This window comes from Streptomyces sp. NBC_00440 (assembly GCF_036014215.1).
Lineage (GTDB): Bacteria > Actinomycetota > Actinomycetes > Streptomycetales > Streptomycetaceae > Streptomyces.
Genome location: NZ_CP107921.1, coordinates 1,497,501 through 1,552,323, shown reverse-complemented (window position 1 = coordinate 1,552,323; position 54,823 = coordinate 1,497,501). Strand labels below are relative to the sequence as shown.

Sequence of the window (54,823 nt, the reverse complement as noted above, 5' to 3'; positions counted from 1 at the left end):
GCGAGGCCGACGAGAAGCGCCGCAAGCGCGAGCGCCAGAACGCCGAGAAGAAGGCCGCGTCCCTCAACTCGCAGGCCGACAAGATGCGCGCCAAGGCGACCAAGACCGTCGCCGCGCAGAACATGGCCAAGCGCGCGGACCGGCTGCTCGCCGGTCTCGAAGCCGTACGGGTGTCCGACAAGGTCGCCAAGCTGCGCTTCCCCGACCCCGCGCCCTGCGGCAGAACCCCGCTGATGGCGGAGGGCCTGTCCAAGTCGTACGGCTCGCTGGAGATCTTCACCGATGTCGACCTCGCGGTCGACAAGGGCTCCCGCGTCGTCATCCTCGGCCTCAACGGTGCGGGCAAGACCACGCTGCTGAAGCTGCTGGCCGGCGCCGAGAAGCCCGACACCGGCGAGGTCATCGAGGGTCACGGCCTGAAGATGGGGTACTACGCCCAGGAGCACGAGACGCTGGACCCCGAGCGCTCGGTGCTGGAGAACATGCGCTCCGCCGCACCCGATCTCGATCTGGTCCAGGTCCGCAAGACGCTCGGCTCGTTCCTCTTCTCGGGCGACGACGTCGACAAGCCGGCCGGGGTCCTCTCCGGCGGTGAGAAGACCCGGCTGGCGCTGGCCACCCTCGTCGTCTCGTCGGCCAACGTGCTCCTGCTCGACGAGCCCACCAACAACCTCGACCCGGCCAGCCGCGAGGAGATCCTCGGAGCCCTCCGCACCTACAAGGGCGCGGTCATCCTCGTCACCCACGACGAGGGCGCGGTGCACGCGCTGGAGCCGGAGCGGATCATCCTGCTGCCCGACGGCGTCGAGGACCTGTGGGGTCCGGACTACGCGGATCTGGTGGCACTGGCCTGATCCGGCGCCCGGTCCGTCGCCTGATCCACTTCGGATGGATCATTCGGCTCACAGGTGATCCTTCATCTGAGTGAGCCGCTCTCGTACCCCGGCGCGCCCCACGCCTGCTGCCCGCCCGGCGGGCGTCATACGGGTCCGTACCGTGCTCCTTCCATCAGACCGCCGCTGACCAGCGCCTTCGCGCTCAGCGGCGGTCTTCTGTGCGTCCTGCCGGGGCCGGAATGCCGGGATCCGGTCCGCGGAGTGAGCCGGGACACAGAAATCCCTGTCGCACAGACCTTGCCGAATGGGTGGCCAGGACGGCCGGGAGGGGTGATCATGAGAGTCCAGAGCGCACTTCCTTGAGGAGGCACGGGTGGCCGAGACTCTGAAGAAGGGCAGCCGGGTTACCGGCGCCGCGCGTGACAAGCTCGCGGCAGACCTGAAGAAGAAATACGACTCCGGTGCGAGCATCCGGGCACTGGCCGAAGAGACCGGCCGCTCCTACGGATTCGTCCACCGGATGCTCAGCGAGTCCGGTGTGACGCTGCGAGGACGCGGCGGAGCAACGCGAGGCAAGAAGGCCGCATCGGCCTGACAGGGCTGTGGCCCTGGGTTCTGGGGTTCACCGGTTCACCACGGTGCCACCCGGTCGGCCGGAGGGCCGGCAGGGTGGTTACTGTGCAGTCACTTACCTGTCTGCACAGAACCGGAGACCCCCATGACCTCGTTCGACTACGTGCTCGACAAGGACGGCGTACGGCTGACCGTCGAGGACGCGGTTGCCACGGTGACGCTGGCCAACCCCGCGAAGCGCAACGCCCAGTCTCCCGCTCTGTGGCGGGCGTTGACAGAAGCGGGACGGTCACTGCCGGGCAGTGTCCGCGTCGTGGTGCTGCGCGGTGAGGGCAAGTCCTTCTCCGCGGGCCTGGACCGGCAGGCGTTCACGCCTGAGGGTTTCGACGGTGAGCCGTCCTTCCTCGATCTGGCACGCGGTGATGACGCCACGCTCGACGCGGCCATCGCCGAGTACCAGGAGGCGTTCACCTGGTGGCGCCGCACCGACCTGATCACCATCGCCGCCGTACAGGGCCACGCGATCGGTGCCGGGTTCCAGCTCGCCCTCGCCTGCGACCTGCGGGTCGTCGCCGACGACGTGCAGTTCGCCATGCGCGAGACCAGCCTCGGGCTCGTCCCCGACCTCACCGGCACGTATCCGCTGGTGGGGCTCGTCGGCTATGCCCGGGCGCTGGAGATCTGCGCCACCGGCCGCTTCGTGCACGCCGACGAAGCCGTCCGTACGGGGCTGGCCAATCTGGCCGTCCCCGCCGACGAACTCGACGGAACGGTCACCGACCTGGCGGCCGCCCTGCTCGCCGCCCCCCGCGATGCGGTCATCGAGACCAAGGCACTGCTGCTCGGGGCACCGGACCGTACGTACGAGGAGCAGCGCACAGCCGAGCGCGCCGGACAGGCCCGCAGGCTGCGTGACCTGGCGGGACTGTCCGACTGACGGTCCGGCTCCCTGTCCGGCCGGCGGCCCGGCCGACTGTCCGCGCGCCTGTCCGGCCGACTGTCCGTGCGGCGCCCCCGTCTTCCCCCAGGCCACCCGGCTCTTCCCTCAGGCCACCCGGCGCGCGCGGTGCTTCACCGGGCGCAGCTGGACCTCGGCGGGAAGCTCGGCCAGCCCGGCCGACTCGCGGGCGTGCGCCAGGGCCCCGGTGGTGAGGTCCGAGAGCGCGGACACCGGCTCCGCGTGCGGCGCGAGCGCCATACCGATCCGGGCCGCGGGGGAGGTGCGCCGGCCGGTCAGCCGGACCACCGCACGGTCGACGCCGTGCAGCGACTCGGCCTCGGCCGCCAGCGCGTTCTCCAGTGCCCGGCCCCTGAGCCGCGCGCCGTCCCCGTCGCCGCTGTCGACCAGCACCTCGGAGAGACGCGAGCGGCGCAGCTGGGCGAGCAGCCACCACAGCGCGAGCAGCACGATGACGGCGAACACCGCGATGACCACCGGCCACCACCAGCTGTCGCCGCGCCACTTGGTGCGGCGCGCCGTGCTGAGCAGGACGTCGTGCGGCCCGCTCCAGGGCCACCACGAGGGTACGGAGAGGTGCAGCCCCGCCGCCAGCACCGCCCCGCCAAGGGCGAGCAGTACGAGTCCGGCGAGGGTGAGCAGCACCCGGTTGACCGTCTTCAGCATCGAGGCGTCACCCCTTCTTGGCCGGACGGCTGACGTGTACGGAGAGCCGCGGCCGCGACGCGAGCCCCAGGCCGTTGATCCCCGTCGCCATCGCGCTGTCCAGGTCGGCCCGTACGTCGTCGAGTTCGCGGAAGTGCGAGCGGGCGCGCACTCTGACCTTGGAGCGCTTCATCCGGATGCGCACGGACTGCACACCGGGCACCTCCATGGCCCGGTCCCGCAGCACCAGCGCCGCCGCTTCCCGTTCGAGCGCTGCCTTGATCTGCGGGCTGTCGCGCCGCATCGTCAGCAGCGAGCGCAGGCCCGGGGTGAGCGACAGGATGATCAGCCAGAGGCCGATGGCCATCACGACACCGGCGCAGACCTTGATCCAGATGCTGTCCAGGGGGCGCGTCGCCAGATCGTCGGCGACCACACGGCGCCAGTGCATCGCGGGCCGCCCGGCCCGGACCGCCGACACGTCGTACAGCAGCACGCCGGCCGCCGCGAGCACCACGAGCGCGAGCAGCGCCGCCGGTGTCCTGCGCCCCGACCAGAATCGCCTCGCCCGGCCACCCGACCCGGGCACCGGTGCGTACGCCGTGGCGGAGCCGGGACCGCTGGGCTCGGCCGGGGTCTTCTCCATGACGGGAAGCCGCCGCGTGCTGTCGTCCGCCTCGTTCATCGGGCCCTCCCCCGGTCGGAGCCGCGGGTCTGCTCGGAGTGCAGCTGCTCGACCTGCACCGCCACCTCGGGCACCTCCATGCCCGCCAGCGACTCGACCCGCTGGGCCACCCGGCGGCGGACCGCACCGCACTGGGCGCCGATGTCGGACGGATAGCCGAGATCCAGACTGACCCGCACCCGCGCACGGGAGTCCTGCACGGTGACCGTGGCGTGCGGGGCCGTTCCGCCGGCGGGCACCGTGCCGATCGCCTCACGCGCCGCCTGCGCCGCGATCTTCGACACGACCCGGTCGGCGATGCGGGTCGAACCGCGTTCCGCGGGCGCCACCTGAGCGGTCATCGCCGCCCGTCGCCGTGGTCGCGGCCGCGGAAGAAGTCACCGGCTTCGAGGTCGCCGTCGGCGAACTTGCCCGCCACGAAGCCGATCGCACCGAGTGCGGCCACCAGAAGAAAGGCTCCGAAGCCGCCGAAGTAGCCGGCGAAGCCAAGTGCCATACCGACCAACAGGCCGACCACAGCCATACTCATCGTGCGCTCCTAAGCCGAAGGTACGGGGTTACTGAAGTCGGGACTCCGGCTCTTCGTCGTCTTCCTCGTCGGGCAGCTTCACATCGCTGACCGCGATATTGACCTCGACGACCTCAAGTCCCGTCATGCGCTCCACGGCCGAGATGACGTTCTCCCGCACATCGCGTGCGACCTCCGAGATCGACACGCCGTACTCGACGACGATCTCCAGATCGAGAGCCGTCTGGACCTCACCGACCTCGGCCTTCACCCCGCGCGACACGGACTTGGTGCCGCCGCCGGGCACCCGGTCGCGCACCGCACCGAACGTACGGGAGATCCCGCTGCCCATCGCGTGCACGCCGGGCACGTCGCGCGCCGCGAGACCGGCGATCTTCTCGACCACGCCGTCCGCGATGGTGGTACGGCCGCGGGATCCGGGGGCGCCGCCGCCGCGCTTGGTCACATCGGGCCTGGCGGGCCCCTTGCCAGAGGTGTCGGACTGGTTCTGCTGCGGGGTCTCACTCATCGCCGTACGTCCTCTCCGAGCGGTAGCCGATTCTGTGCCCACCGTAGGTGCGCTTTCCCGGTTCCGCGCCGGGAATGCGGCAGGGTGGAGGTATGACGGGTGACGGATCGCGGGTGCAGGACGGGTGGGCGCAGGCCGTCCGCAGCAGGCTCGGCCTCGGCAGGCTGCTGCCGCTCGGCGGCGCGCGGGACGGGGCCTGGATCGCCGAGGATGCGGCCGCCGCCGTGCTGCGGCGCGCTGCCGGCGGGGTGCCTGGGGTCGCCCTCGGGAAGCTGAGGATTGCCCCGGCCGAGACCGGTGGGACGGCCCGCTCGGCGGTTCCGGCCCCGCCGAGCGCCCTGCCGCCCGGGCCGCTGCGGGTCGAGGCGGAGGCCGAAGCGGCGGCCGGGGGAGAGTCACTGCCGGCGGCCGTCGAGCGGCTGCGGGACGCGCTGTTCGGGGCCTGCGCCGATGCGCTGGGGCTCGAAGTGGCCGAGGTGGACGTACGGGTGACGGGGCTGCTGGACGCCCCGTCGGACCCGTCGGCGCCGGGCGGGCCGAACCCGCCGCCGGTCGTTGGGCCGGACAGGGGAGCCGCTGCTGTACGGGGCCCCGAGGCGGAGGCGGCCGCCGCCGTTCCCGGCGTCGCCCGTCTGACCGGTGTCCTCGGGGACGCCGTGCACCGCACCGACCACCACGTCCGGGTGGAGCTCGCGGTGGCCGCCGGGCGGCGGGCCCTCGATGTGGCGGGGGCGGTGCGGTCGGCGGTGGCCGCGGCGGCCGGTGCGGACCGGTCGGTCGCCGTGCTGGTCACGGCGGTGGAACTGCCCTGACCCGGCCCCTGTTCAGGACCGGGCCGCCCGGCTGCGTAACCGGCCGGGGCCGCCCGGCTGCGCAGCCGGACCGTGCACGGCGGGTGCCGTGCGGGTCAGAATCCGCGCCGGGAACCGCCGTCGACCGGCAGCATGACCCCGGTGAGGTACGAGGCCCCCGGCGACAGCACGAACGCGGCGGCCCTGCCGAACTCCTCCGGCCGCCCGTAGCGCCGCAGCGGAATCCCCGCCTCGCTCCTCGTGCGCGCCGCCTCCGGGTCACCGCCGAGCGTGTCGAGGTGCCGCACCCGGTCCGTGTCGATGCGGCCTGGCAGCAGCCCGACCACCCGGATCCCGCGCGGACCCACCTCGTCGGCGAGCGACTTGGCGAAACCGGCCAGACCGGGGCGGAGCCCGTTGGAGATCGTCAGGCCGCCGATGGGCTCGTGCACCGAGCCGGAGAGCACCAGGCCGATCACGCCGCCGTCGGACAGCTCGGCCGCGGCGGTGCGGGCGAGCCGCACCGCGCCCAGGAAGACGGCCTCGAAGGCCGTCCGCCACTGTTCGTCGGTGTTGTCGGCCGCGGAGCCTGCGGCCGGGCCGCCGACGCTGATCAGGATGCCGTCGAAGCGGCCGAAGTGCTCCCGCGCGGTGGCGATCAGCCGCTCGGCGACCGCGGGGTCGCTGTTGTCGGCCGCCACCCCGATCACACCGGGACCGAGCTCGGCCGCCGCCGCTCGCGCCGTATCCGCGTCGCGCCCGGTGATGATCACCTTCGCCCCGTCGGCCGCCAGCTCACGTGCGGAGGCGAACCCCAGCCCCCTGGTGGCCCCGGTGACGACGTAGACGCGGTCCTTCAGTCCAAGATCCATGGCTCTATCCTGCATCCTCCTCGGGCGCCCCCAGCGCGCGGGCCAGCCCGAGAGCGGTGTTCACCAGGCCGATGTGGCTGAACGCCTGCGGGAAGTTGCCGAGTTGGCGCCCGGCCACCGGGTCGTACTCCTCGGCCAGCAGTCCGACGTCGTTGCGGAGCGACAGCAGCTTTTCGAGGAGCGCCTCGGCCTCCTTGACCCGCCCGGTCAGCCGCAGCGCGTCGGCCAGCCAGAACGAGCAGACCAGGAACGTCCCCTCGCCGCCCGGCAGGCCGTCCACCGCCGGCCCCGCCATGCTGTAGCGGCGCACCAGGCCGTCGTGGCACAGCTCCCGGCGTACGGCGTCGACCGTACCGATCACCCGCGGATCGTCCGGCGGCAGGAAGCCGACCTGGGGGATGAGCAGCGTCGCCGCGTCCAGATCGGAGCAGCCGTACGACTGGGTGAAGGTGTTGCGCTCCTTGTCGAAGCCCTTCTCGCACACCTCCTGGTGCACCTCGTCGCGCATCCGCCGCCACCGCTCCACGTCCCCGTGCAGCTTCGGCTCGGCCTCCAGGGTGCGTACGGCGCGGTCGGCGGCCACCCACGCCATCACCTTCGAGTGCACGAAGTGGCGGCGCGGCCCGCGTACTTCCCACAGGCCCTCGTCCGGCTCGCGCCAGCGCGACTCCAGGAAGCCGAGCAGGGCCAGCTGGAGCCTCCAGGCGTGCGGCTCATCGGCAAGACCCGACGTACGGGCCAGATAGAGCGAGTCGATGACCTCGCCGTACACGTCGAGCTGAAGCTGGGTCACGGCTCCGTTCCCGGTGCGCACCGGAGCGGACCCCTCGTGGCCGCGCAGCCACTCCAGCTCCGTCTCGGGCAGCCGCCGCTCGCCCGCGAGCCCGTACATGATCTGCAGATCACCGGGGGCGCCCGCGACCGCGCGCAGCAGCCAGTCGCGCCATGCGGCGGCCTCTTCCAGATAGCCGCAGGCCAGCAGCGCGCCGAGGGTGAGCGTGGAGTCGCGCAGCCAGCAGAACCGGTAGTCCCAGTTGCGTACGCCCCCGATCTCCTCCGGGAGGGAGGTGGTGGGGGCCGCGACGATGCCGCCGGTCGGGGCGAAGGTGAGCGCCTTCAGGCTGATCAGCGAGCGGATCACGGCCTCGCGGTAGGGGCCCTGGTACCGGCAGCGCGCCGACCACTCGTGCCAGTCCTCCAGGGCGTCGGCCAGTGCCTCGTGCGGGTCCACCAGCGGAGGGCGCGGTTCCTCCGAGGGGTGCCAGGTGAGCACGAACGCCACCTTCTCGCCCGCGGCGACCGTGAACGACGAGCAGGTGGAGAACTGGTGGCCCCAGGTCCGCACCTCCGGCTCGCTGCGCAGCCACACCGAGTCCGGGCCCGCCACCGCGACCCGGTGCCCGTCCGAGCGGCGCATCCACGGGATGACCGAGCCGTAGTCGAAGCGCAGGCGCAGCGTTCCCGCCATCTCCACCTCGCCGGTGACACCTTCGACGATCCGCATGATGTCCGGGGCGGTGTCACGCTGCGGCATGAAGTCGGTGATTTTGACCGTGCCGGTCGCCGTCTCCCAGACCGATTCCAGGACGAGCGACTCGCCCCGGTAGCTCCGCCTGGTGCAGTTGCCGGCTCCGGCCGGGGCGATGCGCCAGTGGCCGTTCTCGTCGTCGCCGAGCAGCGAGGCGAAGCACGCCGCCGAGTCGAAGCGGGGCAGGCACAGCCAGTCGATGGAGCCGTCCCTGCCGACCAGGGCCGCGGTCTGCAGATCGCCGATGAGGGCGTAGTCCTCGATACGTTGGGTCACGGTGTGCCGTCTTCCCGGGACCGCGCCGGGTTAAGCAGCCGTGGGCACCGGTTCGGGTGTGCTCTCGGAGGCGGCCGCGGCCCGTTCGCGCTTCTCACGGCGTACGAGGACCACGAATCCGATGGGCACTCCGGCGGTGAAGAGCCACCACTGGACGGCGTACGCCATGTGCGGGCCGATGTCCGAGTGCTCGGGTGCCGGGATCAGCTGGGGCGAGTCGCCCTTGGGCGTGGGCGCGGTCTGCTCGATGTAGCCGCCGAGCACCGTCCTGCCCAGCGCCTTCGCCTCTTCGGCGCTGTTGATGAGCATCACCTGGTGGGGCGGCAGCCCCTTCTCGTTCTTGATCCCGCTGGCCCCGGTCGTCTCGTCGGCCATCAGCCGGCCGGCCACCGTGAGCCTGCCCTTGGGAGCGGGCGGGATCTTGGGGAGCGTGAGCTGGCTGCCGTTGTCCGCGACCCAGCCGCGGTTGATGAGTACGGTCTTGCCGTCGTCCAGGACGAAGGGCGTCAGGACGTGGTACCCGACGGTGCCGTCGGCCGAGGTCCTGCGCCGTACGACGACCTCGTCCGCGTTGTCGAAGTGGCCGGTCGCCGTCACCTGGCGCCAGTACTGGTCGTACGGCACGGTGTGCCCGGGGGAGGTGAGGTCTCCGACCGGTACGGGTCTCGACTTGAGGTTCTTGCCGATGAGTGTGTTCTGCGCAACCTTGTGTTCATGGCGGTGCAGTTGCCAGAAGCCCAGCTTGATCATCGTCGGCATCAGGACGATGGAGACAAGGGCGAGAATCACCCACTGCCGTGTCAACAGGAAGCGGTACACGCCTCTGAAGGTACCCGCCCGGCGAAGCCCTCCGGACGGGGGGTCCGGCCGGAGGGACAGAACCGGGCAGAGTCAGACCTTGTCGACGATGCCCTCCTTCCCCTCCGCGCGGGCGCAGTGCCCGCCGCAATACCACACACCGTCGGCCTCCACGCCCTGCCCGATGACCTGGACACGGCAGTGCCCACAGATGGGCGCCATGCGGTGAATGGCGCAGGAGAAGCAGTCGAAGACGTGGACCGCGCCCTGCGCGTGAACCTCGAAGGACATGCCGTAGTCATTTCCGCATACCTCGCAACGTGCCATGCGCCACAGGGTGGGACGCGCGGGCGCCGGCGGGCGAGCGGGCGGTGGGCGAGTCGCCCGCCAATCACCCGTCTGCCGGGGCCGGGGCGACGTCGCGCAGCAGCTGGGTGAAGGCGGCCTCGTCGATGACTGGAGTGCCGAAGGACTTGGCCTTGACCGTCTTGGACGTGGCGGAGTCCGGGTCGTTGGTGACGAGCAGGCTGGTCAGCCGGGAGAGGCTCGTCGCCACATGCAGCCCGGCTTCGGCTGCCCGGTCCTCCAGCAGCTCGCGGTCGACCGATGTGTCACCGGAGAACGCCACCCGCATCCCCTGCGCCAGCGGCTTCCCCGGCTCGTACCGCCCCGGATTCGGGTAGGGGCAGGCGGGCCGCTTCCTGGCCGGGCGCCAGCTGCTCTGCCGGTACGAGGCCTGGTAGCCGACGCGCGGCGCGGCCGGTGCGTCCGACCACTCGGTGAGCGGCCGGCACTCCAGGAGCGGCAGCCGCACCCCGTCCCTGGCCGCCGCGTGCAGACTCGGGCGGAACGCCTCGGCCAGCACCCGGGCGTCGTCGAGCGCGTGGTGGGCGTGCTCCTGTACGACGCCGAAGTGCGCGGCGAGCGACTCCAGCTTGTGGTTGGGCAGCGGCAGGGCGAGCTCCTTGGAGAGCGCGATGGTGCACAGCCGCTGGCGGACCGGAGGGGTGCGCTGCGCGCGGGCGTACTCCCTGGCGATCATCTGCCAGTCGAAGATCGCGTTGTGCGCCACCAGCACGCGCCCGTCGAGCCGTTCGGCGAACTCCGCCGCGATCTCCGGGAAGAGCGGGGCGCCCGCCAGGACATCACTGGTCAGACCGTGGATCCAGACGGGCCCGGGGTCCCGCTCCGGATTCACCAGCGTGTACCAGTGGTCCTCGACATCGCCCCGGGCGTCCAGCCGGTAGACGGCAGCGGAGATTATCCGGTCGTCGCGTGCGAGGCCGGTGGTCTCCACGTCGACGACCGCGTACCCCTGCGGGTACGCGGCCGGCCACGCTGTCGCTGCTGTCTGGCGGTCGTCGAGCATGGTCACAGAGAATACGGGCCCCTACCGACAACACCGCAATCCCGGGGGCGGGCCCGATCGGCGGCCGGCGGCGGCCGGTACCCGAGCCCGGGGCGGCAGCGCACGGCTTCCGTTACGGCGTAACCGATATGACGGGGCATCGGCTCCGACCGGCGCCGCTCCGGCCCCGTGCCCCGGTGACACCGCCCCGGCCGCCCGGCTGGTCCGGGACACCACGGGCGAGGCCGGTGCGGTGCGGGCCGCCCGGATGAGACTCTGGTCCGATGACGGACTCCTCCCACGGCGAACCCCACCACAGCGGCCTCGGAGCGCGCCTCAACTGGCTCCGGGCCGCGGTGCTCGGCGCCAACGACGGTGTCGTGTCGACCGCGGGCATCGTCGTCGGCGTCGCCGGTGCCACCGACTCGCGTACCGCACTGCTCACCGCCGGTCTCTCCGGACTGCTCGCCGGATCGATGTCGATGGCGGCGGGGGAGTACGTCTCCGTGTCCACCCAGCGCGACTCCGAGAAGGCCGCGCTGGCCATGGAGAGGCGCGAACTGCGCGAGACCCCGGACGCCGAACTCGACGAACTGGCGGGGCTCCTGGAGAACAAGGGGCTCTCGGCGGAACTGGCCCGCGAGGCCGCCGTGCAGCTCACGGAGCGGGACGCCCTGCGCGCCCACGCCGAGGTCGAGCTGGGCATCGACCCCGACGACCTCACCAGTCCCTGGCACGCCGCCGGCGCCAGCTTCGCCGCCTTCACCGCCGGTGCGCTGCTGCCGCTGCTGGCCATCGTGCTGCCGCCGGCCCCGGTCCGGTTGTACATCACGGTGCTCTCGGTCCTGGCGGCGCTGGCCATGGCGGGCTGGTGGAGCGCCCGGTCGGGCGCCGCTCCGGTGCGCCCCGCCGTGGCGCGGAACATGGTCGGGGGCGCGCTGGCCATGGCGGTGACCTACGGCGCCGGTGCGCTGCTGGGTGCGGCGGGAGTCTGAGCCGCCGAGCCTGCCCCGGAGTCCGCCCCGAGCCCGCCGGGAGGACGCGGAGGCCGCTCAGGTCCGCTCCGGGACGGCTCAAGGACCGCTCCGGCGGCGCCGATTGGCGGAACTCACCAAAACACGCTGACAGAATGTCTCGCATACTTGTCAGTAACAACATCTAGCCGGGGCCGTTCCGGCGGCCGTACCGTGCTGCCATGCCGAACCTGCCCGATGTCGTGCTGTGGTCCATACCGGCGTTCGTCCTGCTCACCGTCGTGGAGATGGCGAGCTACCGGTTCCATCCCGACGAGGACTCCGCGGGGTACGAGACCAGGGATGCCGTCACCAGCATCGGTATGGGTCTCGGCAGCCTGGTCTTCGACTTCCTGTGGAAGATCCCGATCGTCGCGATCTACACCGCCGTCTACGAACTGACCCCGCTGCGCGTCCCCGTCCTGTGGTGGACCGTCCCCCTGATGCTGCTCGGCCAGGACTTCTTCTACTACTGGTCGCACCGCGGCCACCATGTCGTCCGCATCCTGTGGGCCTGCCACGTCGTGCACCACTCCAGCCGCAAGTTCAACCTCACGACCGCGCTGCGCCAGCCCTGGACGTCGCTGACCGTCTGGCCGTTCTACGTCCCGCTGATCGCCATCGGCGTGCATCCGGCCGCGCTCGCCTTCTGCTCGTCGGCCAACCTCGTCTACCAGTTCTGGGTGCACACCGAGCGGGTCGGCAAGCTGCCGCGTCCCTTCGAGTACCTGCTCAACACGCCCTCCCACCACCGGGTGCACCACGCCTCCCAGGGCGGCTACCTGGACCGCAACTTCGGCGGGATCCTCATCGTCTGGGACCGGCTGTTCGGGTCCTTCACCCCGGAGACCGTGCGGCCCGTCTTCGGGCTGACCAAGAACATCGAGACCTACAACCCGCTGCGGGTCGCGACCCACGAGTACGCGGCGATCGCCCGGGACCTGCGGGCCGCGGAGAGCTGGCGCGAACGGGCGGGGCGGGTCTTCGGCGGACCGGGCTGGCAGCCGGCGCCGGTGACGGGGGCCGCCGCCCCGCAGCCGGTGGAACCCGCCGCCGCTGCCCCCGCCGCCGCTCCCGCCGTCCGGGAGACCCCCTCCGAGCGGATCGCGTGACGCGGGAGCGGGCCGCGCGGCTGCTGCTGTTCGCCTACGCGCTCGCCGCCCTGACCGACCTCTCCGCGCTCCTCGTGCACGGGCACACCGCCCAGACCCTCCACGCCGTCGCCAAACCGCTGCTGATGCCGCTGCTCGCGGCCCAGGTGTACGCGCGGGGCGCGCCCCGGCTGCTGATCGCGGCGCTGCTGTTCGGCTGGGGCGGCGACACCCTGCTCCTGATCGACGCGGACCCGGCCTTCCTCACCGGGATGGCGCTGTTCGCCGCCGGGCACGTCTGCTACCTGGTGCTCTTCGGCCGCGGCCGGACGAACCCGTACCTCGGGGCGGGCTACGCGGTCGCGCTGGCCGCCACGGCCGCCGTGCTGCTGCCCGCCCTCCCGGCCGGGCTGCGGATCCCGGTGGCGGGCTACTCGCTGCTGCTCACCGCCATGGCGTACCGGGCGAGCGGACTCGGCCTGCGGGCCGGGCTGGGCGGGGCGCTCTTCCTGGTCTCCGACACGCTGATCGCCACGGGCATCGCGGACCTGCCGCAGCCGCCCGTACCCGGTTTCTGGGTCATGGCGACCTATCTGGCGGCCCAGTCCCTGCTGGCCTCCGGGGTGCTCCGGTCCTGGGGTGCGCCGGCTCCCGGGTACGGTGGCAGTCGTACATCTGTCTGATCAGCAAGGATTTGTCCCATGCGCGCCACCGTCATCCACGCCCCTCACGACATCCGCGTGGAAGAGGTGCCGGACCCCGCGATCCAGCACCCCACCGACGTCGTCGTCCGCGTCCTGCGGTCCTGCATCTGCGGCAGCGACCTCTGGGCCTACCGGGGGGTGGCCGCGCGCGTCCCGGGGCAGCGCATCGGCCACGAGTTCCTCGGCACCGTCGAGTCGGCCGGCGCCGACGTACGGGGCTTCGCCACCGGTGACCTCGTCGTCGCGCCCTTCGTCTGGTCCGACGGCGCCTGCGAGTACTGCGCCGAAGGGCTGACCACCTCCTGCCCGCAGGGCGGGTTCTGGGGCTCGGTCGGCGCCGACGGCGGCCAGGGCGAAGCGGTCAGGGTGCCCTTCGCCGACGCCACACTCGTCAAGCTCCCGGCCGCCGCCGCGTCCGACGACCGGTTGCTCACCGGGCTGCTCGCGCTCTCCGACGTCATGGGCACCGGCCACCACGCCGCCCTCGGCGCGGGGGTGCGGCCGGGCAGCACCGTCGCCGTCGTCGGTGACGGAGCGGTCGGGCTCTGCGGCGTACTGGCCGCCAGGCGGCTCGGCGCCGAGCGCATCATCGCGCTCGGCCGGCACCGGGCCCGCACGGACATCGCCCGGACCTTCGGCGCCACGGACATCGTCGCGGTCCGCGGCGACGAGGCCGTCGCCGCGGTGCGCGAGCTGACCGGCGGCCAGGGCGCGCACGCGGTGATCGAGGCCGTCGGCACCGAGCAGTCGATGGCCACCGCCGTCGCCGTCACCCGCGACGGCGGAGCCATCGGGTACGTCGGTGTCCCGCACGGCAGCGGCACGGGTCTGAGCCTCAGCGACATGTTCAACCGCAACATCGCCCTGCGTGGCGGTGTCGCGCCGGTCCGCACCTACATCCCCGAGCTGCTCCCCGACGTACTGGACGGCACGATCGACCCGTCACCGGTCTTCGACCGGACCGTCGGCCTGGACGAGGTGCCGGAGGGCTACCGGGCGATGGACGAGCGCACCGCGCTCAAGGTGCTGGTGAAGTAGGCGCGGTGCGACGGGCCCTACCGGGTGACCGCGTGCAGCGCGTCGGCCAGACCCGCCCCGTAGAAGCTGTTGTGGTCCCTGCCGCCGCGGCAGACCGCGTCGGGCCTGCCGTCACCGTTGGCGTCGATCGGGTACGGGTCCGGGCAGGCGAGCCGGTCGGCGCCCGCGTACAGCAGCGCCTCGACCTGTGCGGGTGAGGCGTGCGGATGGCGGGACTTGATCAGGGCCGCGACCCCGGCGGCATGGGGGGACGCCATGGACGTGCCTGACATGTAGGCGTAGCCGCCGCCCGGCACAGGGCCGAGGACCGCGCTGCTGGTCGCGGGCGGCTCGGGGGGCTGGAACGCCACCGAGTCGCCGCCCGGCGCCGCGATGTCGATGACCCCGAGTCCGTAGTTGGAGTAGGAGGACTTGAGGGTCTTGGCGCCGGTCGCGGCCACGGTGACGACACCCGGCAACTGGCCCGGAATCTGCGGGCACTTGGACGGGTCGACCGTACGGGAGACCGCTGTGCCGTCGTCGGGGCTCAGTATGTCGGTGACCGAGTGCGAGGCGAGGTCGAACCCGTCGTTGGCCGCGCCCGCGACATTGACCGTGCCCTTGCGCTCCGCGTACCGGGAGGCCCGGGTGACCGCCTCGACCAGGGCCTTCTGGTCCGGGTCGTCCGTGCAGTTGAAGTACCACGGGTCGGTGAAATAGCTGTTGTTGGTCACATCGGCACCGTGGTCGGCGGCCCATATGAAGGCGCAGACGACGGCCTCCGTGTAGAAGAACGAGGACGCCGTGCCGACCTTGATGCCGGACACCCGCACCCCCGGCGCGACACCGGTGATGCCGATGCCGTTCCGCGCGCCCGCGATCTCGCCCGCCACATGCGTGCCGTGCGGATTCCCCCCGCTGCCCGGCCGCCAGGCGCCGTCCGTGGTGTCGGGCCTGCCCGTCGCACAGTCCGCCGAGCCCGCGCGGTCGAAGTTGGGGGCGATGTCCGGATGTGTGTCGTCGACGCCCGAGTCGATCACCGCGACGGTGACGGCACGGCTGCCGAGCGTCTTCTCATGGGCCTTGTCCGCCTTGATGGCCCTCATGTCCCACTGGAGCGGCTCCATCGGATCCGCACCGGGCGCGGCCTCGGCCGCCAGCGCCTTCCGCTGCCGCGCTGTGAGTTCCAGCGGTGTGGCCGTGTCCGTGGCGGCCTCGGCGGGCAGCGGCGCGGTGCGGGTGGCACCGGCCGATTCGACCCCTCCGGCCCTGCGGATGGTCTTCGAGAAGTCCGGGTCCGGCGAGTGCGCGACGATCACGCCCACCTTGTCGTACGCCATGACCACCGACCCTCCCGCCCGGGAGATGGCCCGCTCCACCGCGGCCGGCGTGCCGTGACCGGTCCCGGTGTTCACGACGTACGACAGACCGGGACCCGCCCCGGGAGCCGATGAGTGCGCGGGGCCGCCGCCCTGCTCCGCTGTCGCGGTGGCCGGCAGGAGGCCGAGCGAGGCGACGAGTGCCAGTCCTGCGGGCAGCGCGAGTGCGCGCCACCGCCCGTATCTCAGACGATCCATGGGTTCTCCACATCATCCGTGTCAACCGCCCTGCTGCGGAACGCAGTTGGGCGCTACCCGACCAGTGAAGCCGACGCCGGACCTTCCTGCCCGTCGATCGATCCAGCAGGAAGGGCCGGGCATTGAACCACTTGGCCCCGCGCGCCGTGCCCTTGTCGGAGGCCCGTACCGCAGGCCTCCGGCAGCCCACCCACCGCAAGCACGTCGCGAGGAGAATCCGTGGCCACCGATGCACCGCAGTTCCCGGACGGAACGGACACCGGACCCCGCCCCGGCCGGCCCACGACAGAGATGTTCACCGAGGTGCAGCGGAGCGCCGAGTTCGGCGAACTGCGCCGCGCCCACCGCTCCTTCGCCTTTCCGCTGACCGTCGGCTTCGTCGCCTGGTACCTGCTGTACGTCCTGCTGTCGAGCTACGCGGGCGGCTTCATGGGCACCAGGCTCTTCGGCAACATCAATGTGGCGCTGGTCCTCGGCCTCGCCCAGTTCCTCACCACGTTCCTCATCGCGTGGTTCTACTCGCGGCATGCCGCGGCCCGGCTCGACCCGAAGGGCGCCGCGATCAAGTCCCGTATGGAGGAGCGCGCATGAGCCCCGCAGTCCAGCTCGCCGCGTCGGCGACCACCCAGCACCGGCCCCTGATCATCACGCTCTTCGCGGTCTTCGTCGTCGCCACGCTCGTCATCACCGTCTGGGCCGGACGCCGTACCAGGAGCGCCGCCGACTTCTACGCGGGCGGCCGGCAGTTCACCGCACTGCAGAACGGGCTCGCGGTCTCCGGCGACTACATGTCGGCCGCGTCGTTCCTCGGCATCGCGGGCGCCATCGCCCTCTTCGGCTACGACGGCTTCCTCTACTCGATCGGCTTCCTGGTCGCCTGGCTGGTCGCCCTGCTGCTCGTCGCCGAGCCGCTGCGCAACTCCGGCCGCTACACGATGGGCGACGTCCTCGCCTACCGGATGCGCCAGCGCCCCGTCCGCACCGCCGCGGGGGCGTCCACCATCGTCGTCTCGATCTTCTACCTGCTGGCGCAGATGGCGGGCGCCGGTGTCCTGGTCTCGCTGCTGCTCGGCATCACCAGCGACGCCGGGAAGATCGCCATCGTCGCCCTGGTCGGAGTCCTGATGATCGTGTACGTCACGATCGGCGGGATGAAGGGCACCACCTGGGTCCAGATGGTCAAGGCCGTCCTGCTGATCGCCGGAACCGTCCTCATCACCTTTCTGATCCTGCTCAAATTCCACTTCAACGTCTCCGACCTGCTCGGCTCGGCCGCGTCGAACAGCGGCAAGGGGAAGGCGTTCCTGGAACCCGGCCTCAAGTACGGCGCTACGGGAACCTCCAAGCTGGACTTCATCTCGCTCGGCATCGCGCTGGTGCTCGGCACCGCGGGTCTGCCGCACATCCTGATCCGCTTCTACACCGTGCCGACGGCCAAGGCCGCCCGCAAGTCGGTGAACTGGGCGATCGGCATCATCGGCGCCTTCTACCTGATGACGATCGTGCTCGGGTTCGGCGCCGCGGCCCTGCTCAAGCCCGCCGACATCATCGCGTCCAACCCGGCGGGGAACACGGCGGCCCCGCTCGCGGCCCTGCAGATCGGCGGCGGCGCCGACTCCACCGGGGGTTCGGTCCTGCTCGCGGTGATCTCGGCGGTCGCGTTCGCCACCATCCTCGCGGTGGTCGCCGGGCTGACCCTGGCCTCCTCGTCGTCGTTCGCGCACGACATCTACGCCAACGTCATCCGCAGGGGGCAGGCCACCGAGAAGGAGGAGATGCGCGCGGCCCGCTGGGCGACCGTCGCGATCGGTGCCGTCGCCATCGTGCTGGGTGCCTTCGCCCGCGATCTGAACGTCGCGGGTCTGGTCGCCCTGGCCTTCGCGGTCGCCGCGTCCGCCAATCTGCCGACCCTGCTCTACAGCCTCTTCTGGAAGAGGTTCACGACCTCGGGCGCCCTGTGGTCCATCTACGGCGGGCTCATCTCCTCCGTGGTGCTGGTGCTCTTCTCGCCGGTCGTCTCCGGGAAGCCCACCTCGATGTTCAAGGGCGTCGACTTCGCCTGGTTCCCGCTGGAGAACCCCGGCCTCATCTCCATCCCGCTGGGGTTCCTGCTCGGCTGGCTGGGCTCGCTGCTCTCGCCCGAGAAGCCGGACGAGGGCAAGTACGCCGAGCTGGAGGTCAGGTCCCTCACCGGATTCGGCGCCCACTGACGGCAGTCCGCGCAGGCAGGAGACGTGCCGGCGCGGGGGCCCGGTCGTAGATCCATACGACCGGGCCCCCGCCTACCCTGTGGTAATCGGCCCTGTCGCTGTCACAGGTGTCGCGTAGGCTCGGTTGCGTACGCATTTCCGCTATCGGGGAGGGGGCCCACCGTGCTTATCGACACCTTTGGCCGAGTGGCCACTGACCTGCGAGTGTCACTCACGGACCGCTGTAATCTGCGCTGCACCTACTGCATGCCGGAAGAGGGCCTGCAGTGGCTCGCCAAGCCCGATCTGCTCACGGACGACGAAATCGTCCGGCTGATCGGCATCGCCGTGACCAGCCTGGGCATCACCGAGGTCCGCTTCACCGGCGGTGAGCCGCTGCTGCGCCCCGGTCTCGTCGGCATCGTCGAGCGCGTCGCGGCCCTGGAGTCGCGCCCCCGGATGTCCCTCACGACCAACGGCATCGGCCTCAAGCGCACCGCCCAGGCCCTGGCGGCCGCGGGCCTCGACCGGGTCAACGTCTCGCTCGACACCCTGCGCCCGGACGTCTTCAAGACCCTCACCCGCAGGGACCGGCACCGCGATGTGCTGGACGGTATGGCGGCCGCCGGCGCCGCCGGACTCACCCCGGTCAAGGTCAACACCGTGCTGATGCCGGGGCTCAACGACGACGAGGCACCCGACCTGCTCGCCTGGGCCGTGGAGCACGGGTACGAGCTGCGCTTCATCGAGCAGATGCCGCTCGACGCCCAGCACGGCTGGAAGCGCGACGGCATGATCACGGCAGGTGACATCCTCAAGTCGCTGCGCACCCGCTTCACGCTGACCGAGGAAGGCAGCGAAGAGCGCGGTTCGGCGCCCGCCGAGCGCTGGGTGGTCGACGGCGGTCCGCACCGGGTCGGCGTCATCGCCTCGGTCACCCGCCCGTTCTGTGCCGCCTGCGACCGCACCCGGCTCACCGCGGACGGACAGGTGCGCACCTGCCTGTTCGCCCAGGAGGAATCCGACCTGCGGGGCGCGCTCCGCTCCGGGGAGCCGGACGAGGAGATCGCCCGGCGCTGGAAGCTGGCGATGTGGGGAAAGAAGGCCGGATCCGGTCTGGACGACCCATCGTTCCTCCAGCCCGACCGGCCCATGTCGGCGATCGGCGGCTGACGGCCGTACCCGTCCGGCCTGCGCTCGGCCGGTTCCTGCGCCCCGCCGGGCGGCGATCCGTCGGTCAGTTGTGTCTTACGGGGTCTGCGTCTCGCCGGTCTGTGTCTCCCCGGTCCGGCCCCTCTGCTCCCACTCGGCCAGGAGCACCACGCCCTTGAGGAAGCCGCGCACCCCCAGGAACTGCGACAGATGCTCCCGGTGTTCCGCACAGGCCAGCCATGTCTTCCGGCGCTCCGGGGTGTGCAGTTTCGGGTTGTTCCACGCCAGCACCCACACGGCGTCGGCCCGGCATCCCTTGGCCGAGCAGACCGGGGCGGGCGTGACAGCGGCGGGCGGGACCGGGGCGGAACCGGTCGAATCAGGGGAGTTCACACCTCAACCCTAGGCCAAAGCATCGCCGTTACGGACAGGCGAGGAGCCGGAGGGAGGGGCCGGAAAAAGGCGACGCCGAGCAGCCACGGGGGGAGCTGCCCGGCGTCGGTCCGTCGCTCCGACGGGGGATGCGGAGCGCCCCCAAAGTATGTCATGGGCCAATGGGACTGCGGCACCGGAACTTCATGATTGATCTGAGCTTTTCTTGAGCTTTGACACCGGCAGGGGATCGGCCCCGCCTCAGCCCTGCTCCGCCGCCCGCTGGTCACGCTCCGTGGTGGGTGCCTCGTCCGCCGGATCCGTCCCCGGAACCATGGAGGACGGTTCCAGCGGCGGGCGGAAGGGCGCGGGAACGAACGTCGTGGGGAGCCCCGGAGTGTTCTCGCGGCCCGCGTTCGCGATCACCACGGCGATGTACGGAAGGAAGGCGCCGAGCACCAGCGTCCCGATCGCCACCGGCCGTGCCACGTTCCAGAGAGCCGCGGTCAGGATGACCGCGACGGTGCGCACCGTCATCGAGATGATGTACCGGCGCTGCCGGCCGCGTACATCCTCCTCAAGACCCGTCCGGGCCCCCGTGATCCGGAAGACCTCACCACTGCGCTGCTTCCGCATCACGCTCCACCACCCGATTCCTGCGCCGGACTCTCCCCGGACCGGACGGCACCACGTTACGCCGGGGCCCGGCCGCCGATAAGAGCGGGGCGCGCTCGTACCGCCCGTACCGGGGCTGCCGGGGCACGTATGGAGGTGTCCGACATGCGCCGTATGGAGGATGGGCCGAAACTGGGGCCCGTGCGTATCCAGCAGCCGCATCAGGAGGCGACATGAATTGGTTGTGGGCCATCATCGTGGGGCTGGTGCTCGGCCTGATCGCCAAGGCGATCATCCCGGGCAAGCAGCAGATCCCGCTGTGGCTGACCGTGATCTTCGGCATCCTGGGCAGTGTGCTGGGCAACTGGGTGGCCACCGGGCTGGGGGTCAACGACACCCGGGGTATCGACTGGATCAGACATCTGCTCCAGCTGGCCGGCGCCGTGATCATCGTCGGCGTGGGGGACAAGCTCTGGACCTCGGTCCGGGGCAGCAGACACACCACCTGACGCCACGCACGCGTGAGGGGCGGCCGGTTCCGTACCGGCCGCCCCTCACGTATGTGCTGAGACCGACAGGACCTAGACGCCCGTGACCTCGACCGCCGCCAGGCTCTTCTTGCCCCGGCGCAGCACCAGCCACCGCCCGTGCAGCAGATCCCCGGCCGCCGGCACCGCGTCCTCGCCGGTGACCTTCACGTTGTTCACGTAGGCCCCGCCCTCCTTGACGGCGCGGCGGGCCGCCGACCGGCTCGGCACAAGACCCGTGTCGGCGAGCAGTTCCACGACCGGCAGCAGGCCGTCGACCTCGGTGTGCGGCAGCTCGGAGAGCGCGGCGCTCAGCGTCGCCTCGTCGAGCTCCGTGAGCTCACCCTGGCCGAACAGCGCCCTGGACGCCGCGACGACCGCCGCGCACTGGTCCGCACCGTGCACCAGCGTGGTCAGCTCCTCGGCCAGCGAGCGCTGGGCGGACCGCGCCTGCGGCCGCTCCTCGGTCAGCTGCTCCAGCTCCTCCAGCTCGGCGCGGCTCTTGAAGCTGAGGATGCGGTTGTACGTGGAGACATCGCGGTCGTCCACATTCAGCCAGAACTGGTAGAAGGCGTACGGAGTGGTCATCTCCGCGTCCAGCCAGACGGCCCCGCTCTCGGACTTGCCGAACTTGGTGCCGTCCGCCTTGACCATCAGCGGGGTGCCCAGCGCGTGCACGGACGCGTCCGGCTCCAGGCGGTGGATCAGGTCGATCCCTGCCGTGAGGTTGCCCCACTGGTCGCTGCCGCCCTGCTGGAGCGTGCAGCCGTACCGCCGGTACAGCTCCAGGAAGTCCATCCCCTGGAGCAGCTGGTAGCTGAACTCCGTGTAGCTGATGCCCTGTTCGGACTCCAGGCGGCGGGCGACCGACTCCTTGGTGAGCATCTTGTTCACCCGGAAGTGCTTGCCGATGTCCCGCAGGAACTCGATCGCGGACAGGCCCGCGGTCCAGTCCAGGTTGTTGACCATCACCGCCGCGTTCTCCCCCTCGAAGGAGAGGAACGGCTCGATCTGGGAGCGCAGCCGGCCCACCCAGTTGGCGATGGTCTCCGGGTCGTTCAGCGTCCGCTCGGCGGTCGGCCTCGGGTCACCGATCTGGCCGGTGGCCCCGCCGACCAGCGCCAGCGGCCGGTGACCGGCCTGCTGGAGCCTGCGGACGGTGAGGACCTGCACGAGGTGGCCCACATGCAGGCTCGCCGCCGTCGGGTCGAAGCCGCAATAGAACGTGACGGGACCGTCCGCGAGCGTCTTGCGCAATGCGTCCTCGTCAGTGGAGAGGGCGAAGAGCCCCCGCCACTTCAGCTCGTCGACGATGTCCGTCACGGGTCTCGCGTCTCCTTCGGTGTGGCTGGAAGTACGTCCCAGAGGTTATACGCCCTGGCTGACGGAACTCATATTGAAATCCGGGATGCGCAGGGCAGGCATCGCGGCGCGGGTGAACCAGTCGCCCCACTCGCGCGGCAGCGTCCGCTCCGTACGCCCGGCCTCGGTGGCCCGGGAGAGCAGATCGACCGGCGACTCGTTGAAGCGGAAGTTGTTCACCTCGCCGGTGACTTCGCCGTTCTCCACGAGGTAGACACCGTCCCTGGTCAGCCCGGTCAGCAGCAGGGTGGCCGGGTCGACCTCCCTGATGTACCAGAGGCAGGTCAGCAGCAGGGCGGGCCCGTCGTGCCCCGACGCCGCCACCATCTCGTCGAGCGAACGCTCCCCGCCGCCCTCCAGGATCAGATTGCTGATGGCGGGCGCCACCGGGAGGCCGGTCAGCTCCGCGCTGTGCCGGGTGGTGAGCAGGTGCTCCAGCCGGCCTTCGCGCACCCAGTCCGTACGGGAGAGCGGCAGGCCGTTGTCGAAGACCGACGAGTCGTCGCCCGAGGAGTGCGCGAGGACGAAGGGCGCCGACTCCAGACCGGGCTCGGCCGGATCGCTGCGCAGGGTCAGCGGAAGCGGGGAGAGCCGGTCGCCGAGCCGGGTCCCGCCGCCGGGCCGGGAGAAGACCGTACGGCCCTCCGCCGCGTCCCGGGCGGCCGACGACCAGTACTGGTAGATCAGCAGATCGGCCACCGCGGTCGGCGGCAGCAGCGTCTCGTACCGCCCGGCGGGCAGCGCCACCCTGCGCTCGGCCCAGCGCAGCCGCTGCGCCAGTGCGGCGTCCAGCGCGGCCGGGTCGACGTCGGTGAAGTCCCGGGTGGCCCGGCCCGCCCAGGCGGAGCGGGAACGGTCGGGGGACTTGGCGTTCAGCTCCAGCGTGCCGTTCGGCTGGTCGTGGCGCAGCCGCAGACCGGTGGACGTACCGAGGTAGCTGGAGGTCATCTCGTGGTGGGCGAAGCCGTACAGCTCGCGCCCGCCGGACCGCGCGCGGGCGAAGGACTCACCGAGCGCCGGCGCGAAGGCGTCGAAGACCGCCGACGTCGTCTCGGCGGGCGCTTCCGTGAAACCGGCGGACTCGGGTACCCCGGTGACCAGCGGCCGGGCGTCCTCGGCGGGGGAACCGTCGCGGGCGGCCGCTTCGGCAGCCCGGACCAGCGGTTCGAGATCGGCCGCGGTCACCGCCGACCGGGAGACGACACCGGACGCGGTGCCCTCCTTGCCGTCGACGGTCGCGATGACGGTCAGGGTCCGGCCGCGGGTCACACCGTTGGTCGTCAGCGCATTGCCCGCCCAGCGCAGATTGGCGCTCGAATGCTCGTCGGCGATGACGGCACAGCCGTCCGCGGTGGACAGCGCGAGGGCACGCTCGACGATCTCGTGCGGCCTGCTGGTGCGGTTCGACGGGGTCATCGCCCGGCCTCCTGGGTGGTGTTCAAGATGTTCACGCCGCGGAAGAGGGCGGACGGGCAGCCGTGCGAGACCGATGCGACCTGGCCCGGCTGGGCCTTGCCGCAGTTGAAGGCGCCGCCCAGCACATAGGTCTGCGGGCCGCCGGCCTTCTCCATCGAGCCCCAGAAGTCCGTCGTCGTCGCCTGGTAGGCGACATCCCGCAACTGCCCGGCAAGTTGCCCGTTCCTGATGCGATATGCCCGCTGCTGGGTGAACTGGAAGTTGTAGCGCTGCATATCGATCGACCACGACCGGTCGCCCACCACATAGATCCCGCGCTCGACACCCCCGATCAGGTCCTCCGTCGAGAGCCCGCCAGGATCCGGCTTGAGCGACACATTGGCCATCCGCTGCACCGGCACATGCCCCGGCGAATCCGCGTACGCGCACCCGTTGGACCGGCCGAGCCCCGTCAGCTTCGCGATCCTGCGGTCCAGCTGGTACCCGACCAGGGTGCCGTCCTTGATCAGATCCCAGGACTGCGCCTCCACACCCTCGTCGTCGAACCCGACCGTGGCCAGGCCGTGTTCGGCGGTCCTGTCGCCCGTCACATTCATCACGGGGGAGCCGTACGCCAACGTGCCGAGCTGGTCGAACGTGGCGAAGGAGGTCCCGGCGTACGCCGCCTCGTACCCCAGCGCCCGGTCCAGCTCGGTGGCGTGCCCGATCGACTCGTGGATGGTCAGCCAGAGGTTGGACGGGTCCACGACCAGGTCGTACGCCCCCGCCTCGACGCTCGGCGCCCGCATCTTCTCGGCGAGCAGCTCCGGGATCCGTTCCAGCTCGGCATCCCAGTCCCAGCCCGTGCCGGTCAGATACTCCCAGCCGCGCCCGGCCGGCGGCGCGAGGGTGCGCATCGAGTCGAACTCACCCGTGTCCGCGTCCACCGCCACCGCGGTGAGCTGCGGATGGAGCCTGACCCGCTGCTGGGTGGTGACGGTGCCCGCGGTGTCCGCGTAGAACTTGTTCTCCAGGACGGTCATCAGCGAGGCGTCCGCATGGGCGACACCGTCCGCCCGCAGCAGCCGCGCCGACCAGTCGGCCAGCAGCCCGGTCTTCTCGTCGGCGGGTACGGAGAAGGGGTCGGTCTCGTACGAGGAGATCCAGGTCCGGTCCGGGTGCACCGGCTCGTCCGCCAGCTCCACCCTCTCGTCGGACCCGGCCGCCCTGATCACCTTGGCGGAGAGTTTCGCCATCGCGACCGCCTGCCCGGCCACCCGCGCCGCAGCGTCCATCGAGAGGTCCACACCGGAGGCGAACCCCCAGCTCCCCCCGTGCACGACCCGCACGGCGTACCCGAGATCAGTGGTGTCCGTCGACCCGGCAGGCCGGGCGTCCCGCAGCCGCCAGGTCGCGCTGCGGACACGTTCGAAGCGGAAGTCGGCGTGGTCGGCGCCGAGCGCGCGGGCGCGGGCCAGCGCCGCGTCGGCCAGGGCGCGCAGCGGCAGAGCCGTGAAGGCTGCGTCGATCGAATGTGGCACGAGGTCTCCTGTCGTCACGACCGGTCGCTCGCATCATGTCGCGCGGACGCGTCCCGCTGCCAGATGCTTTCTGTAGGGACCCGACAGGGACCGCCACGCGGCGCTGTCGGAGGCCGATTCCTCCGAAGTGGGGCAGGACCGATAGTTTGCGTGAGTACCACACAGCTATCGAAAGGGTGATCCGTTGAGCCGCTCGGTTCTCGTCACCGGAGGAAACCGGGGCATCGGCCTTGCCATCGCCCGCGCTTTCGCAGACGCAGGCGACAAGGTCGCGATCACGTACCGCTCCGGCGAGCCGGCCGCGCTTGCCGAACAGGGGTTCCTGGCCGTCAAGTGCGACATCACCGACACCGAGCAGGTGGAGCAGGCCTACAAGGAGATCGAGGAGAAGCACGGTCCCGTGGAGGTGCTGGTCGCCAACGCCGGTGTCACCAAGGACCAGTTGCTGATGCGGATGTCCGAGGACGACTTCACCGCCGTACTCGACACCAACCTCACCGGCACCTTCCGGGTCGTGAAGCGGGCGAACCGCGCGATGCTGCGCGCCAAGAAGGGCCGCGTCGTCCTCATCTCGTCCGTGGTCGGTCTGCTCGGCTCCGCCGGACAGGCGAACTACGCCGCTTCCAAGGCCGGCCTGGTGGGCTTCGCGCGCTCCCTCGCCCGTGAGCTCGGCTCCCGCAACATCACTTTCAACGTAGTCGCACCCGGTTTCGTCGACACCGACATGACCAAGGTGCTCACCGACGAGCAGCGCGCGGGCATCGTCTCGCAGGTGCCGCTCGGCCGGTACGCGCAGCCGGAGGAGATCGCCGCGACGGTGCGGTTCCTCGCCTCCGACGACGCGTCGTACATCACTGGAGCCGTCATCCCCGTTGACGGCGGATTGGGCATGGGTCACTGATCACATGAGCGGAATTCTCGACGGCAAGCGCATCCTCATCACGGGTGTGCTGATGGAGTCCTCCATCGCCTTCCACACCGCCAAGGTGGCCCAGGAGCAGGGTGCCGAGGTCATCCTGACCGCCTTCCCGCGGCCCACCCTCACCGAGCGCATCGCCAAGAAGCTGCCGAAGCCCGCCAAGGTCATCGAGCTCGACGTCACCAACACCGAGCACCTCGACCGGCTCGCGGACCTGGTCCGCGACGAGCTCGGCTCGCTCGACGGCGTTGTGCACTCCATCGGCTTCGCGCCGCAGGACGCGCTCGGCGGCAACTTCCTCAACACCCCGTTCGAGTCGGTCTCCACGGCCATGCACGTCTCGGCGTTCTCGCTGAAGTCGCTGGCCATGGCCTGTCTGCCGCTGATGAGCGAGGGCGGCTCGGTGGTCGGACTCACCTTCGACGCCCAGTACGCCTGGCCGCAGTACGACTGGATGGGCCCCGCCAAGGCGGCGCTTGAGGCGACCTCCCGCTACCTGGCCCGCGACCTGGGCAAGCAGGACATCCGCTGCAACCTGATCTCCGCCGGCCCCATCGGCTCGATGGCCGCGAAGTCCATCCCCGGCTTCGGGGAACTGGCCGACGTCTGGAACAGCCGCTCCCCGCTCGCCTGGGACATGGCCGACCCCGAGCCGGCCGGCCGCGGCATCGTCGCGCTGCTCTCGGACTTCTTCCCGAAGACGACCGGCGAGATCATCCACGTCGACGGCGGCGTGCACATGATGGGCGCCTGACCCGCCCGTATCGCTCAGGACACCGCTCAGGAGGCCGCGCGACCGTCGAGCAGACGGCGCGCGGCCTCCGTGCGTCCGGGGGCGACCTCGATCCGTACCCCTTCGAAGCCGGGGCCGCGGGTCGCGTCCAGGGCCATCCGGGACGTCGTGCCGTCCGCCGTGGACGACGGGTCGAGGGGGCTGCCGGGCAGACCGCCGACCTGGAAGACGTCCCGGTGCGGCTGGAGATGGGTGGCCATCGCCCACAGCACCTGCGAGTCCCGGGTGATGTCGACGTCCTCGTCGACCGCGACCACCGTCTTGAGGTACGGGTCCCAGCCGAGCAGCCCCAGCATGATCTGCCGGGCCTGGCCGGGGCGGCCGGCGCGCATCGCCACGTACGCGTGGAAGTGGGTGCCCGAGGTCGGATAGTGCAGCGCGGTCACCTCCGGGAAGCGCTCCATGAGCTTCTGCGCCATCTCCGACTCGCGCGGCACCCGCGCCAGGTTGAGGTGTTCGGCGGTGCTGCCGCCCACCACGTCCAGGAGCAGCGCGTCCCGGCGCCGCAGGACCGTCTCGACGGTCAGTACGTTGTGGGTCGAGCGGTCCGACGAGTAGCCGGAGAACTCACCGAAGGGACCCTCATCGGCGCGGCGGGCGGGATCGATGAACCCCTCAAGGACCGTCTCGGCGCTCGCCGGAACCCGTATCCCGTACTTCGGTGTCCGCACCACCTCCAGGGGCGCCCCGAACAGGCCGCCCGCCACACACCGTTCGTCGGTGTCCGCGCCCACCCGGGCGGACGCCGCCAGCATGAACAGCGGGTGCGCCCCGACGACCATGGCCACCGGGAGCCGTTCGCCGTGCTCCTCGGCCAGCCGCAGCAACTGCCAGAGATGGCCGCGCGAATGCAGGCTGGTGGCCAGTTCGCCCGGGCTGTGCACCATCGCGCGGTGGTAGCTGAGATTGCCCGAGCGGCCTTCGGCGTACGCGGGTGCCTCCGCCGCGATGATGCCGTTCGTGATGTACGGGCCACGGTCCGAAGCGAAGTGCCGGATCATCGGGAGCGCGCCGAGGTCCGGCTCCGCCACCACGTCGAGCACCGGACCCTCCCGCACCACCCGCGGCTCGCACCGGCGGGCCGACGCCGCCTGGTACGCGCGGTGCAGCCCCGCCGTACCGGTGCCGAGCAGGCGGGCGATACGGCGGCGCGATGCGAACACATTGGTGACCAGGGGAGCGCCGAGCCCCGCGACGTTCCGGCAGACCACCAGCTCGTCCCGGCCGCGGGCGGCCAGCTCCAGGACGAGCGCGGCCACGTCCTCGCCCTCGATCCGCTCATCGACGCTGAGTACGTCGTCGGGGTGGTCGGCGGTGTACCGGGCGAGGAAGTCGCGCAGGTCCTGGGAGGCGGCGGCCGGGACCGGCCCCGCCGCCGGCTCAGTGGTCACAGCAGACCCCCGCGTGCTGCTCGACCGAGAACAGCTCGCCCCACTCGGGAGCACCGACCGTGAGGCCCAGCAGATCGAGCCCGGTCCTGATCGCCACCCGGGCGCCGTCGTACACCGGTTTGCCCAGCTCCCGTTCCAGCAGCGCGGCCACCGGCGCGACCGGCAGCTCCGTACCCGTCACCACCAGGCACTGGGCGTCCGGCGAGTCGGCGCCGGCCAGCAGTCTCCGTACCCGCGACACCGGGAGTCCTGCGGCCTCCCGCGCCGTGGAAAGCCCGAGCGCGGTCACCGAGACCACCCTGAATCCGGCCGCCAGATAGGTGTCGGCGAGCCGCCCCGCGACCTGTTCGGAGCCCGGCGAGACCAGCGCGAGCGAGGTCAGCCCCCGGCGGGCGAGCAGATCGAGCTGGCCCAGCGTGACGGTCGACGCGGGGACGCCCGCCACCTCCTCGATCCGGCGCGCCACGGCCCGCCCGTGCGCAGCGCCGTGCAGATCGCTCGAACTGCCGCTCCAGACCACGGCGTCGGCGCCCGCGTCGGCCAGCAGCGCGGCCGAGCGGGTGAGTTCACCGGACTGCGAGGGCGCGATCGCCGGCCCGTACAGCACGTCCGGCAGGGCGGTGCGGGCGACCGGATGGGCGGCCTCGATGGAGACGGAGCGGCAGATCTGGCCCGACCAGCGCTCGACGCCGATGGAGGGGGAGGGGACGAGATGACCGATGCGCCGCATGACGGCACCTGCTTCCGTACCGGGGACGCCGGGGCACCGTGCCCGTGGTGGACCGCGTCCGTGGTGGATGTGCGGAGGGAGGGCCGGCCCGCTCCTGCGAGGAGGGGCGGGCCGGCCCGGGGACGGAACCGTCGGAACCGCTGCCCTCAGACGCGCGACGTACCGGCCGCGTCCAGCGAGGCGTAGGTGTCCGTGAGGCGCAGTCGCGCCTCCTCCTGGTCGCGCGGCGGGGGAGTGGGCTTCAGGCCCAGCAGCTTCGCCACGTTGTTGCCGAGATACCCCTCCAGATGCTCCTCGGAGAGGTTCATGCCCTGGGGCGGCGGGCCGCAGAGCACCTCCAGCTCCCGGGCCCACATGCCCGGTTCGTTGGGCGGCGAGTCCGTACCGAAGACCAGCTGGTGCTTCTCCATCTGCTGGGCGAACTCCACGATCCGCGACTGGAGCAGCCACCCCGACTCGCCGTACACATTGGGCGAGTCGAGGATCATGTAGAGCGCCTCGAAGCAGTAGACGCCGCCGGTCTGCACGCCGAAGTGCCCGAGGATGAAGTTGACGTTCGGGAACTCACGGATGATCGGGTAGAACTGCGTCGGGATCGAGTACGGCCCGTCGCCGGTGTGGATCAGGACGAGGACGCCCAGCTCGTCACAGACCCGCAGCACCGGACGGAGCCAGTCGAGCGCCCGGTCGGGCCGGTAGGCATGCATGTTGGCATGCAGCTTGAGCATCTTGTAGCCGTACTCCTTGACGTGGAACTCCAGCTCCTTCGCGCCGTTCTCCGGCCCGAAGCGCGGGTTGTACATGAAGTTCCCGATGAAGCGGTCGGGGTACGTCGTCACCAGCTCGGTGATGTACGCCATGTAGTCGCGGATGCCCTCGCGGCCGCCCCGCATCCCGTCCTGCCAGACGCTGTTGCCGGGCGGGGGCATGATGCAGCCGTAGTCGATCCGGCGGGGCTTGCCGTTGATCATGTACGGGCCGTCCATCATGGCCAGGGTCCGCTCACCGGTGAACGGCTCGCCGTCGTGGCGCCACGCCTGGTCCACGACGTTCGTGGGATGCATATGAGTGTCGATGATCAAGGTACTGTTCCTTCCCTGCTGGTTCTGGTGGTACGTACGCGGTGCGTGCAGAACCGTCGGGGGACCCGGGGGCGGGCCCGCATCACCTCCCTTCGCTGTGGACGATGTCGTCCTGGGGGTCGCCGTCGACGATGTCGCCGGGGCGCACCGGCACCCTGGTCAGTGCGAGGCCGGTCGCGTCGCGCAGCGCGTTGGCGATGGCCGGCGTCGACGACAGGGTCGGTGGCTCGCCCACACCGTTCAGGCCGTACGGCGAGTCCGGGTGGGGCAGTTCGAGCAGTTCGATGGGGACCGACGGCATGTCCGCGATCGTCGGGATCAGATAGTCGGTGAACGACGGATTGCGCACCCTGCCGTCCTGCACATGCAGTTCCTCCATGAGCGCGAGCCCCAGGCCCTGGGCGCTGCCGCCCTCGATCTGCCCCTCCACGGCAAGGGGATTCATCGCCTTGCCGACATCCTGGGTGGTGGCCAGCTCGACCACCTTCACCAGCCCGAGTTCGGTGTCGACGTCCACCACCGCGCGGTGGGCGGCGAACGCGAAGGCGATGTGGGCGTCGCCCTGGCCGCGTTCGGGGTCGATGGGAAAGGTGCGGCGGTGGCGGTACTCGTACTCCGCCTCGACGGGCCCGTCCGCGAGCAGCACCTCCAGCGGCCCGTCCCCGCGCGCGGTCAGCTCCTCCCGTACGGCCTTGCAGGCGCCCTGCACCGCACCGCCGCTCATCCAGCTGATCCGGGACGCCGACGACGAACCCGCGTCGCCGGCCAGGGTGTCGGCGGGCAGCACCACCACCCGCTCCACGCCCAGCTCGGTCCTGGCGATCTGCGCCTGCACGGTCACGATGCCCTGGCCGCACTCGGCGGCCGCGGTGTGGATCTCGGCGACCGGCTCCCCGTTGGCCAGGGCGAGCCGGACCCGGGCCACCGAACGGTCGTCGACCCCGCCGGAGAAGCCGATGGCCTTGACCCCGATGGCATAGCCGACCCCGCGTCTGACGCCCTCGCCGTGTGTTGTGTTGTTCAGCCCGCCCGGCCGGGCGAACGCGCCCTCACCGGCGGGCGGCAGCGGCCGGGCGCGCAGCCGCTCAAGGAGCTCGGCGGCGGGCGCGGGACCGTCCACCGACTGCCCGGTGGGCAGCACCGTCCCGGTCGTCATGGCGTTGCGGATGCGCAACTCCACCGGATCCATGGCGAGTTCACGGGCCAGCCGGTCGAGGTTGGACTCCACGCCGTAACACGACTGCACCGCACCGAAGCCACGCATCGCCCCGCACGGCGGGTTGTTGGTGTAGACGCTGTAGCCGTCGATCTCGGCGTGCGGTACGTCGTAGGCGCCCGCCGCGAAGTACGAGCCGTTCGCTATGACCACCTGGGAGGTGGAGGTGTAGGCACCACCGTCGAAGAGCAGCCGCGCCCTGACGTACACGAGCTTCCCGTCGCGCGTCGCACCGTGCTCGAAGCGCATCCGGGCCGGGTGGCGGTGCACATGGCCGTAGAACGACTCCTCGCGGTTGTAACTCATCTTCACCGGACGGCCGGTGTGCAGCGCGAGCATCGCCGCGTGGATCTGCACCGAGACGTCCTCGCGTCCGCCGAAGGCCCCGCCGACCCCGGAGAGCGTCAGCCGCACCTTCTCCGGCGGCAGCCCGAGCGCCGCGCACATCTGGTGCTGGTCGTCGTGCAGCCACTGGGTCGACACATAGACATCGACACCGCCGTCCTCCGCGGGTATCGCGAGGCCCGACTCGGGGCCGAGGAACGCCTGGTCCTGCATCCCGACCTCGTACGTCCCCGCGACCACCACATCGGCCAGCCTCCTGGCCTCGGCCATGTCACCGTGCCGGATGCGGACATGCCGTACGACATTGCCGGACCTCCCGTCGACCCGCCGTTCGTGGACCAGCGGGCCCCCGCCGCCGACCGCCTGCTCGGGGTCGGTCAGCGGTTCGAGCACCTCGTACCCGACGTCGATCAGCCGCAGCGCGCGGCGCGCCGTCTCCGGGTGGTCCGCCGCCACCAGCGCCACCGGTTCGCCCTGGTAGCGCACCCGGTCGGCGGCCAGCACCGGCTGGTCGGCGACCTTCATCCCGTACAGCGGCGCGCCCGGCACATCCTCGTGCGTGAGCACCGCGACCACGCCCGGCAGCCGGAGCGCGGGGGTGGTGTCGAGACGCACGATCCGCGCGCAGGGGTGCGGGCTGCGCAGGGTCGCACCCCACACCATGGCGTCGTCGTGCAGATCGGATGCGTACGCGAAGGCCCCCTGGACCTTCAGCCGGCCGTCGGGCCGCAGGACGCTCTCGCCGACTCCCTGCCGGATGCCGGTGACGGTGCTCACGGACCATCACTTCCCTTCTGCTGTAGGGGATGCGGTACGGGGCTGCCGCACGGGAGCCGCGGCGTGGACGGTGGGCGCGACAGGCCCTACGGCCCGACCGGGTGTACGGGAGCGGGCCCGCCCTCCGTACGGTCGGGGCCCGGCGCCACCGCCTGCGACAGCCGGATCCGCAGCCGCCTGATGTGGTCGCGGGCCGCGAGCTCGGCCGCGTCCGGGTCGCCCGCCGTCATCGCCTCGAAGATCCGGCGGTGCTCCTCGACGGCGAGCCGGGGGGCCTGAGGGCTGCGCCAGAGCGCGTGCAGCGCGAGGTGGGCCTTGCCCTGCACGGTGTCCAGGGCCGCGGTGAGATGGGGGTTGCCCGCGACCTCGCGGATGAGGCGGTGGTAGGCCATGTCCATCTCGGTGTGCGCCTGCTCGTCGTCGCCCGCCGCCACGACCCGCTCGTGCCGCTCCAGGAGGTCGCGGAGTTCGGAGACCCTGGTGGCGTCGAGCCGCTCGGTGGCGAGCCGGGCGGCCAGCCCCTCCATCACCTCGCGGACCACGTACAGCTGGCGCACGTCCTCGACGTCGACGGTGGCGACCACGGCGCCCCGGTGGGCGATGTGGGTGGCCAGGCCGTCGTGGATCAGCCGCTGCACGGCCTCACGGACCGGGCTGCGGCTGATGCCCAGCTGGGTGGCGAGCGCGGGCACCGAGAGCGCGTCGCCGGGGCGCAGCCGGTTGGCCAGCACCGCCCCCTTGAGCTCCTCGTACGCCCGGTCGGCAAGCAGGCTTCCGGCCGCGACCGGGTTCACTGCTCTCTCCGTCGACATGCCCCAACTCCCTCTACGACGCTCAGCTGCTCCGAGGCTCTTACGACGCCTCGTCCGATGTGCTGGGGATCGTGCTCTCCAGCTGTTCTTCATGTTGCATGTAATCTTCCGGCGGGTCAATGGAGCGTGCAGCCCTCTTCCGGTGCCCCGGCAGCCTGAGATGGTGGAAGAACAGGTTGAGCAGCACAGCCGTCAAGGTGCCCAGAATGATGCCGCTCTCGAAGAGTGCATGCAGTTGGCGGCCCGGCATCTGATCGGCGAACTGGGGGAACGCGGTCGGCAGGAAACCGACGCCCACGCTCGCGGCGACCAGGATCGTGTTGCGCTGGTCGCCGAGATCGGCCTGGACCAGGATCTGCACCCCCACCACGGCGATGGTGGAGAACAGCACGATCGTCGCGCCGCCCAGCACGGACGCCGGCATCGCGGCCACCACCGCGCCCACCTTCGGCACCATGCCGAGCACCATCATGATCACGCCGGACGCCGCGACGATCCACCGGCTCTTCACCCGGGTCAGTCCGATCAGCCCGATGTTCTGCGAATAGACCGTGCTGGGAAAGGAGTTGAGGAGCCCGGCGATCACTGTCGCGAGGCCGTCCGCGCGCAGCGCCCGGGTCACCTGCCGGCCGTCCACCTCGCGGCCGACGATCCTGCCCACCGCGAAGAACTGCCCGATGGACTCCACCGCGATGATGATCATCACCAGGACGATGGAGAGCACCGCGGTGATCTCGAAACGCGGCGCCCCGTAGTGCAGCGGGGCCGTGACGCCCAGCCAGGCGGAGCCGCCGATCCCCGAGAAGTCGGTCTCCCCGGCGAGCGCGGCCACCACCGTGCCCGCGACCAGGCCGAGCAGTACCGCCACCGTGGCCAGGAAGCCCCGGGAGAACTTGTGCAGCAGCAGGATCACCAGCAGGGTGACCCCCGCGAGGCCCAGATGGACCGGTGAGCCGAAGGTGCGCTGCGAGGGGTCCCCGCCGCCCACCTGCCGGGCCGCCACCGCGAGCAGGGTGATCCCGACGATGGTCACGATCGTGCCGGTGACCAGCGGCGGGAAGAACCTGACCAGTCTGCTGAAGAACGGCGCGATCACGAAGAGCGCGAGCCCGGCGGCGATCACCGCCCCGAAGACGGTCGGCAGTCCGGCCTTCGCCCCGCCCGCGGCCAGGCCCACCGACACGAGCGAGGGGACCGCCGTCGTCGACGTGCCCTGCACCACCGGCAGCCGGATGCCGATCCCGGGCAGCCCCACGGACTGCAGCAGGGTGGCGAGACCGCAGGTCAGCAGCGAGGCGTTGACCAGCATCCCGATGTCATCGGCGGGCATCCCGATGCCCTGGGCGACCAGCAGCGGCATGACGACCGCACCGGCGTAGAAGGCCAGCACGTGCTGGAGCCCGTAGACCGCCAGCCGCCAGAACGCCGGCACGGCATCGACCTGATCCGGATCGGCCGGCCCGACGGCGCCCGCGTCCACCGGGACAGGGACCTGGACCGGGTCCGGCCCGGGCTCCCGGGCCCGGCCCGTACTGCCCTGAACTGCCTTGCGCGACATGTGCGTTCTCCCTCCACCCGCCCCACGGCGGGGGTTGTTCACTGCGCATGTACGGGGGCCGCGGACGGGCAGCCGACAGGGAAATCGGTCGGGGGTGTGGTCAGTGGTTCCAGGGGCGGGTCAGTCCGCCGAAGCCGGCACGCGACACGAGCTGTTCGGACCGCTCCTGGGCCTCGGCGAGCAGTGCCTCCTCGTCCACCAGCACGCAGCGGCCGTCCTCGAAGACGACCCGCCCGTCGACGACGGTCAGCTCCACGTCGGAGCCGCGCGACGCGTACACGAGGGCGGAGACAGTGCGGTGCAGCGGCACCTGGTGCGGGCGGTCCAGGGCGACCACGGCGAGATCCGCGGGGGCGCCGGCGGTCAGGATGCCGGCCCCCGTACCCGCATAGCGGGCGCCCTCCCGGGTGGCCAGCTCCAGCGCCTCCTCGCAGCGCGCGGCGGCCGGGTCGAGGGTGTGCTGGCGCTGCCCGAAGAGCGTCTGCTTCATCACCTCGAACATGTCCTGGCGGTGCCCGGCGCTGGGGCCGTCGGTGCCGAGCGCCACCACGGCGCCCGCCTCCCGCAGTTCGCGCAGCCGCATCACACCCGAGGCCAGATAGGCGTTGGACACGGGATTGTGGGCCACACCGGCCCGCCGCTCGCCGATCCGGCGGATCTCCGCGCCGTCCAGCCACACGGCGTGCGCGAGGGTGGTCCGCTCGTCGAGCAGCCCCTCGGCGGCGAGCCACTCGACCGGTCTGATGCCGTACGCCTCCAGATAGCTCTCCGGGTCCTTCGCCCCCTCGCTGCAGTGCGTGTGCCAGCGCGTCCCGAACTCGGCGGCCAGCGCCGCCGCGCCCCTGACCAGGTCCTGGTCCACGTAACTGAGGTTGAGGGGGGCCGGCCAGATCTCCACGGTGGAGCCGGGCGGCCGCCGCCGCATGCACTCCCGGGTGAGTTCCAGCTCCTCGGCGACGGAGTACCGGAAGAGCGCGGGAGGCAGCCCCCGCGCGAGCGCCACCGGGGTCCGGTGTCCGATCATGCCGCGGGCCACCGCGCCGCGCAGCCCCGCCGATTCGACGGCCGCCGCCACCGCGAGCACGGTCTCCGGGTCGGTGGGCGCGTAGTGGTTGTCGATGACGGTGGTGATGCCCGAGCGCAGCGCCTCCACCGCGCCGAGAGTGGCGGCGACCCTGGCGTCGTCGGGGGTCACTGCTATGGAGTACGGCCACATGAACTCGCACAGCCAGGGCCAGATGGAGAGGCCCTCGCCCAGTCCGCGGGCGAGGGACTGGAACAGATGGCTGTGCCCGTCGGTGAAGCCCGGGACGACGGCCCGGCCCCGGCAGTCGACCGTACGGGCCGCCTGCCACGCGGCATCGGTCTCCGCCGCCGGGCCCACCGCCGCGATGCGGTTCCCGGTGATGGCGACCGAGCCCGGTTCGTACACGGACCGCCGGCCGTCGACGGTCACCACCCGTCCGCCCGACAGCAGAAGATCGCACTCCATGGGGGCCTCCAGAGGCTCTGTGGTCTGAGGTGTGGGGTCTGTGATGTGGGATCTGGGGTCTGGGGAAGCCGGCTACGGGATACTCAACATTGCATGTAACATATTCCGGCCCGGGTGCATGTCAACCCTTCTCACGTCACTTCCGCCGCCCGCCCCGGCTGTCCCGCCCGACTCGTGGAACGGAGCGAACGACCGCAGACTGATCAGGCCGGGGCACTCCCCGGCTCACCCGGGGAGGAGGCACGGGCATGCGTTCGATCCGCTACCGGACAGCGGTCCTGCTCGTGGCCTCGGCCGGAGTGGCGGGGCTCGCCGCCCCCACGAGCGTGCAGGCGGAGCCGGCCCCCTTCGGCGCCGGATGCCTCATATCCCTCAGGGGCTCGCACACGACAGCCACCTGTCACAACAGATACGTCGGGACCGACCGGGTCGCCCTGCACGTCGAGTGCGCCCGCTGGTGGGACATCGACATGGACAGCGCGCCGGTCGAGGTCGGCCCCGCGCAGAGCGTGCGGCTCACCGGCCGCTGCTGGAAAGAGATCAGCTCGGTCTGGGTGACACACCGGCGGGCGGACTGAGCCGCGCGGAACCCCTCAGGCGGAGGCCTCCAGGCAGTTGGCGAACGCGTGGCTCGCCGCCTCGGTGGCTGCCAGGTCCCCGTCGCCGTTCCGGATCGCGTCGATCAGCCGGGTGTGGTCCATGTACCCCTCGGGCCGCAGCTCGCGCCCCACGTCGTCCCGGAGCCAGTCGCGGAGCAGGTCGCCCAGGTCGGCGTAGAGCTCGGTCAGTACGTCGTTGTGCGAGGCGTTCACGATCGCCAGGTGCAGGGTCGCGTCGGCGGCCACGAACGCCTCCGCGTCACCCGCCTCCCAGGTCCGCTCCCGCTCGGCGAGCAGGCCCGCCAGCTGCTTCATGTCCCGCTCGGTGCGCCGCTCGGCGGCCAGCCGGGCGGCCGACGACTCCAGGGTCGAGCGCAGTTCCGCCACGTGCCGCGGGTCGGCCGCGGCGAACCGCCGGTGCATCACCCCGGCCAGCTCACTGGTGGCGACCACATAGGTGCCGGAGCCCTGCCGGATGTCCAGCAGCCCGTTGTGCGCGAGAGCGCGCACCGCCTCCCGGACGGTATTGCGGGCCACTCCCAGCTGCTCGACCAGTTCGGGCTCGGTCGGGATGCGTGAACCGACCGGCCACTCGCCGGAGGTGATCTGGTTCCGCAGTTCGGTGATCACCTGGTCGGCGAGTGCGGAACGCCGGGGGGTGTTCAGCGCCATGGTGCTCCTCGTTCGGGGTCGGGCGGTGGGAAGCGGGGATTGGATGATTGGACAACCAATCATCCCATGATTCTATGATGTCCTTATGCCAGACGACGAGACGAAGATCCTCGCCCCCGCTGCCGAGCCGCGTGTCGCGGCGGATGCCGCCCGCCCGCAGCCCGCCGCATGGACCGTGAAACTGGTGATGGCCGGCATCGTCCTCGCCGCCGTCAATCTCCGGCCCGCCATCACGAGTCTCGGCGCGCTCCTCGAAGAGGTGCGGGACGGCCTCGGGATGAGCGGCAGCGTCGCCGGTGTCCTCACCTCCGTACCGCCGCTCTGCTTCGCCGTCTTCGGCGTCATGTCGCCCCGGCTGGCCCGCCGCTTCGGGCCCGGCGCCGTCGTCTGCGCCGGGATGGTGGCGATCACCGCGGGCCTGGTGATCCGGCCCTTCATGAGCGGTACGGCAGGCTTCCTGGCCGCCAGCGCGCTGGCCCTGATGGGGATAGCCGTGAGCAACGTGCTGATGCCGGTGATCGTCAAGCGGTACTTCCCGGACCGCGTCGGAACGATGACCGGGCTCTACTCGATGGCCCTCGCCCTGGGCACCGCACTCGCCGCGGCCCTCACCGTCCCGCTGACCGACGGCCTCGGCGGCAGCTGGCGGCTGGGTCTCGGGGTGTGGGCGGTGCTGGCCGCCGTGGCCGTACTGCCCTGGATCGCGCTCATCAAGGACCGCAGCATCACCGCGGCGAACGCGGCGGGCGCAGCCGCCGTGGAAGCTCAGGGCGCCGCAGGCACCGCGGACGCGGCCCGGTCGCAGGCACCCGTCCGCCGGATCACCAGCAGCCGCACCGCCTGGGCCCTGGCCTGCTTCTTCGGGCTCCAGGCCACCGCCGCGTACATCACCATGGGCTGGATGCCGCAGATCTTCCGTGACGCCGGGGTCTCGGCCGGCACGGCGGGGCTGCTGCTCGCCGTCACGATGGTGATGGGCGTGCCGCTCGCCTTCGTCATCCCGCGCCTGGCGAGCCGGATGAAGAACCAGGGCCCCATCGTCGTAGCCCTGGGCGCCTGCGGGCTCGTCGGTTACGCCGGTCTCTATCTGGCCCCGTCCGGCGGCGCCTGGGTCTGGGCGCTCCTGCTCGGCATCTCCAACTGCTCGTTCCCGCTCGCCCTGACGATGATCGGCATGCGGTCGCGGAGCGGCGCCGGAGTGGTCAGGCTCTCCGCCTTCGCCCAGTCCACCGGCTATCTGATCTCCATCCCGGGACCGCTGCTCGTCGGGGTCCTCTACCAGCACAGCGGCGGCTGGGGCCTGCCCATCGCGCTGATGGCCGGGCTGATGGTGCCGCAGATCGCCGCCGGGATCCTCGCCGGACGGGACCGGACGATCGAGGACGAATCCTGAGATGCGAGACTGACGTCATGCCAGTGCTCGAACCGAATCCCCAGAACGGTCAGAAGAAGCTCCTGCTCGTGCTCGGAGCCATGCTCGCGGTCACGGCGATCGTCGCGATCATCGCCACGATCGCGTCGCCCTGACCCGTTGTCCTGTCCGATGTCCCGGACCGGTGTCCCCGGCCCGGAACACCGACCCCGCCCTGCCCCCTGTCCTGACCCCGTGTCCCGATCGGACGCCCACGGACCGGCGGTGGGGCTAGCACCACCGTCCCCTAGGGGGCCAGGCTCAGGGTGAAGTGGGTGGGTCACCGGATGGGAGGGCGCCCCCGTACTCCGTAGGTTCAGGTACATCAGCCACCGCGAACCTCATGGAGGCGGCCATGCCGGCCCGTCCGCACACCACCCGCCCCCACCACGGCCACGCGCAGAGCGGGATCGATGTGCGGCTGCCCTGGTGGGCCATCGCCCTGCCCGCGCTGGCCTTCGCCGTTCTGCTGCTGCTGATCAGCGCGCCCGGCCAGGCGCACGCGGACACCGGCGAGGCCACCGTCACGCATGTGCTGGAGCGGATCCAGCAGAGTCTGCCGTTGTAGCGCTCCCCGGCCACCGTGGCCGAAGCCTGTTCACTCGTGCCGGGGGGAGCCTCCCAACACCCTGCGCCCGATGGTCCGATCCGTGCGAAGCTGGATTGTATGAGCGCCGTTGTGTCATCCGGGGGAACAGCCCCCGGAACCCCCGAGTCCCGCAGGATTGTCCTTCTCCGGCACGCGAAGGCCGACTGGCCCGAGGTGTCCGACCACGACCGGCCGCTCGCCGACCGCGGCCGTATGGACGCAGCGGCCGCCGGCAGCTGGCTCTCCTCCCACGCGTTCCGTTTCGACCTGGCCCTCTGCTCGACCGCGGTCAGGACGCGCGAGACCTGGAAGCTGGCCGTCCAGGAACTGCCGGACCGGCCCCGGACCGTCTACGAGGAGCGGCTGTACGAGGCGTCCCTCGGCGAAGTGCTCGCGCTGCTCAACGAGATCCCCGACGACGTCAGCGATGTGCTGGTCATCGGCCACAACCCGGTGACGCACGCACTCGCCGACGCGCTGTCGGGCCGTGCCGAGGGAGAGTTGCTGACCAGGATGAACCGCAGCGGATTCCCGACCGCGGGGATCGCCGTCATCGAGTTCACCGGCCCATGGAAGTCCGTCGAGCACGGAGTGGGCAAACTGACGGCCTTCTGGGCGCCGCACGAGTAGGACCGGCCAACGGCCTCCCCCGCGACAGGCGGTGGAGGCCGGTGGTGGTCAGACCCCGTCGTCGACGAGGCCGTCCGCGGCCTCGACCTCTTCACGGGTGATCCCCAGCAGATAGAGCACCGTGTCCAGGAAGGGCACGTTCACCGCCGTGTCGGCGGCCTTGCGGACCACGGGCTTGGCGTTGAACGCGACGCCGAGCCCCGCCGCGTTGAGCATGTCCAGGTCGTTCGCACCGTCCCCGATGGCGACGGTCTGTGCCAGCGGGACGCCCGCCTCCGCGGCGAACCGCCGCAGCAGCCGCGCCTTGCCCGCGCGGTCCACGATCTCACCGACGACCCGCCCGGTGAGCCGGCCGTCGACGATCTCCAGTGTGTTGGCCGAGGCGAAATCGAGGCCGAGCCGCTCCTTGAGGTCATCGGTCACCTGGGTGAACCCGCCCGACACGACGCCCACTTGGTAGCCAAGACGCTTCAGCGTACGGATCAGGGTGCGGGCACCGGGCGTGAGCCGTACCTCGGACCGTACTTTGTCGACGACCGACCCATCGAGCCCCGCCAGCAGCGCCACCCGCGCGTGCAGTGACTGCTCGAAGTCCAGCTCGCCGCGCATCGCGCGCGCCGTCACCTCCGCGACCTCCTGCTCACACCCCGCGTGCGCGGCGAAGAGCTCGATCACCTCGTCCTGGATGACCGTCGAGTCGACGTCCATCACGACGAGCCGCTGGGCGCGGCGGTGCAGACCCGCCGAGATCACGGCCACATCCACCCCGAGCACCGAAGCCTCTATGGCGAGTGCCGTACGGAGCGGCTCGGTCTCCACCCCGGACACCGCGAACTCCACCGCGGTCACCGGGTACTTGGCCAGCCGGAAGATTCGGTCGATGTTGCCGCCCGTGCCGGTGATGCTCGCCGCTATGGCGGCGGTCGACTCGGCGGTGAGCGGGTTGCCGAGCACGGTCACATGGGAACGCCCGCTGCCCCGGGGCCGGTTGTCGCCGGTGCCGGAGATGATCTCCGTCTCCAGCTTGAGGGACTCGGCCCAGCTGTGCACGGTGGCCCGCAGCTCGCCCTCGGCGTTGCCGCCGGGGCCCGGAGCCGTGACGAGGGCGCACAGCGTGATCCGGCCACGGGTGACCACCTGCTCGATGTCGACGACGTCGACGGCGTAGGCGGCGAGGGTGTCGAAGAGACCTGCGGTGATCCCGGGGCGGTCCTTCCCGAAGATCTTGACGAGGAGAGTCGGAGAGTCCGCGTGGACTGGGGGCTGCGATGCGCTCATGGTGGTCCCACCGTATAGGTCGCGGCCGGGCCGCAGGCAGTCCGTCCCGAGTACCGGACGCCGGTGGCGGGACCGGCCGGCGGACCGGGCGCGGCAGCCCCTATTTGTCGCGAACGTCGCCCGGACCTGTGCGTCTCCACCCCATTGGTACGCGGTCGTCACACAGCCCGGCTTCCCGATGCCTCTCTGTGCCTGAAATAGTTCCCCAGGATGTTCGCCATCCCTAGACTCCCTGCAATGGGGGTACCTCGGGGGACAATAAGTGGGGCTGGAGTGCCGGAACTCGTAGTTGAACTGAATGGCAGGATCTGGACGCTCGATCCGTCCAGGTCGTACACCCTCGGCCGTGATCCGCAGGGAGACCTGCCGATCGACGACGCCAGGGTCTCGTGGCGACACGCCACTATCAGCTGGGGAGGCCGTGGTTGGGTCATCGAGGACCATGGCTCGACCAACGGCACGTTTGCGCAGGGGCAGCGGATCCAGCAGCTGGAGATCGGCCCCGGTTCGGCGGTGCACCTCGGCAACGCGGCCGACGGCCCGCTGCTGAGCCTGTCCGCCGCAGCGCCGGCCGCGCAGGCACAGGCGCCGATGCAGGCCCAGGCACCGGTGCAGGCGCAGGCGTCCGCGCCGGCGCACGCTCCGCAGGCCGCCCAGGCGCAGGGACCGGCGTACGCCCCTCCCCAGCAGCAGGGCGCTCCGGCGGGCTGGGCCCCGGCTCAGCAGCCGCCGCAGAACGCGGCCCCGCAGGGCTGGCAGCAGCAGGGCCAGGTGCCTCAGCAGGGCGGTCCGGCGGGCGGGGGCGCGGAGGCCCCGCCGGCGTACGGCGACCGCAGCCCGACCACCTTCCACCAGCTGGCGCTCGGCCGGGTGATGCGCATCGGCCGTGCCCTGGAGAACGAACTGGTCGTCTCCGACCTCCAGGTCTCCCGCAACCACGCCGAGTTCGTCGCGACACCGGACGGCCGCTTCGAGATCCGGGACCTCGGATCCCACAACGGCACCTACATCAACGGCCAGCCGATGGCCAAGTCCGGCACGGCCCTGATCGGCCCGAACGACATCGTCGGCGTCGGCCACTCGACCTTCCGGCTGGTCGGCGACCGCCTGGAGGAGTTCGTCGACACCGGCGAGGTCTCCTTCTCCGCCCGCCACCTCACGGTGACGGTCGACGGGGGCAAGGACATCCTCAAGGACGTCTCGTTCGGCGTCCCGGAGAAGTCGCTCATCGCGGTCATCGGCCCGTCGGGCTCCGGGAAGTCCACCCTGCTCAAGGCGCTCACCGGCTACCGGCCCGCCAACCGCGGGGATGTCCTCTACGACAACAGGAATCTGTACAAGCAGTTCGCCGAGCTGCGCCAGCGCATCGGGCTGGTCCCGCAGGACGACATCCTGCACAAGGAGCTCACGGTCCGTAAGGCGATGAAGTACGCGGCCAAGCTGCGCTTCCCCGCCGACACCACCGAGGCGGAGCGCTCCTCGCGCATCGACGAGGTGCTGCGCGAGCTGAAGCTGGACATCCACAAGGAGAAGAGGGTCGCCTCCCTCTCCGGTGGCCAGCGCAAGCGCGTCTCGGTCGCACTCGAACTGCTGACCAAGCCGTCGCTGATCTTCCTGGACGAGCCGACGTCGGGGCTCGACCCCGGCATGGACCGCGATGTCATGCAGCTGCTGCGCGGCCTCGCCGACGACGGCCGTACGGTCCTCGTCGTCACGCACTCCGTCGCTGAGCTCGCCATCTGCGACAAGCTCCTGGTGATGGCGCCCGGCGGCTCGGTCGCGTACTTCGGACCGCCCGAGGAGGCGCTGAACTTCTTCGGCTACAGCAGCTGGGCCGATGTCTTCTCGGCCTTCGAGAACTACCGCGACTACGACTGGGCGGGGCGCTGGCGCGGTTCGCAGCACTACCAGATGTACGCGGCGGACATCGACTCGGTCGCGGTGCAGTCGGTCGACATGCCGTCCGCCCAGTCCATGAAGCCGCCGAAGCCGCAGGCCTGGGGTTCCCAGCTGCTCACCCTGATGAGGCGCTATGTGTCGGTGATCGTGTCCGACCGGGGCTTCATGGCGCTCTCCCTGCTGCTGCCCGCGGTGCTGGGTACGGTCGGCGCGCTGATCCCCGCTGACTACGGACTCGGCCTCGGCCCGGCGGCAGGGCGCTTCAGCAACGGCGACGGCGCGGTGATCCTGCTGATCCTCGCGGTGGGTGCCTGCTTCGCCGGGGCGGCCAACTCCGTACGAGAGCTGATCAAGGAACGGGTGATCTACGAACGGGAGCGGGCCACCGGCCTCTCGCGTTCCGCCTATCTGATGTCCAAGGTGATCGTGCTCGGTCTGATCACCCTGGTTCAGGGCGCCATCATCGGCGGCATCGGCTTCGGGATGAAGAAGGCGCCGGCCGAGGGCCTGATCTTCTCGACCTCCACCCGGCTGGAGATGACCCTGCCGATCATGGCGCTCGGCCTCACCTCGATGATGATCGGCCTGATCATCTCGTCGCTGGTGAAGACCTCCGAGAAGACCATGCCGCTCCTCGTCATGTTCGCCATCACCCAGGTCGTCTTCACGGGCTGTCTGTTCACCTTGAACGGCGCTGCGGGGATCAACCAGTTCTCGTTCCTGATGCCCGCCCGCTGGGCGGTCGCCGCCGCGGGCGCCACCGCGTCGCTGAACGTCCTGCTGCCCAACAAGAAGGACCTGGCCAGCACCGACCCGCTCTGGGACCACACCCTCGGTACTTGGGTGATGGACATGGGGATCCTGCTCGCCATCGGCGTGATCTGCGGCGTCATGGTGGCGCGGCTGCTGCGCCGGCACGAGCCCGAGGTCATGCGCAAGTAGCAGACCCGCAGTCCCGCAACGCCGAAGGGCGGCACCCGCAGTGTGGGTGCCGCCCTTCGGCGTGGTCCGGTGGTGCGCCGGACCATGTGACTCCTGCGTGACCAGTGCCGGATCAGTAGGCGCTGTTGACGTTGTCGATCGAGCCGTAGTTCGCGGCGGCGTAGTTCGCGGCGGCGGTGATGTTGGCGACCGGGTCGTAGATGTTCGACGACGTGCCGGCGACGTGGTACGCGTCGAACGTCGGCTGGATGGTCTGGAGCAGGCCCTTCGACGGGACACCGTTCTGGGCGTTGATGTCCCAGTTGTTGATGGCCATCGGGTTGCCGCCGGACTCACGGATGATGTTGCGGTACAGGCCGTTGTACGAGCCGGGGATGTTCTTGGCCTGCATGATGGCCAGCGCGTGGCGGATCCAGCCGTCGAGGTTGTTCGCGTAGACGGGCGTGCGGGCGGCGGCGCGGCTGGCGGCGGCCTTGGCCGCCCGCTCCTTCGCCTTCGCCGCTGCGGCCGCCTTCGCCTTGGCCTTGGCGGCAGCCTCGCTCTTCGCCTTGGCGGCGGCTTCGGCCTTGGCCTTGGCGGCGGCCTTGGCCTTCGCCGCTGCCTTCGCCTTGGCCGCCGCGGTCTTGGCGGCCTGGTCGGCGTGGGCCTGCTGCGTGTGCAGGCTGGCCTGCACCGCCTTGGTCTGCGAGGCGAAGGCGACCGGGGCCGCGTCGATCGACGTGTGGGAAGTCTCTGCGGACGCGTTTCCGGGAACAAGCGTGAAGGCGAGTGCGGCGGCGCCGACGGCGGCCACACCACCGATCGAGTACTTGTGAGTCTTGGTCAGGCGACGAAGGCCATGGCGGTTCTCGGACATGCGGGCGTTCCTCTTCGAATAGCGGAAGTCGCGAGCGCCGGGGGCGGCGGAGCGCCCTGGGGCGGCGACGGGAGCAATTCTTAGCGGCCGCAAAATCTTGTGGCAAAGGTGTGACGTACGATCCTGCTTAGTGGCGTAGGTGCGCTCCTGGAGTGCCGAGTGCCCGCGCTTACCCGGCCCAGGAGCCCCTTAAGCATCAACTAGCGAACCTCGTAAGTGACGTGGGTCCTATGCGCGGCGTCACACTGTTCGGGCAGTGAATTCACAATGCGTTGCTACAGCAATGCGGAGCGTTAGGTTCCTCATCCGGAAGGATGAGGTGAACGTCCCCGAACTCGTGCCAGAGGTAGAGCGCACGTACCGCCTCCGCATAGCTGCGCTCCAGGGCCTCCCGCCCCGCGACCGCCTCCAGCATCAGCAGATGCGAGGCCTCCGGCTCGTGCAGCCCGGTCAGCAGCCCGTCCACCACCCGCACCCCGCGGCCGGGCGTGACCACCAGATCCGTCCACCCGGCCAGCGCCCGCACCAGGCCGTCTGCCTCGTTGCCCCCGGCCGCGGTCTCCAGGGCACGCACCGCTGTCGTCCCCACCGCGATGATCCGCCCACCGCCCGCCCGCGCCGCGTTGACCAGCCGGGCAGTGGCCGCCGACACCTCGAACCGTTCGGGATACGGGGTCTCGTGCGCCTCCGCCGACGCCACCCCGGTGTGCAGCACCACCGGCGCGAACTGGATCCCCCGGCTCACCAGCTCCGCGACAAGACCGGCGGTGAAGGGCCGCCCGGCACTCGGCATCTCCGCCGAACCCGCCCCGTCCGGCGCCGCCAGCGCGAACACCGTCTGATACGCGGAGAGCGGCTGGTCACGGCGGGTGTACGCGTACCGGATCGGGCGCCCGTGCCGCCGCAGCAGCTCCGGCACTGCGGCCGCCGAAGGCCGCACCCACCACAACCGGTCCTCACCGGCGGCCAGCGGCTCCTCCCATACGAGCCGTACGCCTTCGGGCAGCCGCACCACGGACCCCGCCGGGCCGCCCGCGCACCGCCGGGTACTCCCGCCCGGCACCGGCTCCCGCAGCTCCACCGCCCACCGGCCGTCGTCCCCACGGGCCGAGAAGTGCACCACGACACGGGCCCCGGAAGAAGCTGTCCCGTCCACCGCGGCGGGCAGCGTCCGTGAGGTGTTCACCACCAGTACGTCCCCCGCCCGCAGCTGCCCCGGCAGCTCCCGGAAGGCGTGGTGGGAGACAGCGGTGCCGCGCGACACCATCAGCCGTACGTCGTCCCGCCCCCGGCCGCGCTCCTCGGCGGGCACCACCGCCGGCCGCCCGTCGGGGACCCGCAGTGCCTGCCGCGCACTCATCGCACCTCACCCACCAGCGCGGGGGCCGAGTACCGCCCGCTCGCCGGGCGCTCGTCGAGCAGCCGCAGAAACGCCGGGACCACCTCCGAAGGCGCGGGCCTCTCCTCCTCGTCACCGGGCACCGCGGCCGTGTACAGATCGGTACGCATGTCACCCGGGTCCACCGCCCACACCCGCAGCCCCGGCTCCTCGGCCGCGAGTACCGCCGACAGCTGGTCCAGCGCGGCTTTCGACGCCCCGTATCCGCCCCAGGTCGGGTACGCCTCGACAGCGGCGTCCGAACTCACCGTGACCACCGCCCCCGCACCGGACGCCCGCAGCAGCGGCAGCGCCTCCTGCACCAGACCGAGCGCGGCCACCACATTGGTCTCCAGCGCCGCCCGCAGCCCGTCGGGCGTCAGCTCCTCCAGACGTACGAGCGGCTCGGCGCCCAGCGCGCTCGCATTGCTGACCAGCAGATCGAGCCCGCCGAGGCCGCGCGCCGCATCGGCCAGCCGGCTCCGGTGCGCCGCGTCGCCGACGTCCCCCGCCACCGCCACCACCCGCGTGCCGTACTCCGCGAGCTCCCGCGCCGCCCCGTCCAGAACCTCCGGTGTCCTCGCATCGATGACCAGGTCCCAGCCCCGCCCCGCGAGCCCCGCGGCGAGCGCCCGGCCCAGCCCCTTCGATCCGCCCGTGATGACTGCTACCGCCATGGCACGTCCCTCTTCCCGTAGTCCCGCAGCTCTTCCGGTCAGCCCGTCGCTTCGTGCCGCCAACTTCGGGCCGCCAACTTCGTGCCGCCAACGTAGGAACGCGCCCCCGCTCCGCGCCTCGGCCGCGGGACGCAGGGACCAGGGCACTTCGGAGTAGTCCCGATGTCCCGGGTGAGCTGGTCCCCAAGGACCGGGACGGAGCCCGTCCGCAGCCCGATACGGCCCGCCCGGCCCGCCGGTACGGTGTGGCCATGTCCCATCGACCCGCTTCCGGCCTGTCCGCGGTGAGCACCGCGCTGCTCGCGATGAGCAGGCACCTGGAGGTCCGCGACGTCCTCAAGACGATCGTGGTCTCCGCCCGCGAACTGCTGGACGCCGAGTACGCCGCGCTCGGGGTCCCCGACGACCACGGCGGCTTCGCCCAGTTCGTGGTCGACGGGGTCAGTGACGCCCAGTGGAAGGCCATCGGCCCGCTCCCGCGCCAGCACGGCATCCTCGCCGCGATGCTGCACGACGAGAAGCCCCAGCGCCTCGACGACGTACGCGAGGACCCCCGCTTCGGCGGCTGGCCGTCCACGCACCCCGAGATGTCGGACTTCCTCGGCCTGCCCGTCCGCGACGGCGACGAGACGATCGCCGCGCTCTTCCTCGCCAACAAGCGGTGTCCCAGGCCCACCGGCCGCTGCGGGTTCACCGAGGAGGACGAGGAGCTCCTGACGATCCTCGCCCAGCACGCCGCCATCGCCCTCACCAATGCCCGCCTCTACGAGCGGAGCCGCGAGCTCACCATCGCCGAGGAACGCTCCCGGCTGGCGCACGAACTCCACGACGCCGTCAGCCAGAAACTCTTCTCCCTGCGGCTCACGGCCCAGGCCGCCGCCACCCTGGTGGACCGCGACCCGGCCCGCGCCAAGGGCGAGCTCCAGCAGGTCGCCGACCTCGCGGCCGAGGCCGCCGACGAACTCCGCGCCGCCGTAGTGGAGCTGCGCCCCGCCGCCCTCGACGAGGACGGTCTGATCCCCACGCTCCGGACGCACATCCAGGTCCTGGACCGCGCGCACACCCCGCACGTCACCTTCCGGAGCGGGCAGGTGCGGGCGCTCCCCGCCGCCCAGGAGGAGGCGCTGCTGCGGGTGGCCCAGGAGGCGCTGCACAACGCCCTGCGCCACTCGGGCGCCGGACGGATCGATGTCGTACTGGAGAGCCGGCGGGCCCGGCCCGGCGCGGTCCTGCGGATCACCGACGACGGCGCCGGATTCGAGCCGTCGGCCGTACGGCGGGCCGGCCGGCACCTCGGCCTGGTCTCCATGCGGGACCGCGCGAGCGGCGTCGGAGGCAGGCTCAGGGTGGAATCGGCGCCCGGAGAGGGCGCCACGATCGAGATGGAGGTGCCCGGTGGCTGACACCGCACCCAGGCCGAAGGCGGCCATCCGCGTGCTGCTCGTCGACGACCACCAGGTGGTCAGGCGGGGCCTGCGCACCTTTCTGGAGATCCAGGACGACATCGAGGTCGTGGGCGAGGCACCGGACGGGGAGCAGGGGGTGGCCGCCGCCGAGGAGCTGCGCCCCGACATCGTCCTGATGGACATCAAGATGCCGGGCATGGACGGTATCGAGGCGCTGCGCAGGCTCAGGGAGCTGGCCAATCCGGCGAGGGTGCTGGTGGTCACCAGCTTCACCGAGCAGCGCACCGTGGTTCCCGCCCTGCGCGCGGGTGCGTCGGGCTATGTGTACAAGGACGTCGACCCGGAGGCGCTGGCCGACGCGATCCGCTCGGTCCACGCCGGGCACGTCCTGCTCCAGCCCGAAGTGGCCGGGGCGCTGCTCTCCCCGGAGCCGGGCGGCGGCCAGGGGAGGGGCACCGCGCTCACCGAGCGGGAACGCGAGGTGCTGGGGCTGATCGCCGACGGACGCTCCAACCGGGAGATCGCGCGAGCACTGGTCCTCTCCGAGAAGACCGTCAAGACGCATGTGTCGAACATCCTGATGAAACTGGACCTCGCCGACCGGACCCAGGCGGCGCTCTGGGCGGTACGGAACGGGGCGGCGGGCTGAGCGGAGGCTTGAGCGGACCGTCATATTCCGGTGTGAGATTCATACCGTCGGGTGTAAGTCACCCACATGGCGTATCCGGATGACCCCTCCGCCGTTCTCCATGCGTGCTGCGGCGCCGGCCGCAGCCAGCTAGGAGGATCCTGAAATGAAGAACCTGAAGAAGGCCGCTGCCATCACCCTCGTCGCCGGTGGCGTCCTCGCCGCCGGAGCCGGTGCGGCGTCCGCCGCCTCGCACGCGGCTGGTGCGGCGACCAACTCGCCCGGCGTCGTCTCCGGCAACGTGGTGCAGGCCCCGGTGCACGTCCCGGTGAACGCCGTCGGCAACACCGTCTCCGTCATCGGCGTCCTGAACCCGGCCTTCGCCAACCACGGCATCAACGGCTGACCGCACAACGGTCACCGGCCGACGGCCCCTCGGACACCGTGCCCCCTCAGGCACTGTGCCCGGGGGGCCGTTCGTCCGGACAGGGCAGGTTCTTTCCGCCGCAGTCTTCTTCGGGACCGCCCGCATCGCCGCTCGTGGCCTCCGAGGTGCGAGGGCGGAAGGGGGCCGGCCGGTTGCAGGAGCGCCCTCGTCGAAGCCCCCGTCAGCCGCGCCGCTCCCGCTCCTCCACGTACGCGTTGTACGCCGCCACCTGCGCCCGCCGGGCCACTCGCTCCACCGGCCGCAGCGCATTCCCCCGCGCCGCCATCTCCGATGCGCTCACCGCGCCGCCCGGCCCGTGCTCGTACGCCACCGAGACCAGCAGCCCGACCCGCCGCGCCAGTTCGAGCACCCGGACCGCGCGAGCCGGATACCCCGGCGCGAGCAGCTCCCCGGCCCCCGCTTCCGCCCGGGCCCGGTACGCGTCGATCGCCGCCTCGGCAGCAGGCCCGCCGCCCGCCACATCGAGACCCGAGAGCACCGCGGTCGCCTCCCGCAGCCCCTCCGCCAGCTCCCGCTCCGCCTCACCGAGCGAGGGCACGTCGGCCGGCGGCGCCTCGCGGACCGGCAGGCAGTGCCAGACCACCTCCCGGTGCAGATCGCCCTCCGGGCCCGCCTCGTACAGCTCGGGCACCAGCCCCAGCGGTACGCCGAAGGCGGTGACCGCCTCCTCCGCCTCCAGCGCCCGCGCGTTGAACTCTGGCGGCCCGCTGAGACCCAGCGGATGTCCCGCTGTGGGCATCGCCACCCGGTAGCCGGTGGCGCCGAGCGATCTCAGCCGCCCCAGCGCCAGCGTGAGCCCGACGGGCCCCGCCTCGCCCGGCAGCCCCTCCACCCGGTGCACAGCGTCCTCGCCCACGATGGCGAGTGCGGCGTCATCCGGCGATACAATTCCGGCCAACAGGGCATTTCCCCATGCGGCCAGCCGTCCTGAGCGTGGTTCCGTGAACATGGACCCAGCGTAGGGACTGGACCTAGACGTGGGCGCACTTCTCAAGTGGCGTAGGTTTTCCCTGGGAGCTGCGCCCACAGGCGCACGCGCGAACCGAGACTGCATGGGGAGACAACGCGCTCATGAGCGATGTACTGGAGCTGCTGGACGTATCGGTGGTCCGCGACGGACGTGCTCTGGTGGACGACGTCTCCTGGGCGGTGAAGGAGGGGGAGCGCTGGGTCATCCTCGGCCCCAACGGCGCGGGCAAGACCACCCTCCTCAATATCGCGTCCAGCTACCTCTTCCCGACCACCGGCACCGCGTCGATCCTCGGTGAGCAGCTCGGCAAGCCCGGCACCGACGTCTTCGAGCTCCGCCCGCGCATCGGCATGGCCGGCGCCGCCATGGCCGAGAAGATGCCCAAGCGGCAGACCGTGCTGCAGGTGGTGCTCACCGCGGCCTACGGCATGACGGCCACCTGGAACGAGGACTACGAGGAGGTCGACGAGCAGCGCGCCCGCGCCTTCCTCGACCGCCTCGGCATGACCGAGTTCCTGGACCGCAAGTTCGGCACCCTCTCCGAGGGCGAGCGCAAGCGCACCCTGATCGCCCGCGCGATGATGACCGACCCCGAGCTGCTCCTGCTCGACGAGCCCGCCGCCGGTCTCGACCTCGGCGGCCGCGAAGACCTCGTACGCCGTCTCGGCCGGCTGGCCAAGGACCCGTACGCCCCCTCGATGGTGATGGTGACCCACCACGTCGAGGAGATCGCCCCGGGCTTCACCCACGTCCTGATGATCCGTCAGGGCAAGGTGCTCGCCGCCGGTCCGATGGAGACCGAGCTGAGCTCCCGCAACCTCTCCCTCTGCTTCGGGCTGCCGCTCGTCGTCGAACAGCGCGGCAACCGCTGGACCGCGCAGGGCCTTCCGCTCGGCTGACCGGTTCCGTACTCCTTGCGCCCTGTCCCCGAAGGGGACTGCCGCCCTACCATGACCCCGTGGACATCGAGACATGGGTGTGGTGGCTGATCGGCGCGGCCGGGCTGGGAATCCCGCTCGTCATCACCGCCATGCCCGAATTCGGGATGCTGGCCGTAGGGGCGGTCGCCGCGTCGGCCGCCGCCGGCCTCGGCGTCGGCCCGGTGCTCCAGGTCCTCGTCTTCGTGATCGTGTCCGTCGCACTCATCGCCGTAGTACGCCCCATCGCCAACCGGCACCGGTCCCAGCGACCTGAACTGGCCACCGGGATCGATGCGTTGAAAGGCCGTCAGGCCGTCGTCCTGGAGCGGGTCGACGGCAGCGGCGGCCGTATCAAGCTGGCCGGAGAGGTGTGGTCGGCGCGGGCCCTCGACGGTGACAGCAGTTATCAGCCAGGTCAGCAGGTCGACGTCGTGGAGATCGACGGAGCGACAGCCGTCGTCCTGTGACAGAACCTCACACACGGCAGGCCGAGGTCTGCGAAGATCATTCATCGGGAACTGTCGGCAATCGAAGGGCACGGGGAGCACGATGCCATCCGTCATCATCGTTCTGATCATTCTGGTGGTGCTGGTCTTCATCGCCCTGATCAAAACGATCCAGGTGATCCCACAGGCCAGCGCCGCCATCGTCGAACGGTTCGGCCGCTACACACGAACTCTCAACGCCGGACTGAACATCGTCGTCCCGTTCATCGACTCGATCCGCAACCGGATCGACCTCCGGGAACAGGTCGTGCCCTTCCCGCCGCAGCCGGTGATCACCCAGGACAACCTCGTCGTCAACATCGACACGGTCATCTACTACCAGGTGACCGACGCCCGCGCCGCGACCTACGAAGTGGCCAGCTACATCCAGGCGATCGAGCAGCTCACCGTCACCACCCTCCGCAACATCATCGGCGGCATGGACCTGGAGCGGACCCTGACCTCCCGTGAGGAGATCAACGCGGCGCTGCGCGGTGTACTCGACGAGGCCACCGGCAAGTGGGGCATCCGCGTCAACCGCGTCGAACTCAAGGCCATCGAACCGCCCACCTCCATCCAGGACTCGATGGAGAAGCAGATGCGCGCCGACCGTGACAAGCGCGCCGCGATCCTCCAGGCCGAAGGTGTCCGGCAGTCCGAAATCCTGCGCGCCGAGGGTGAGAAGCAGTCGGCCATCCTCCGGGCCGAAGGTGAGGCCAAGGCCTCGGCGCTGCGCGCGGAGGGCGAGGCCCAGGCCATCCGTACGGTCTTCGAGTCGATCCACGCGGGCGACGCCGACCAGAAGCTGCTCGCCTACCAGTACCTCCAGATGCTCCCGAAGATCGCCGAGGGCGACGCCAACAAGCTCTGGATCGTGCCGAGCGAGATCGGCGACGCGCTCAAGGGACTCAGCGGAGCCTTCGGGAACCTCGGCGACAACGTCCCCGGCTTCAACACCGGCAAGGAGTCGCCCGCGCCGCCGGCCGCGAGGCGCCCCTCGGAGTAACGACCCGGCGCGACGGAGAAGCCCGCCCCCGGCCGGATCGGCACATGACAGGGGGCGGGCTTCTCCGCGTACGTCTACGCGGTCTGCGGGAGCCAGTCGGGCAGCGCCTGCCGGTCACCGGCACCGAGCGCGAGCATCATCGCGTCGGCCGGAGTCGGCACGAACGGCCTGCGCAGCAGCGGCATTCCGGCCTGGTCCGGGGTACGGGCCGCTTTGCGGTGGTTGTCCTCGGCGCAGGAGGCCACCGTGTTCAGCCAGGTGTCCTGGCCGCCCTGCGCGCGCGGCACCACATGGTCGACGGTGGTCGCCCGCCGCCCGCAGTACGCGCACCTGTGCTGGTCACGGACCAGCACCCCCCGTCTCGACCACGGTGCCTGTCTTCGGAAGGGCACCCGGACATAGCGGCAGAGCCTGATCACCCGGGGTACCGGCAGCTCGACAGCGGCCGCACGCACCCGGAGCCCGGGGTGGGCCTGCTCGACCACGGCCTTGTCCTGGAGCACCAGGACCACCGCGCGGTTGAGCGTCACTGTCGACAGCGGTTCGAAGCTGGCGTTCAGTACCAATGTGTCCCGCATGGTGCCCACCTCCGTGTGCCGGCCCACCCCCTGGCGGGACGCGGGACTGGGATCAACTCTGGCCGGGCACGCCACGATGGACAACGCAATAAAAAAGGCCCTGCCCTGGTCTCTCCAAGACCGGGGCAGGGCAAACAGACGCGCAGGCTTCAGCTTTCGGCGGGAGCCGCGTACTCGGCGATGAGCTGGGCGCGTGCCAGCGTGTGGAACCGCAGATTGAAGCCGACCGCGGCGGGCGGGGTGTCCGAGTCGATACCGAGCTGCGGGGTGTCCACCGCGTACACGGTGAAGACATAGCGGTGGTTCTCACCGGCCGGCGGCGCGGCGCCCCCGAACTCCTTCGCGCCGTAGTCGTTGCGGGCCTGCACCGCGCCGGGCGGCAGCCCCTTGAACGCACCACTGCCCGCACCCGCGGGCAGCTCGGTCACCGAGGCCGGAATGTCGAACAGCGACCAGTGCCAGAACCCGCTGCCCGTGGGCGCGTCGGGGTCGAAGCAGGTCACGGCGAAACTCCTGGTCTCCGGCGGGAACCCCTCCCACCGCAGCTGCGGCGAGGTATTCCCCGCCGCGTACACCTGAGCGTCCTTCAATACCGCACCCGGCGCGATGTCCTCGCTCACCACGGTGAACGAGGGCACCGGCGGATGAAAGTCATGGGGGAGCGGCGGCTTGCTGAGCCCGGTCACGACGGCACCTCCTGCATCGGCTGTCAGTTTCCTTGTCCGACCCTAGAGCCAGTTCCGTCTGCCACCCACATCGGCCAGCCACTGATGGAGGTATCCCGTCCAGTCGGTGTCCCGGAAGTCGTGCAGCCCCACCTGGAACGCCCGGTACGAGTCACTGCTCTCGCTGAAGAGACCCGGCTTCTTGTCCATTTCCAGTATCACGTCCATCTCGCGGTCGTCCGTGACGAAGGTCAACTCGACCTGGTTCAGCCCCCGGTACTGCTCCGGCGGGCAGAACTCGATCTCTTGGTAGAAGGGGAGCAGCTGGCGCGTGCCGCGGATGCGGCCGCGCTCCAGATCGGCACTCACGAACCGGAAACCGAGCTCGCCGAAGGCGTCAAGAACGGCCTGCTGCGCGGGGAGCGGATGCACCTGAATGGGGTCGAGGTCCCCGGCGTCCAGCGCCCGCGCGATCTCCAGCTCCGTCGTCACCCCGATAGGCATCCCGGGCAGCGGCCGCCCCGCGATGTTCGTGATCGGGGTCTCCCAGGGTATTTCGAGCCCGAACGGCACCACATGCAGGGCGCCCGCCGCGATCGCCAGATCCCCGCCCAGGCGTACCTCGGTGAACTCGATGTCCTGCTTGACCTCGTGGTCGCCGCCCTCGATCTCCACCCGGCCCTGGAGCCCCACGGAGAGGCCCTCGATCAGCTGGTCGACGGCACCGCCCCGAATCCGCACCTCCCCCTGGACCACACCGCCCGGCACG

The 54,823-nt window shown here is 71.1% G+C and carries 58 protein-coding genes (2 of these 58 only partly in view); 26 read left to right on the top strand and 32 right to left on the bottom strand.

Going from position 1 to position 54,823, the window contains the following annotated elements:
- From OHB13_RS06995 to OHB13_RS06985, 3 genes are all read left to right on the top strand, one after another.
- Positions 1 to 854 carry the 3' portion of an ABC-F family ATP-binding cassette domain-containing protein gene (locus tag OHB13_RS06995; RefSeq protein ID WP_266858292.1) on the top strand. 745 nt of this gene lie to the left of the window's left edge, so only the last 854 of its 1,599 coding nucleotides appear in the window; the start codon falls outside the window, past its left edge; its stop codon occupies positions 852 to 854.
- Between the two features lie 355 nt (positions 855 to 1,209).
- Positions 1,210 to 1,431: a helix-turn-helix domain-containing protein gene (locus OHB13_RS06990; RefSeq protein ID WP_006123601.1), complete on the top strand. Its 222-nt coding sequence runs from the start codon at positions 1,210 to 1,212 to the stop codon at positions 1,429 to 1,431.
- A gap of 123 nt (positions 1,432 to 1,554) precedes the next feature.
- Positions 1,555 to 2,346: an enoyl-CoA hydratase/isomerase family protein gene (locus OHB13_RS06985; protein ID WP_328376304.1), complete on the top strand. Its 792-nt coding sequence runs from the start codon at positions 1,555 to 1,557 to the stop codon at positions 2,344 to 2,346.
- Between the two features lie 108 nt (positions 2,347 to 2,454).
- Here OHB13_RS06985 and amaP read toward each other — a convergent pair whose 3' ends face one another.
- Genes amaP through OHB13_RS06960 form a run of 5 tightly spaced genes read right to left on the bottom strand, consistent with a single transcriptional unit; the run spans position 2,455 to position 4,734 of the window.
- Positions 2,455 to 3,033 carry an alkaline shock response membrane anchor protein AmaP gene (gene amaP / locus OHB13_RS06980; RefSeq protein ID WP_266858296.1) on the bottom strand — a complete coding sequence of 193 codons (579 nt, stop codon included), beginning with the start codon at positions 3,031 to 3,033 and terminating at the stop codon, positions 2,455 to 2,457.
- 7 nt (positions 3,034 to 3,040) lie between these two features.
- Positions 3,041 to 3,697: a DUF6286 domain-containing protein gene (locus OHB13_RS06975; protein ID WP_328376301.1), complete on the bottom strand. Its 657-nt coding sequence runs from the start codon at positions 3,695 to 3,697 to the stop codon at positions 3,041 to 3,043.
- Positions 3,694 to 4,038, bottom strand: a complete 345-nt coding sequence (locus tag OHB13_RS06970) for an Asp23/Gls24 family envelope stress response protein (RefSeq protein ID WP_266858300.1) — start codon at positions 4,036 to 4,038, stop codon at positions 3,694 to 3,696. Before OHB13_RS06970 ends, OHB13_RS06975 begins: the two co-directional genes overlap by 4 nt.
- Complete coding sequence (locus OHB13_RS06965) at positions 4,035 to 4,226, bottom strand: hypothetical protein (protein ID WP_266858302.1); 192 nt, start codon at positions 4,224 to 4,226, stop codon at positions 4,035 to 4,037. The genes OHB13_RS06970 and OHB13_RS06965 overlap by 4 nt, the downstream gene beginning before the upstream one ends.
- 28 nt (positions 4,227 to 4,254) lie before the next feature.
- Entirely contained in the window at positions 4,255 to 4,734 is a 480-nt protein-coding gene (locus OHB13_RS06960; protein ID WP_266858304.1) for an Asp23/Gls24 family envelope stress response protein, read from the bottom strand.
- 92 nt (positions 4,735 to 4,826) lie between these two features.
- On the opposite strand from OHB13_RS06960, the gene OHB13_RS06955 reads away from it, so the two are divergent.
- On the top strand, positions 4,827 to 5,546 hold the full coding sequence (locus tag OHB13_RS06955; protein WP_328376298.1) for a hypothetical protein: 720 nt from the start codon (positions 4,827 to 4,829) through the stop codon (positions 5,544 to 5,546).
- Positions 5,547 to 5,641: 95 nt separating this feature from the next.
- Here the strand turns inward: OHB13_RS06955 and OHB13_RS06950 are convergent, their stop codons facing one another.
- The 5 genes from OHB13_RS06950 to OHB13_RS06930 form a co-directional block, all read right to left on the bottom strand.
- On the bottom strand, positions 5,642 to 6,397 hold the full coding sequence (locus tag OHB13_RS06950; RefSeq protein ID WP_328376296.1) for an SDR family oxidoreductase: 756 nt from the start codon (positions 6,395 to 6,397) through the stop codon (positions 5,642 to 5,644).
- Positions 6,398 to 6,401: 4 nt separating this feature from the next.
- Positions 6,402 to 8,201 carry a glycoside hydrolase family 15 protein gene (locus tag OHB13_RS06945; protein ID WP_328376294.1) on the bottom strand — a complete coding sequence of 600 codons (1,800 nt, stop codon included), beginning with the start codon at positions 8,199 to 8,201 and terminating at the stop codon, positions 6,402 to 6,404.
- Positions 8,202 to 8,231: 30 nt separating this feature from the next.
- Positions 8,232 to 9,020 carry an SURF1 family cytochrome oxidase biogenesis protein gene (locus OHB13_RS06940; RefSeq protein WP_266858312.1) on the bottom strand — a complete coding sequence of 263 codons (789 nt, stop codon included), beginning with the start codon at positions 9,018 to 9,020 and terminating at the stop codon, positions 8,232 to 8,234.
- A gap of 72 nt (positions 9,021 to 9,092) precedes the next feature.
- Positions 9,093 to 9,326, bottom strand: coding sequence for a hypothetical protein (locus tag OHB13_RS06935; protein ID WP_266858314.1), 234 nt, complete (start codon positions 9,324 to 9,326; stop codon positions 9,093 to 9,095).
- 64 nt (positions 9,327 to 9,390) lie between these two features.
- A complete protein-coding gene (locus tag OHB13_RS06930; protein WP_266858316.1) occupies positions 9,391 to 10,374 on the bottom strand; it encodes a DEDDh family exonuclease in 984 nt (327 codons plus the stop codon).
- A gap of 257 nt (positions 10,375 to 10,631) precedes the next feature.
- Here OHB13_RS06930 and OHB13_RS06925 point away from each other — a divergent pair, with 257 nt between their 5' ends.
- The 4 genes from OHB13_RS06925 to OHB13_RS06910 all read left to right on the top strand — a co-directional run bounded on the left by OHB13_RS06925 (position 10,632) and on the right by OHB13_RS06910 (position 14,193).
- Entirely contained in the window at positions 10,632 to 11,342 is a 711-nt protein-coding gene (locus OHB13_RS06925; protein WP_328376290.1) for a VIT1/CCC1 transporter family protein, read from the top strand.
- Between the two features lie 200 nt (positions 11,343 to 11,542).
- Positions 11,543 to 12,472: a sterol desaturase family protein gene (locus OHB13_RS06920; RefSeq protein WP_328376288.1), complete on the top strand. Its 930-nt coding sequence runs from the start codon at positions 11,543 to 11,545 to the stop codon at positions 12,470 to 12,472.
- Complete coding sequence (locus OHB13_RS06915; protein WP_328376286.1) at positions 12,469 to 13,134, top strand: lysoplasmalogenase; 666 nt, start codon at positions 12,469 to 12,471, stop codon at positions 13,132 to 13,134. Before OHB13_RS06920 ends, OHB13_RS06915 begins: the two co-directional genes overlap by 4 nt.
- An 18-nt stretch (positions 13,135 to 13,152) precedes the next feature.
- Positions 13,153 to 14,193 carry a zinc-dependent alcohol dehydrogenase family protein gene (locus tag OHB13_RS06910; protein WP_328376284.1) on the top strand — a complete coding sequence of 347 codons (1,041 nt, stop codon included), beginning with the start codon at positions 13,153 to 13,155 and terminating at the stop codon, positions 14,191 to 14,193.
- A 17-nt stretch (positions 14,194 to 14,210) separates the two neighbouring features.
- Here the strand turns inward: OHB13_RS06910 and OHB13_RS06905 are convergent, their stop codons facing one another.
- On the bottom strand, positions 14,211 to 15,749 hold the full coding sequence (locus OHB13_RS06905; RefSeq protein ID WP_328376282.1) for a S8 family peptidase: 1,539 nt from the start codon (positions 15,747 to 15,749) through the stop codon (positions 14,211 to 14,213).
- A 219-nt stretch (positions 15,750 to 15,968) separates the two neighbouring features.
- On the opposite strand from OHB13_RS06905, the gene OHB13_RS06900 reads away from it, so the two are divergent.
- The 3 genes from OHB13_RS06900 to moaA all read left to right on the top strand — a co-directional run bounded on the left by OHB13_RS06900 (position 15,969) and on the right by moaA (position 19,111).
- Positions 15,969 to 16,340, top strand: coding sequence for a DUF485 domain-containing protein (locus OHB13_RS06900; RefSeq protein WP_328376280.1), 372 nt, complete (start codon positions 15,969 to 15,971; stop codon positions 16,338 to 16,340).
- On the top strand, positions 16,337 to 17,959 hold the full coding sequence (locus OHB13_RS06895; RefSeq protein ID WP_328376278.1) for a solute symporter family protein: 1,623 nt from the start codon (positions 16,337 to 16,339) through the stop codon (positions 17,957 to 17,959). Before OHB13_RS06900 ends, OHB13_RS06895 begins: the two co-directional genes overlap by 4 nt.
- Before the next feature lie 162 nt (positions 17,960 to 18,121).
- Entirely contained in the window at positions 18,122 to 19,111 is a 990-nt protein-coding gene (gene moaA, locus OHB13_RS06890; RefSeq protein ID WP_328376276.1) for a GTP 3',8-cyclase MoaA, read from the top strand.
- A gap of 75 nt (positions 19,112 to 19,186) precedes the next feature.
- On the opposite strand, the gene OHB13_RS06885 is transcribed toward moaA, so the two are convergent.
- Together OHB13_RS06885 and OHB13_RS06880 are read right to left on the bottom strand one after the other, a co-directional pair.
- A complete protein-coding gene (locus OHB13_RS06885; RefSeq protein ID WP_328376274.1) occupies positions 19,187 to 19,483 on the bottom strand; it encodes a hypothetical protein in 297 nt (98 codons plus the stop codon).
- 240 nt (positions 19,484 to 19,723) lie between these two features.
- Positions 19,724 to 20,098 (bottom strand): DUF3099 domain-containing protein, encoded by a 375-nt coding sequence (locus tag OHB13_RS06880; protein ID WP_328376272.1) that lies wholly within the window; start codon positions 20,096 to 20,098, stop codon positions 19,724 to 19,726.
- Between the two features lie 212 nt (positions 20,099 to 20,310).
- Between OHB13_RS06880 and OHB13_RS06875 the strand changes: the two genes are divergently transcribed.
- Positions 20,311 to 20,586, top strand: a complete 276-nt coding sequence (locus OHB13_RS06875; RefSeq protein ID WP_266858336.1) for a GlsB/YeaQ/YmgE family stress response membrane protein — start codon at positions 20,311 to 20,313, stop codon at positions 20,584 to 20,586.
- Positions 20,587 to 20,658: 72 nt separating this feature from the next.
- Here OHB13_RS06875 and tyrS read toward each other — a convergent pair whose 3' ends face one another.
- From tyrS to OHB13_RS06860, 3 genes are read right to left on the bottom strand one after another with little or no spacing between them, the layout of a single operon-like run.
- Complete coding sequence (tyrS, locus tag OHB13_RS06870) at positions 20,659 to 21,927, bottom strand: tyrosine--tRNA ligase (RefSeq protein ID WP_328376270.1); 1,269 nt, start codon at positions 21,925 to 21,927, stop codon at positions 20,659 to 20,661.
- 45 nt (positions 21,928 to 21,972) lie between these two features.
- Positions 21,973 to 23,382, bottom strand: coding sequence for a metallopeptidase TldD-related protein (locus tag OHB13_RS06865; protein WP_328376268.1), 1,410 nt, complete (start codon positions 23,380 to 23,382; stop codon positions 21,973 to 21,975).
- Positions 23,379 to 24,902 carry a TldD/PmbA family protein gene (locus tag OHB13_RS06860; RefSeq protein ID WP_266858340.1) on the bottom strand — a complete coding sequence of 508 codons (1,524 nt, stop codon included), beginning with the start codon at positions 24,900 to 24,902 and terminating at the stop codon, positions 23,379 to 23,381. The genes OHB13_RS06865 and OHB13_RS06860 overlap by 4 nt, the downstream gene beginning before the upstream one ends.
- 184 nt (positions 24,903 to 25,086) lie before the next feature.
- Here OHB13_RS06860 and fabG point away from each other — a divergent pair, with 184 nt between their 5' ends.
- Together fabG and fabI are read left to right on the top strand one after the other, a co-directional pair.
- The gene (gene fabG / locus OHB13_RS06855; RefSeq protein WP_266858342.1) at positions 25,087 to 25,803 is read left to right on the top strand and encodes a 3-oxoacyl-[acyl-carrier-protein] reductase; all 717 of its coding nucleotides are present in this window, start codon (positions 25,087 to 25,089) and stop codon (positions 25,801 to 25,803) included.
- 4 nt (positions 25,804 to 25,807) lie between these two features.
- Positions 25,808 to 26,575, top strand: coding sequence for an enoyl-ACP reductase FabI (gene fabI, locus OHB13_RS06850; RefSeq protein WP_328376266.1), 768 nt, complete (start codon positions 25,808 to 25,810; stop codon positions 26,573 to 26,575).
- Positions 26,576 to 26,601: 26 nt separating this feature from the next.
- Here fabI and OHB13_RS06845 read toward each other — a convergent pair whose 3' ends face one another.
- The 7 genes from OHB13_RS06845 to OHB13_RS06815 form a co-directional block, all read right to left on the bottom strand.
- Positions 26,602 to 28,005 carry a UbiD family decarboxylase gene (locus OHB13_RS06845; protein WP_328376264.1) on the bottom strand — a complete coding sequence of 468 codons (1,404 nt, stop codon included), beginning with the start codon at positions 28,003 to 28,005 and terminating at the stop codon, positions 26,602 to 26,604.
- Positions 27,995 to 28,735 carry a hypothetical protein gene (locus OHB13_RS06840; RefSeq protein WP_266858348.1) on the bottom strand — a complete coding sequence of 247 codons (741 nt, stop codon included), beginning with the start codon at positions 28,733 to 28,735 and terminating at the stop codon, positions 27,995 to 27,997. The genes OHB13_RS06845 and OHB13_RS06840 overlap by 11 nt, the downstream gene beginning before the upstream one ends.
- Before the next feature lie 146 nt (positions 28,736 to 28,881).
- Positions 28,882 to 29,817: an amidohydrolase family protein gene (locus tag OHB13_RS06835; protein ID WP_266858350.1), complete on the bottom strand. Its 936-nt coding sequence runs from the start codon at positions 29,815 to 29,817 to the stop codon at positions 28,882 to 28,884.
- A gap of 82 nt (positions 29,818 to 29,899) precedes the next feature.
- Positions 29,900 to 32,155: a molybdopterin cofactor-binding domain-containing protein gene (locus OHB13_RS06830; RefSeq protein WP_328376262.1), complete on the bottom strand. Its 2,256-nt coding sequence runs from the start codon at positions 32,153 to 32,155 to the stop codon at positions 29,900 to 29,902.
- 86 nt (positions 32,156 to 32,241) lie between these two features.
- Positions 32,242 to 32,967, bottom strand: a complete 726-nt coding sequence (locus OHB13_RS06825) for a GntR family transcriptional regulator (RefSeq protein WP_266858354.1) — start codon at positions 32,965 to 32,967, stop codon at positions 32,242 to 32,244.
- A gap of 40 nt (positions 32,968 to 33,007) precedes the next feature.
- A complete protein-coding gene (locus tag OHB13_RS06820; protein WP_328376259.1) occupies positions 33,008 to 34,525 on the bottom strand; it encodes a nucleobase:cation symporter-2 family protein in 1,518 nt (505 codons plus the stop codon).
- 100 nt (positions 34,526 to 34,625) lie between these two features.
- Positions 34,626 to 36,017, bottom strand: coding sequence for an amidohydrolase family protein (locus OHB13_RS06815; protein ID WP_328376257.1), 1,392 nt, complete (start codon positions 36,015 to 36,017; stop codon positions 34,626 to 34,628).
- A 248-nt stretch (positions 36,018 to 36,265) separates the two neighbouring features.
- On the opposite strand from OHB13_RS06815, the gene OHB13_RS06810 reads away from it, so the two are divergent.
- Positions 36,266 to 36,595: a hypothetical protein gene (locus OHB13_RS06810; RefSeq protein WP_266858359.1), complete on the top strand. Its 330-nt coding sequence runs from the start codon at positions 36,266 to 36,268 to the stop codon at positions 36,593 to 36,595.
- Between the two features lie 15 nt (positions 36,596 to 36,610).
- Here the strand turns inward: OHB13_RS06810 and OHB13_RS06805 are convergent, their stop codons facing one another.
- Complete coding sequence (locus OHB13_RS06805; RefSeq protein WP_266858360.1) at positions 36,611 to 37,288, bottom strand: FadR/GntR family transcriptional regulator; 678 nt, start codon at positions 37,286 to 37,288, stop codon at positions 36,611 to 36,613.
- An 85-nt stretch (positions 37,289 to 37,373) separates the two neighbouring features.
- Between OHB13_RS06805 and OHB13_RS06800 the strand changes: the two genes are divergently transcribed.
- The 4 genes from OHB13_RS06800 (at position 37,374) to OHB13_RS06785 (ending at position 39,918) form a co-directional block, all read left to right on the top strand.
- Entirely contained in the window at positions 37,374 to 38,681 is a 1,308-nt protein-coding gene (locus OHB13_RS06800) for a CynX/NimT family MFS transporter (protein ID WP_328376255.1), read from the top strand.
- A 17-nt stretch (positions 38,682 to 38,698) separates the two neighbouring features.
- On the top strand, positions 38,699 to 38,815 hold the full coding sequence (locus OHB13_RS06795; RefSeq protein WP_266858363.1) for an SGM_5486 family transporter-associated protein: 117 nt from the start codon (positions 38,699 to 38,701) through the stop codon (positions 38,813 to 38,815).
- 239 nt (positions 38,816 to 39,054) lie between these two features.
- Positions 39,055 to 39,267 carry a hypothetical protein gene (locus tag OHB13_RS06790; RefSeq protein WP_266858365.1) on the top strand — a complete coding sequence of 71 codons (213 nt, stop codon included), beginning with the start codon at positions 39,055 to 39,057 and terminating at the stop codon, positions 39,265 to 39,267.
- 99 nt (positions 39,268 to 39,366) lie between these two features.
- The gene (locus tag OHB13_RS06785) at positions 39,367 to 39,918 is read left to right on the top strand and encodes a SixA phosphatase family protein (RefSeq protein WP_266858366.1); all 552 of its coding nucleotides are present in this window, start codon (positions 39,367 to 39,369) and stop codon (positions 39,916 to 39,918) included.
- A gap of 48 nt (positions 39,919 to 39,966) precedes the next feature.
- Here the strand turns inward: OHB13_RS06785 and serB are convergent, their stop codons facing one another.
- On the bottom strand, positions 39,967 to 41,196 hold the full coding sequence (gene serB, locus OHB13_RS06780; RefSeq protein ID WP_266858368.1) for a phosphoserine phosphatase SerB: 1,230 nt from the start codon (positions 41,194 to 41,196) through the stop codon (positions 39,967 to 39,969).
- 273 nt (positions 41,197 to 41,469) lie between these two features.
- Here serB and OHB13_RS06775 point away from each other — a divergent pair, with 273 nt between their 5' ends.
- Positions 41,470 to 44,037: an FHA domain-containing protein gene (locus OHB13_RS06775; RefSeq protein WP_328376251.1), complete on the top strand. Its 2,568-nt coding sequence runs from the start codon at positions 41,470 to 41,472 to the stop codon at positions 44,035 to 44,037.
- Positions 44,038 to 44,149: 112 nt separating this feature from the next.
- Here OHB13_RS06775 and OHB13_RS06770 read toward each other — a convergent pair whose 3' ends face one another.
- From OHB13_RS06770 to OHB13_RS06760, 3 genes are all read right to left on the bottom strand, one after another.
- Positions 44,150 to 44,893, bottom strand: coding sequence for a transglycosylase SLT domain-containing protein (locus OHB13_RS06770; protein ID WP_266858372.1), 744 nt, complete (start codon positions 44,891 to 44,893; stop codon positions 44,150 to 44,152).
- Positions 44,894 to 45,155: 262 nt separating this feature from the next.
- On the bottom strand, positions 45,156 to 46,253 hold the full coding sequence (locus tag OHB13_RS06765) for an S-adenosylmethionine:tRNA ribosyltransferase-isomerase (RefSeq protein WP_328376250.1): 1,098 nt from the start codon (positions 46,251 to 46,253) through the stop codon (positions 45,156 to 45,158).
- The gene (locus tag OHB13_RS06760; protein ID WP_328376249.1) at positions 46,250 to 46,948 is read right to left on the bottom strand and encodes an SDR family NAD(P)-dependent oxidoreductase; all 699 of its coding nucleotides are present in this window, start codon (positions 46,946 to 46,948) and stop codon (positions 46,250 to 46,252) included. The genes OHB13_RS06765 and OHB13_RS06760 overlap by 4 nt, the downstream gene beginning before the upstream one ends.
- Positions 46,949 to 47,199: 251 nt before the next feature.
- Between OHB13_RS06760 and OHB13_RS06755 the strand changes: the two genes are divergently transcribed.
- The 3 genes from OHB13_RS06755 to OHB13_RS06745 all read left to right on the top strand — a co-directional run bounded on the left by OHB13_RS06755 (position 47,200) and on the right by OHB13_RS06745 (position 49,388).
- Complete coding sequence (locus OHB13_RS06755; RefSeq protein WP_328376247.1) at positions 47,200 to 48,351, top strand: GAF domain-containing sensor histidine kinase; 1,152 nt, start codon at positions 47,200 to 47,202, stop codon at positions 48,349 to 48,351.
- Positions 48,344 to 49,003 (top strand): response regulator transcription factor, encoded by a 660-nt coding sequence (locus OHB13_RS06750; RefSeq protein WP_323183857.1) that lies wholly within the window; start codon positions 48,344 to 48,346, stop codon positions 49,001 to 49,003. Before OHB13_RS06755 ends, OHB13_RS06750 begins: the two co-directional genes overlap by 8 nt.
- A gap of 145 nt (positions 49,004 to 49,148) precedes the next feature.
- Positions 49,149 to 49,388 carry a chaplin gene (locus OHB13_RS06745; protein WP_266858379.1) on the top strand — a complete coding sequence of 80 codons (240 nt, stop codon included), beginning with the start codon at positions 49,149 to 49,151 and terminating at the stop codon, positions 49,386 to 49,388.
- 202 nt (positions 49,389 to 49,590) lie between these two features.
- Here OHB13_RS06745 and OHB13_RS06740 read toward each other — a convergent pair whose 3' ends face one another.
- On the bottom strand, positions 49,591 to 50,379 hold the full coding sequence (locus tag OHB13_RS06740) for a hypothetical protein (protein ID WP_266858381.1): 789 nt from the start codon (positions 50,377 to 50,379) through the stop codon (positions 49,591 to 49,593).
- 122 nt (positions 50,380 to 50,501) lie between these two features.
- Here OHB13_RS06740 and OHB13_RS06735 point away from each other — a divergent pair, with 122 nt between their 5' ends.
- The 3 genes from OHB13_RS06735 to OHB13_RS06725 all read left to right on the top strand — a co-directional run bounded on the left by OHB13_RS06735 (position 50,502) and on the right by OHB13_RS06725 (position 52,811).
- Complete coding sequence (locus OHB13_RS06735; RefSeq protein WP_266858383.1) at positions 50,502 to 51,299, top strand: ABC transporter ATP-binding protein; 798 nt, start codon at positions 50,502 to 50,504, stop codon at positions 51,297 to 51,299.
- A 59-nt stretch (positions 51,300 to 51,358) separates the two neighbouring features.
- Positions 51,359 to 51,787: an NfeD family protein gene (locus OHB13_RS06730; protein ID WP_328376242.1), complete on the top strand. Its 429-nt coding sequence runs from the start codon at positions 51,359 to 51,361 to the stop codon at positions 51,785 to 51,787.
- An 82-nt stretch (positions 51,788 to 51,869) separates the two neighbouring features.
- A complete protein-coding gene (locus OHB13_RS06725; protein WP_266858387.1) occupies positions 51,870 to 52,811 on the top strand; it encodes an SPFH domain-containing protein in 942 nt (313 codons plus the stop codon).
- Between the two features lie 74 nt (positions 52,812 to 52,885).
- On the opposite strand, the gene OHB13_RS06720 is transcribed toward OHB13_RS06725, so the two are convergent.
- From OHB13_RS06720 to OHB13_RS06710, 3 genes are all read right to left on the bottom strand, one after another.
- Positions 52,886 to 53,389, bottom strand: coding sequence for an HNH endonuclease (locus OHB13_RS06720; protein WP_266858388.1), 504 nt, complete (start codon positions 53,387 to 53,389; stop codon positions 52,886 to 52,888).
- Between the two features lie 149 nt (positions 53,390 to 53,538).
- On the bottom strand, positions 53,539 to 54,075 hold the full coding sequence (locus OHB13_RS06715) for a YbhB/YbcL family Raf kinase inhibitor-like protein (protein WP_328376241.1): 537 nt from the start codon (positions 54,073 to 54,075) through the stop codon (positions 53,539 to 53,541).
- Positions 54,076 to 54,117: 42 nt separating this feature from the next.
- Positions 54,118 to 54,823, bottom strand: partial view of a sporulation protein gene (locus tag OHB13_RS06710; protein WP_328376240.1) — the 3' portion only. 77 nt of this gene lie beyond the right edge of the window; 706 of the gene's 783 nt are visible here — the last part of the coding sequence; the start codon falls outside the window, past its right edge; the stop codon is at positions 54,118 to 54,120.

Bases quoted from the DNA above. Each gene is read 5' to 3' on its own strand.
- OHB13_RS06985 (WP_328376304.1), top strand. From the start codon at position 1,555: ATGACCTCGTTCGACTACGTGCTCGACAAGGACGGCGTACGGCTGACC.
- amaP (WP_266858296.1), bottom strand. From the start codon at position 3,033: ATGCTGAAGACGGTCAACCGGGTGCTGCTCACCCTCGCCGGACTCGTA.
- OHB13_RS06975 (WP_328376301.1), bottom strand. From the start codon at position 3,697: ATGAACGAGGCGGACGACAGCACGCGGCGGCTTCCCGTCATGGAGAAG.
- OHB13_RS06970 (WP_266858300.1), bottom strand. From the start codon at position 4,038: ATGACCGCTCAGGTGGCGCCCGCGGAACGCGGTTCGACCCGCATCGCC.
- OHB13_RS06965 (WP_266858302.1), bottom strand. From the start codon at position 4,226: ATGAGTATGGCTGTGGTCGGCCTGTTGGTCGGTATGGCACTTGGCTTC.
- OHB13_RS06960 (WP_266858304.1), bottom strand. From the start codon at position 4,734: ATGAGTGAGACCCCGCAGCAGAACCAGTCCGACACCTCTGGCAAGGGG.
- OHB13_RS06955 (WP_328376298.1), top strand. From the start codon at position 4,827: ATGACGGGTGACGGATCGCGGGTGCAGGACGGGTGGGCGCAGGCCGTC.
- OHB13_RS06950 (WP_328376296.1), bottom strand. From the start codon at position 6,397: ATGGATCTTGGACTGAAGGACCGCGTCTACGTCGTCACCGGGGCCACC.
- OHB13_RS06935 (WP_266858314.1), bottom strand. From the start codon at position 9,326: ATGGCACGTTGCGAGGTATGCGGAAATGACTACGGCATGTCCTTCGAG.
- OHB13_RS06925 (WP_328376290.1), top strand. From the start codon at position 10,632: ATGACGGACTCCTCCCACGGCGAACCCCACCACAGCGGCCTCGGAGCG.
- OHB13_RS06920 (WP_328376288.1), top strand. From the start codon at position 11,543: ATGCCGAACCTGCCCGATGTCGTGCTGTGGTCCATACCGGCGTTCGTC.
- OHB13_RS06910 (WP_328376284.1), top strand. From the start codon at position 13,153: ATGCGCGCCACCGTCATCCACGCCCCTCACGACATCCGCGTGGAAGAG.
- OHB13_RS06905 (WP_328376282.1), bottom strand. From the start codon at position 15,749: ATGGATCGTCTGAGATACGGGCGGTGGCGCGCACTCGCGCTGCCCGCA.
- OHB13_RS06895 (WP_328376278.1), top strand. From the start codon at position 16,337: ATGAGCCCCGCAGTCCAGCTCGCCGCGTCGGCGACCACCCAGCACCGG.
- OHB13_RS06880 (WP_328376272.1), bottom strand. From the start codon at position 20,098: ATGCGGAAGCAGCGCAGTGGTGAGGTCTTCCGGATCACGGGGGCCCGG.
- OHB13_RS06875 (WP_266858336.1), top strand. From the start codon at position 20,311: ATGAATTGGTTGTGGGCCATCATCGTGGGGCTGGTGCTCGGCCTGATC.
- OHB13_RS06865 (WP_328376268.1), bottom strand. From the start codon at position 23,382: ATGACCCCGTCGAACCGCACCAGCAGGCCGCACGAGATCGTCGAGCGT.
- fabI (WP_328376266.1), top strand. From the start codon at position 25,808: ATGAGCGGAATTCTCGACGGCAAGCGCATCCTCATCACGGGTGTGCTG.
- OHB13_RS06840 (WP_266858348.1), bottom strand. From the start codon at position 28,735: ATGCGGCGCATCGGTCATCTCGTCCCCTCCCCCTCCATCGGCGTCGAG.
- OHB13_RS06825 (WP_266858354.1), bottom strand. From the start codon at position 32,967: ATGTCGACGGAGAGAGCAGTGAACCCGGTCGCGGCCGGAAGCCTGCTT.
- OHB13_RS06820 (WP_328376259.1), bottom strand. From the start codon at position 34,525: ATGTCGCGCAAGGCAGTTCAGGGCAGTACGGGCCGGGCCCGGGAGCCC.
- OHB13_RS06815 (WP_328376257.1), bottom strand. From the start codon at position 36,017: ATGGAGTGCGATCTTCTGCTGTCGGGCGGACGGGTGGTGACCGTCGAC.
- OHB13_RS06810 (WP_266858359.1), top strand. From the start codon at position 36,266: ATGCGTTCGATCCGCTACCGGACAGCGGTCCTGCTCGTGGCCTCGGCC.
- OHB13_RS06805 (WP_266858360.1), bottom strand. From the start codon at position 37,288: ATGGCGCTGAACACCCCCCGGCGTTCCGCACTCGCCGACCAGGTGATC.
- OHB13_RS06800 (WP_328376255.1), top strand. From the start codon at position 37,374: ATGCCAGACGACGAGACGAAGATCCTCGCCCCCGCTGCCGAGCCGCGT.
- OHB13_RS06795 (WP_266858363.1), top strand. From the start codon at position 38,699: ATGCCAGTGCTCGAACCGAATCCCCAGAACGGTCAGAAGAAGCTCCTG.
- OHB13_RS06790 (WP_266858365.1), top strand. From the start codon at position 39,055: ATGCCGGCCCGTCCGCACACCACCCGCCCCCACCACGGCCACGCGCAG.
- OHB13_RS06785 (WP_266858366.1), top strand. From the start codon at position 39,367: ATGAGCGCCGTTGTGTCATCCGGGGGAACAGCCCCCGGAACCCCCGAG.
- serB (WP_266858368.1), bottom strand. From the start codon at position 41,196: ATGAGCGCATCGCAGCCCCCAGTCCACGCGGACTCTCCGACTCTCCTC.
- OHB13_RS06770 (WP_266858372.1), bottom strand. From the start codon at position 44,893: ATGTCCGAGAACCGCCATGGCCTTCGTCGCCTGACCAAGACTCACAAG.
- OHB13_RS06765 (WP_328376250.1), bottom strand. From the start codon at position 46,253: ATGAGTGCGCGGCAGGCACTGCGGGTCCCCGACGGGCGGCCGGCGGTG.
- OHB13_RS06760 (WP_328376249.1), bottom strand. From the start codon at position 46,948: ATGGCGGTAGCAGTCATCACGGGCGGATCGAAGGGGCTGGGCCGGGCG.
- OHB13_RS06755 (WP_328376247.1), top strand. From the start codon at position 47,200: ATGTCCCATCGACCCGCTTCCGGCCTGTCCGCGGTGAGCACCGCGCTG.
- OHB13_RS06745 (WP_266858379.1), top strand. From the start codon at position 49,149: ATGAAGAACCTGAAGAAGGCCGCTGCCATCACCCTCGTCGCCGGTGGC.
- OHB13_RS06740 (WP_266858381.1), bottom strand. From the start codon at position 50,379: ATGTTCACGGAACCACGCTCAGGACGGCTGGCCGCATGGGGAAATGCC.
- OHB13_RS06735 (WP_266858383.1), top strand. From the start codon at position 50,502: ATGAGCGATGTACTGGAGCTGCTGGACGTATCGGTGGTCCGCGACGGA.
- OHB13_RS06725 (WP_266858387.1), top strand. From the start codon at position 51,870: ATGCCATCCGTCATCATCGTTCTGATCATTCTGGTGGTGCTGGTCTTC.
- OHB13_RS06720 (WP_266858388.1), bottom strand. From the start codon at position 53,389: ATGCGGGACACATTGGTACTGAACGCCAGCTTCGAACCGCTGTCGACA.